At 64.1% G+C, this 55607-nt stretch carries 58 protein-coding genes (2 of these 58 cut by a window edge); 25 read left to right on the forward strand and 33 right to left on the reverse strand.

All coding sequences use genetic code 11. The features are described from left to right. Window positions 1-915, forward strand: the 3' portion of a protein-coding gene (locus I3253_RS10645; protein ID WP_197917834.1) for a malonate--CoA ligase. 588 nt of this gene lie to the left of the window's left edge; 915 of the gene's 1503 nt are visible here — the last part of the coding sequence; its start codon lies off the left edge, out of view; its stop codon occupies window positions 913-915. Between the two features lie 120 nt (window positions 916-1035). After that, on the forward strand, window positions 1036-2193 hold the full coding sequence (locus I3253_RS10650; protein ID WP_197917647.1) for a cytochrome P450: 1158 nt from the start codon (window positions 1036-1038) through the stop codon (window positions 2191-2193). A 39-nt stretch (window positions 2194-2232) separates the two neighbouring features. On the opposite strand, the gene I3253_RS10655 is transcribed toward I3253_RS10650, so the two are convergent. From I3253_RS10655 to I3253_RS10680, 6 genes are all read right to left on the reverse strand, one after another. Next, the gene (locus I3253_RS10655) at window positions 2233-2895 is read right to left on the reverse strand and encodes an HD domain-containing protein (protein WP_232236972.1); all 663 of its coding nucleotides are present in this window, start codon (window positions 2893-2895) and stop codon (window positions 2233-2235) included. Beyond that, window positions 2888-3991 (reverse strand): chorismate synthase, encoded by a 1104-nt coding sequence (gene aroC, locus I3253_RS10660; RefSeq protein ID WP_197917648.1) that lies wholly within the window; start codon window positions 3989-3991, stop codon window positions 2888-2890. Before aroC ends, I3253_RS10655 begins: the two co-directional genes overlap by 8 nt. 32 nt (window positions 3992-4023) lie before the next feature. After that, a complete protein-coding gene (locus I3253_RS10665) occupies window positions 4024-4884 on the reverse strand; it encodes an SDR family oxidoreductase (protein ID WP_197917649.1) in 861 nt (286 codons plus the stop codon). Between the two features lie 224 nt (window positions 4885-5108). Continuing rightward, complete coding sequence (locus tag I3253_RS10670; protein WP_197917650.1) at window positions 5109-5894, reverse strand: carnitinyl-CoA dehydratase; 786 nt, start codon at window positions 5892-5894, stop codon at window positions 5109-5111. Beyond that, window positions 5891-7909, reverse strand: coding sequence for an acetate--CoA ligase family protein (locus tag I3253_RS10675; protein WP_197917651.1), 2019 nt, complete (start codon window positions 7907-7909; stop codon window positions 5891-5893). The genes I3253_RS10670 and I3253_RS10675 overlap by 4 nt, the downstream gene beginning before the upstream one ends. Window positions 7910-8041: 132 nt before the next feature. After that, window positions 8042-9205, reverse strand: coding sequence for an acyl-CoA dehydrogenase family protein (locus I3253_RS10680; RefSeq protein WP_197917652.1), 1164 nt, complete (start codon window positions 9203-9205; stop codon window positions 8042-8044). Window positions 9206-9280: 75 nt separating this feature from the next. Here I3253_RS10680 and I3253_RS10685 point away from each other — a divergent pair, with 75 nt between their 5' ends. After that, window positions 9281-10225 (forward strand): GlxA family transcriptional regulator, encoded by a 945-nt coding sequence (locus I3253_RS10685; protein ID WP_197917836.1) that lies wholly within the window; start codon window positions 9281-9283, stop codon window positions 10223-10225. On the opposite strand, the gene I3253_RS10690 is transcribed toward I3253_RS10685, so the two are convergent. Together I3253_RS10690 and I3253_RS10695 are read right to left on the reverse strand one after the other, a co-directional pair. After that, window positions 10213-10968 carry a class II aldolase and adducin N-terminal domain-containing protein gene (locus tag I3253_RS10690; protein ID WP_197917653.1) on the reverse strand — a complete coding sequence of 252 codons (756 nt, stop codon included), beginning with the start codon at window positions 10966-10968 and terminating at the stop codon, window positions 10213-10215. The genes I3253_RS10685 and I3253_RS10690 overlap by 13 nt on opposite strands. 258 nt (window positions 10969-11226) lie before the next feature. Continuing rightward, on the reverse strand, window positions 11227-11673 hold the full coding sequence (locus I3253_RS10695) for a VOC family protein (RefSeq protein ID WP_197917654.1): 447 nt from the start codon (window positions 11671-11673) through the stop codon (window positions 11227-11229). Between the two features lie 45 nt (window positions 11674-11718). On the opposite strand from I3253_RS10695, the gene ade reads away from it, so the two are divergent. The 3 genes from ade to I3253_RS10710 all read left to right on the forward strand — a co-directional run bounded on the left by ade (window position 11719) and on the right by I3253_RS10710 (window position 15443). Next, window positions 11719-13536, forward strand: coding sequence for an adenine deaminase (gene ade / locus I3253_RS10700; RefSeq protein ID WP_197917655.1), 1818 nt, complete (start codon window positions 11719-11721; stop codon window positions 13534-13536). Next, window positions 13533-15011 (forward strand): AMP nucleosidase, encoded by a 1479-nt coding sequence (locus I3253_RS10705; protein ID WP_197917656.1) that lies wholly within the window; start codon window positions 13533-13535, stop codon window positions 15009-15011. The genes ade and I3253_RS10705 overlap by 4 nt, the downstream gene beginning before the upstream one ends. Window positions 15012-15155: 144 nt before the next feature. Beyond that, window positions 15156-15443, forward strand: a complete 288-nt coding sequence (locus I3253_RS10710) for an HU family DNA-binding protein (RefSeq protein ID WP_058238617.1) — start codon at window positions 15156-15158, stop codon at window positions 15441-15443. Between the two features lie 76 nt (window positions 15444-15519). Here the strand turns inward: I3253_RS10710 and I3253_RS10715 are convergent, their stop codons facing one another. The 3 genes from I3253_RS10715 to I3253_RS10725 form a co-directional block, all read right to left on the reverse strand. Beyond that, entirely contained in the window at window positions 15520-16206 is a 687-nt protein-coding gene (locus I3253_RS10715; RefSeq protein WP_197917657.1) for a Crp/Fnr family transcriptional regulator, read from the reverse strand. Between the two features lie 119 nt (window positions 16207-16325). Further along, window positions 16326-16718: a VOC family protein gene (locus I3253_RS10720; RefSeq protein ID WP_197917658.1), complete on the reverse strand. Its 393-nt coding sequence runs from the start codon at window positions 16716-16718 to the stop codon at window positions 16326-16328. Then, on the reverse strand, window positions 16715-17344 hold the full coding sequence (locus I3253_RS10725) for a potassium channel family protein (RefSeq protein ID WP_232272144.1): 630 nt from the start codon (window positions 17342-17344) through the stop codon (window positions 16715-16717). The genes I3253_RS10720 and I3253_RS10725 overlap by 4 nt, the downstream gene beginning before the upstream one ends. Window positions 17345-17472: 128 nt before the next feature. On the opposite strand from I3253_RS10725, the gene I3253_RS10730 reads away from it, so the two are divergent. From I3253_RS10730 to I3253_RS10745, 4 genes are all read left to right on the forward strand, one after another. Further along, window positions 17473-18570: an AI-2E family transporter gene (locus I3253_RS10730; RefSeq protein WP_197917660.1), complete on the forward strand. Its 1098-nt coding sequence runs from the start codon at window positions 17473-17475 to the stop codon at window positions 18568-18570. Then, the gene (locus I3253_RS10735) at window positions 18567-19631 is read left to right on the forward strand and encodes an HlyD family secretion protein (RefSeq protein WP_197917661.1); all 1065 of its coding nucleotides are present in this window, start codon (window positions 18567-18569) and stop codon (window positions 19629-19631) included. Before I3253_RS10730 ends, I3253_RS10735 begins: the two co-directional genes overlap by 4 nt. After that, window positions 19621-20772 carry a DUF2955 domain-containing protein gene (locus tag I3253_RS10740; protein ID WP_197917662.1) on the forward strand — a complete coding sequence of 384 codons (1152 nt, stop codon included), beginning with the start codon at window positions 19621-19623 and terminating at the stop codon, window positions 20770-20772. Before I3253_RS10735 ends, I3253_RS10740 begins: the two co-directional genes overlap by 11 nt. Before the next feature lie 199 nt (window positions 20773-20971). After that, entirely contained in the window at window positions 20972-21862 is an 891-nt protein-coding gene (locus tag I3253_RS10745; protein WP_197917663.1) for a DMT family transporter, read from the forward strand. A gap of 36 nt (window positions 21863-21898) precedes the next feature. Here the strand turns inward: I3253_RS10745 and I3253_RS20450 are convergent, their stop codons facing one another. Further along, complete coding sequence (locus I3253_RS20450; protein ID WP_232272145.1) at window positions 21899-22153, reverse strand: hypothetical protein; 255 nt, start codon at window positions 22151-22153, stop codon at window positions 21899-21901. A 48-nt stretch (window positions 22154-22201) separates the two neighbouring features. Between I3253_RS20450 and I3253_RS10755 the strand changes: the two genes are divergently transcribed. Next, window positions 22202-22927: a sulfotransferase-like domain-containing protein gene (locus I3253_RS10755; RefSeq protein ID WP_197917665.1), complete on the forward strand. Its 726-nt coding sequence runs from the start codon at window positions 22202-22204 to the stop codon at window positions 22925-22927. Window positions 22928-22942: 15 nt separating this feature from the next. Here the strand turns inward: I3253_RS10755 and I3253_RS10760 are convergent, their stop codons facing one another. From I3253_RS10760 to I3253_RS10770, 3 genes are all read right to left on the reverse strand, one after another. Continuing rightward, window positions 22943-23224 carry an SCP2 sterol-binding domain-containing protein gene (locus I3253_RS10760; protein WP_197917666.1) on the reverse strand — a complete coding sequence of 94 codons (282 nt, stop codon included), beginning with the start codon at window positions 23222-23224 and terminating at the stop codon, window positions 22943-22945. Between the two features lie 77 nt (window positions 23225-23301). Beyond that, a complete protein-coding gene (locus tag I3253_RS10765) occupies window positions 23302-24528 on the reverse strand; it encodes an argininosuccinate synthase (protein WP_197917667.1) in 1227 nt (408 codons plus the stop codon). Window positions 24529-24592: 64 nt separating this feature from the next. Further along, window positions 24593-24916 (reverse strand): Hpt domain-containing protein, encoded by a 324-nt coding sequence (locus tag I3253_RS10770; RefSeq protein WP_197917668.1) that lies wholly within the window; start codon window positions 24914-24916, stop codon window positions 24593-24595. A 218-nt stretch (window positions 24917-25134) separates the two neighbouring features. On the opposite strand from I3253_RS10770, the gene I3253_RS10775 reads away from it, so the two are divergent. Next, the gene (locus I3253_RS10775; RefSeq protein WP_197917837.1) at window positions 25135-26346 is read left to right on the forward strand and encodes a PP2C family protein-serine/threonine phosphatase; all 1212 of its coding nucleotides are present in this window, start codon (window positions 25135-25137) and stop codon (window positions 26344-26346) included. Here I3253_RS10775 and I3253_RS10780 read toward each other — a convergent pair. Beyond that, window positions 26343-26780, reverse strand: coding sequence for an NUDIX hydrolase (locus tag I3253_RS10780; RefSeq protein ID WP_197917669.1), 438 nt, complete (start codon window positions 26778-26780; stop codon window positions 26343-26345). The two genes, I3253_RS10775 and I3253_RS10780, sit on opposite strands and share 4 nt — an antisense overlap. Window positions 26781-26857: 77 nt before the next feature. On the opposite strand from I3253_RS10780, the gene hslO reads away from it, so the two are divergent. Genes hslO through I3253_RS10795 form a run of 3 tightly spaced genes read left to right on the forward strand, consistent with a single transcriptional unit; the run spans window position 26858 to window position 29596 of the window. Next, window positions 26858-27850 carry an Hsp33 family molecular chaperone HslO gene (hslO, locus tag I3253_RS10785; protein ID WP_197917670.1) on the forward strand — a complete coding sequence of 331 codons (993 nt, stop codon included), beginning with the start codon at window positions 26858-26860 and terminating at the stop codon, window positions 27848-27850. Then, window positions 27843-28442: a CoA pyrophosphatase gene (locus I3253_RS10790; RefSeq protein WP_197917671.1), complete on the forward strand. Its 600-nt coding sequence runs from the start codon at window positions 27843-27845 to the stop codon at window positions 28440-28442. Before hslO ends, I3253_RS10790 begins: the two co-directional genes overlap by 8 nt. Beyond that, window positions 28439-29596, forward strand: a complete 1158-nt coding sequence (locus I3253_RS10795) for a CCA tRNA nucleotidyltransferase (protein ID WP_197917672.1) — start codon at window positions 28439-28441, stop codon at window positions 29594-29596. Before I3253_RS10790 ends, I3253_RS10795 begins: the two co-directional genes overlap by 4 nt. On the opposite strand, the gene I3253_RS10800 is transcribed toward I3253_RS10795, so the two are convergent. Next, the gene (locus I3253_RS10800) at window positions 29593-31170 is read right to left on the reverse strand and encodes a DUF5928 domain-containing protein (RefSeq protein ID WP_197917673.1); all 1578 of its coding nucleotides are present in this window, start codon (window positions 31168-31170) and stop codon (window positions 29593-29595) included. The genes I3253_RS10795 and I3253_RS10800 overlap by 4 nt on opposite strands. Before the next feature lie 143 nt (window positions 31171-31313). Between I3253_RS10800 and I3253_RS10805 the strand changes: the two genes are divergently transcribed. Then, window positions 31314-32132, forward strand: a complete 819-nt coding sequence (locus I3253_RS10805; protein WP_197917674.1) for a sulfotransferase family protein — start codon at window positions 31314-31316, stop codon at window positions 32130-32132. A 108-nt stretch (window positions 32133-32240) separates the two neighbouring features. Here I3253_RS10805 and I3253_RS10810 read toward each other — a convergent pair whose 3' ends face one another. The 8 genes from I3253_RS10810 to I3253_RS10845 all read right to left on the reverse strand — a co-directional run bounded on the left by I3253_RS10810 (window position 32241) and on the right by I3253_RS10845 (window position 41273). Continuing rightward, window positions 32241-33395 (reverse strand): ABC transporter substrate-binding protein, encoded by a 1155-nt coding sequence (locus I3253_RS10810; protein WP_197917675.1) that lies wholly within the window; start codon window positions 33393-33395, stop codon window positions 32241-32243. A gap of 47 nt (window positions 33396-33442) precedes the next feature. Next, window positions 33443-35323 (reverse strand): AMP-dependent synthetase/ligase, encoded by a 1881-nt coding sequence (locus I3253_RS10815; protein WP_197917676.1) that lies wholly within the window; start codon window positions 35321-35323, stop codon window positions 33443-33445. A 13-nt stretch (window positions 35324-35336) separates the two neighbouring features. Continuing rightward, a complete protein-coding gene (locus tag I3253_RS10820; RefSeq protein WP_197917677.1) occupies window positions 35337-36110 on the reverse strand; it encodes an ABC transporter ATP-binding protein in 774 nt (257 codons plus the stop codon). Next, the gene (locus I3253_RS10825; RefSeq protein WP_197917678.1) at window positions 36110-36880 is read right to left on the reverse strand and encodes an ABC transporter ATP-binding protein; all 771 of its coding nucleotides are present in this window, start codon (window positions 36878-36880) and stop codon (window positions 36110-36112) included. The genes I3253_RS10820 and I3253_RS10825 overlap by 1 nt, the downstream gene beginning before the upstream one ends. After that, window positions 36877-37962, reverse strand: a complete 1086-nt coding sequence (locus I3253_RS10830) for a branched-chain amino acid ABC transporter permease (protein ID WP_197917679.1) — start codon at window positions 37960-37962, stop codon at window positions 36877-36879. The genes I3253_RS10825 and I3253_RS10830 overlap by 4 nt, the downstream gene beginning before the upstream one ends. Window positions 37963-37966: 4 nt before the next feature. Next, window positions 37967-38842 carry a branched-chain amino acid ABC transporter permease gene (locus I3253_RS10835; RefSeq protein ID WP_197917680.1) on the reverse strand — a complete coding sequence of 292 codons (876 nt, stop codon included), beginning with the start codon at window positions 38840-38842 and terminating at the stop codon, window positions 37967-37969. 123 nt (window positions 38843-38965) lie between these two features. After that, window positions 38966-40081: an acyl-CoA dehydrogenase family protein gene (locus I3253_RS10840; RefSeq protein WP_197917681.1), complete on the reverse strand. Its 1116-nt coding sequence runs from the start codon at window positions 40079-40081 to the stop codon at window positions 38966-38968. Between the two features lie 10 nt (window positions 40082-40091). Beyond that, on the reverse strand, window positions 40092-41273 hold the full coding sequence (locus tag I3253_RS10845; protein ID WP_197917682.1) for an acyl-CoA dehydrogenase family protein: 1182 nt from the start codon (window positions 41271-41273) through the stop codon (window positions 40092-40094). Between the two features lie 133 nt (window positions 41274-41406). Between I3253_RS10845 and I3253_RS10850 the strand changes: the two genes are divergently transcribed. Continuing rightward, window positions 41407-42027, forward strand: coding sequence for a TetR/AcrR family transcriptional regulator (locus tag I3253_RS10850; RefSeq protein ID WP_232236974.1), 621 nt, complete (start codon window positions 41407-41409; stop codon window positions 42025-42027). Here I3253_RS10850 and I3253_RS10855 read toward each other — a convergent pair whose 3' ends face one another. The 3 genes from I3253_RS10855 to I3253_RS10865 form a co-directional block, all read right to left on the reverse strand. Then, window positions 42028-42567 (reverse strand): NADPH-dependent FMN reductase, encoded by a 540-nt coding sequence (locus I3253_RS10855; RefSeq protein ID WP_197917683.1) that lies wholly within the window; start codon window positions 42565-42567, stop codon window positions 42028-42030. Window positions 42568-42651: 84 nt separating this feature from the next. Further along, the gene (locus I3253_RS10860; RefSeq protein WP_197917684.1) at window positions 42652-43305 is read right to left on the reverse strand and encodes an OmpA family protein; all 654 of its coding nucleotides are present in this window, start codon (window positions 43303-43305) and stop codon (window positions 42652-42654) included. A 119-nt stretch (window positions 43306-43424) separates the two neighbouring features. Next, entirely contained in the window at window positions 43425-44273 is an 849-nt protein-coding gene (locus tag I3253_RS10865; RefSeq protein ID WP_197917685.1) for a bifunctional helix-turn-helix domain-containing protein/methylated-DNA--[protein]-cysteine S-methyltransferase, read from the reverse strand. Window positions 44274-44439: 166 nt separating this feature from the next. Between I3253_RS10865 and I3253_RS10870 the strand changes: the two genes are divergently transcribed. Genes I3253_RS10870 through I3253_RS10880 form a run of 3 tightly spaced genes read left to right on the forward strand, consistent with a single transcriptional unit; the run spans window position 44440 to window position 46903 of the window. Continuing rightward, on the forward strand, window positions 44440-45222 hold the full coding sequence (locus I3253_RS10870) for an ion transporter (RefSeq protein WP_197917839.1): 783 nt from the start codon (window positions 44440-44442) through the stop codon (window positions 45220-45222). A gap of 50 nt (window positions 45223-45272) precedes the next feature. Further along, on the forward strand, window positions 45273-45917 hold the full coding sequence (gene nth / locus I3253_RS10875; RefSeq protein ID WP_197917686.1) for an endonuclease III: 645 nt from the start codon (window positions 45273-45275) through the stop codon (window positions 45915-45917). After that, complete coding sequence (locus tag I3253_RS10880) at window positions 45914-46903, forward strand: adenosine kinase (protein WP_197917687.1); 990 nt, start codon at window positions 45914-45916, stop codon at window positions 46901-46903. The genes nth and I3253_RS10880 overlap by 4 nt, the downstream gene beginning before the upstream one ends. Before the next feature lie 78 nt (window positions 46904-46981). On the opposite strand, the gene I3253_RS10885 is transcribed toward I3253_RS10880, so the two are convergent. Then, entirely contained in the window at window positions 46982-47377 is a 396-nt protein-coding gene (locus I3253_RS10885) for a VOC family protein (protein WP_197917688.1), read from the reverse strand. Between the two features lie 83 nt (window positions 47378-47460). On the opposite strand from I3253_RS10885, the gene I3253_RS10890 reads away from it, so the two are divergent. Next, window positions 47461-48225, forward strand: coding sequence for an FAS1-like dehydratase domain-containing protein (locus I3253_RS10890; RefSeq protein ID WP_232236975.1), 765 nt, complete (start codon window positions 47461-47463; stop codon window positions 48223-48225). A 69-nt stretch (window positions 48226-48294) separates the two neighbouring features. Here I3253_RS10890 and I3253_RS10895 read toward each other — a convergent pair whose 3' ends face one another. Continuing rightward, a complete protein-coding gene (locus I3253_RS10895) occupies window positions 48295-49335 on the reverse strand; it encodes an NAD(P)/FAD-dependent oxidoreductase (protein WP_197917690.1) in 1041 nt (346 codons plus the stop codon). Window positions 49336-49395: 60 nt separating this feature from the next. Between I3253_RS10895 and mnmD the strand changes: the two genes are divergently transcribed. Continuing rightward, complete coding sequence (gene mnmD, locus I3253_RS10900; protein WP_197917691.1) at window positions 49396-50073, forward strand: tRNA (5-methylaminomethyl-2-thiouridine)(34)-methyltransferase MnmD; 678 nt, start codon at window positions 49396-49398, stop codon at window positions 50071-50073. Continuing rightward, window positions 50070-50936, forward strand: coding sequence for a DMT family transporter (locus I3253_RS10905; RefSeq protein ID WP_197917692.1), 867 nt, complete (start codon window positions 50070-50072; stop codon window positions 50934-50936). Before mnmD ends, I3253_RS10905 begins: the two co-directional genes overlap by 4 nt. Before the next feature lie 54 nt (window positions 50937-50990). Here I3253_RS10905 and I3253_RS10910 read toward each other — a convergent pair whose 3' ends face one another. Next, window positions 50991-51278, reverse strand: a complete 288-nt coding sequence (locus tag I3253_RS10910; RefSeq protein WP_197917693.1) for an antibiotic biosynthesis monooxygenase family protein — start codon at window positions 51276-51278, stop codon at window positions 50991-50993. Between the two features lie 70 nt (window positions 51279-51348). Then, complete coding sequence (locus I3253_RS10915) at window positions 51349-53298, reverse strand: lytic transglycosylase domain-containing protein (protein WP_197917694.1); 1950 nt, start codon at window positions 53296-53298, stop codon at window positions 51349-51351. A gap of 160 nt (window positions 53299-53458) precedes the next feature. Between I3253_RS10915 and dapA the strand changes: the two genes are divergently transcribed. After that, on the forward strand, window positions 53459-54331 hold the full coding sequence (gene dapA, locus I3253_RS10920; RefSeq protein ID WP_197917695.1) for a 4-hydroxy-tetrahydrodipicolinate synthase: 873 nt from the start codon (window positions 53459-53461) through the stop codon (window positions 54329-54331). A 116-nt stretch (window positions 54332-54447) separates the two neighbouring features. Here the strand turns inward: dapA and I3253_RS10925 are convergent, their stop codons facing one another. Next, window positions 54448-55443, reverse strand: coding sequence for a 4Fe-4S dicluster domain-containing protein (locus I3253_RS10925; protein ID WP_197917696.1), 996 nt, complete (start codon window positions 55441-55443; stop codon window positions 54448-54450). A 101-nt stretch (window positions 55444-55544) separates the two neighbouring features. On the opposite strand from I3253_RS10925, the gene I3253_RS10930 reads away from it, so the two are divergent. Then, window positions 55545-55607, forward strand: partial view of a class I SAM-dependent methyltransferase gene (locus tag I3253_RS10930; protein ID WP_197917697.1) — the 5' end (the start) only. It continues 708 nt past the right edge of the window; the window shows 63 of its 771 coding nt (coding positions 1-63); it begins with the start codon at window positions 55545-55547; its stop codon lies beyond the right edge, outside the window.

A 55607-nucleotide genomic window follows, 5' to 3' on the forward strand; every position in this document is an offset into this window, starting at 1 on the left:
GACGTGCTGATCCACGCCTTGCCGATATTCCACACCCACGGGCTTTTCGTGGCCACCAATGTCGCCCTTCTGGCAGGCGCATCCATCGTCTTTCTGCCGAAATTCGACGCCGATGCCATCCTGAACGCCATGCCCCGCGCCACCGCATTGATGGGGGTGCCCACCTTTTACACCCGCCTGCTGGACGATCCGCGCCTGAATCGCGCCCGCGCCGCCAACATGCGCCTCTTCATCTCCGGCTCCGCGCCGCTCCTGGTGGACACGCACGAGAAATGGCAGGCCCGCACCGGCCACCGCATCCTGGAACGCTATGGCATGACCGAAACCAACATGAGCACGTCCAACCCCTATGACGGCGAGCGCCGCGCCGGCACCGTCGGCTTTCCCCTGCCCGGGGTCGAGGCGCGCATCCGCCTGAAAGGCACCGAGGTCGCCCCCGGCGAGATCGGCGTGCTCGAAGTGCGCGGCCCCAACGTGTTCCAGGGCTATTGGCAGATGCCCGAAAAAACCGCCGAAGAGCTCCTGCCGGATGGCTGGTTCATCACCGGTGATCTGGCCCGCAGGGACAAGGACGGCTACGTCATCATCGTCGGGCGCGACAAGGACCTGATCATCACCGGGGGGTTCAACGTCTACCCCAAAGAGGTCGAAAGCCTGATCGATGATCTGCCCGGCGTTCTGGAAAGCGCGGTGATCGGCGTGCCTCACCCGGATTTCGGCGAGGCCGTGGTGGCCGTTGTCGTGCCCTCGGGCGCCCCCCTGAACGCCACCGACATCATCGCGCCACTGGCCGGCAGGCTGGCAAGGTTCAAACACCCCAAACAGGTGATCTTCCTGCCCGAACTGCCGCGCAACACCATGGGCAAGGTCCAGAAAAAGACGCTGCGCGAAACCTGCGCAACCCTGTTCACCTGATCCCGTTCTTCATTTTGCCGGAAATACTCCGGGGGGGGGCGCTCGCAGAGCGGCGGGGGGCTGGCCCCCCTTGCCCCACCCGGCCACCCGGTGGAACACTGCGGGCAGAAGGAGACCGCCATGTCGAACGCCCCGGTTTACGAAATTGACCTGCCCGCCTTTCGCGCCGATCCCTACCCCGATCTCAAACGGATGCGCGCACAGGCACCGATTGCCCATGTCCCCCAGCTTGGCGCCACGCTGATCACCCGGCGCAACGATATCTTCACCCATGAAAAGAACATCGCGGTGTTTTCCTCGGATCAGCCCGCCGGGCTGATGACCGTGCTGATGGGCCAGAACCTGATGCGCAAGGACGGCGCGGCGCATATGGCCGAACGCCGCGCGATCTTTCCCACCGTGTCGCCCAAAACCGTGCGCGATGTCTGGAAGGCACAGTTCCAATCCGCCATGGCCGCCATACTCGACCGCGTCGCGCCGCAACGCCACGCCGATCTGGTGGCCGATATCGCCCGCCCGGCCTCGGGCGAGGCGCTCAGGGCTCTGACCGGGCTGACCAATATGACCTGGGCCGAAATGGACCGGGTCAGCCAGGGCATGATCGACGGCTGCGCCAATTACACCGGCGATCCGGCGGTCACGGCCCGCTGCCACGATTGCACCGCCTCGATCGATGCCCACATCACCGCGCGCCTGCCGGAACTGGCCGCCACCCCCGATCTTTCGCTGCTGTCGGTGATGATGCAGGCCGGGCTGCCCGAACCCGCGATCCGCGCCAATGTGAAGCTGGCGATCTCGGGCGGACAGAACGAACCGCGCGACGCCATTGCCGGGGCGGCCTGGGCGCTGCTCACCCACCCCGACCAGCTGGCGCTGGTCCAGGGCGGCACCGCCACGTGGTCCCGGGTATTCGAGGAATACGCCCGCTGGATATCCCCCATCGGCATGTCGCCCCGCCGCGTCGCCCGGCGCTACGAAACCGGCGGCATCACGTTTCAGCCCGAAGATCGCGTGTTCCTGATGTTCGGCTCGGGCAACCGCGACGAAACGGTGTTTGCCCGCCCCGACGCATTCGACATCACCCAGGATTGCGGCCCCGCCATCAGCTTTGGCGCCGGACCGCATTTCTGCGCCGGGGCCTGGGCCGCGCGCTGCCTGATCGCCGAGGTGGCGCTGCCCATGCTGTTTGACCGCCTTCCCGGATTGCGCCTTGCCGGCGACGCGCCGTTCGAGGGCTGGGCCTTTCGTGGCCCGCTGCGGGTGCCGGTCGCCTGGTAGCCGGGCCACCCTGGTGCCGGGCCTGTCCCAGGCCGCGGTTCACGCGCCCCACGCCCCCGGCAGCGCAACGCCAATCTCCGCCGCCAGCGCCTCGGCAAAGCGGCGCATCACCGCCACGCGCTCTTGCGCCAGCCGCCGCCCCGTCGCCGTCAGCATCCCCTCCGGCAATCGCAAAAGCTTGACCGGCCAGTGATCCATCGCATACCGCCCATCGTCCCAGCCCCGCGCCCCGGCCCAGGGATCCCCCGGATCATACAGCGCCCGCCCCAACGCGCCCGACACCGCGAAACACCGCGCGATCCCCACCGCGCCCAGCGCATCCAGCCTGTCGGCATCCCGCAATACCCGCGCCTCGATGGTTTCGGGCGCAATTCCCGCCGAAAAGCTGTGCGCGGCGATTGCGTGACACACCGCGTCACAATCCCCGCCCAGCCCAAGATCGCGCAGAATCGGCACCGCGGCCTCCGCCGCCAGAACCGAGCCCCGCGCCCGCTGGGGATGATCCTTGGGCAGGTTCACCAGATCATGCAGATAGACCGCCGCCAGCAACACGGTACGGTTCACACCCGCCTCGCCCCCGGCAATGGCACAGGCATTGGCCCAGACCCGATCCAGATGCGCCAGATCATGCGTCGTGTCCAACACCATGCGCGCGGCCACGACGCGCCGCAGCCGGTCACGCAGATCGCCCGGCTCAGCCAATCCGGCCCCTGTTCCCGCCAACCTGTCCGCGATGCAACAGCAGATGGTCCAGCACCACACAGGCCATCATCGCCTCGCCCACCGGCACCGCACGGATGCCGACACAGGGATCGTGCCGCCCCTTGGTGATCACCTCGATCGGCGTGCCATCCTTGCGGATCGACTTGCGCGGGCTCAGGATCGAGCTGGTCGGCTTGACCGCGAACCGCACCACCAGATCCTGACCCGTCGATATTCCGCCCAGTATACCGCCCGCATGGTTCGAACTGTATTCCGGACCGGTCTCGCCCATGTAAATCTCGTCGGCGTTCTGCGTGCCGCGCAACCGCGCCGCCGCCATGCCTTCACCGATCTCCACCCCCTTGACGGCATTGATCGACATCATCGCCGCCGCCAGATCCGTGTCCAGCTTGCCATAGACCGGCGCGCCCAGCCCGGCGGGCACACCGCGCGCCACCACCTCGACAACCGCGCCCACGCTGTCATGCGCCTTGCGCAGATCCTGCAAATACTCTTCCCACTGGCGCGCCACCTCCGGCCCTTGCGGAATCCAGAAATCGTTCCGCTCAATGGCATCCCGGTCAAACCGGCTGCGGTCGATCTCCAGATCGCCCATCGCCACCATATAGCCCTGGATCTCGACCCCGGGCACCAGCGCCCGGATCGCCTCGCGCGCCACTCCGCCCGCCGCCACCCGCGCCGCCGTTTCCCGCGCCGAAGACCGCCCGCCACCGCGATAATCGCGAATGCCGTATTTCTGCCAATAGGTGATGTCGGCATGACCGGGACGGAAGGTTTCGGAAATATCCCCGTAGTCCTTGCTGCGCTGATCGGTGTTCTCGATCATCAACTGGATCGGCGTGCCGGTCGATTGCCCCTCGAACACGCCCGACAGGATCTTTACCGCGTCCGGCTCGTTGCGCTGGGTGGTGTTCCTGTTCTGGCCCGGGCGGCGCCTGTCCAGCCAGACCTGCAACATCTCCGCATCCAGCGGCACCCCCGGCGGACAGCCATCCACGGTGGCGCCCAGCGCCGGTCCGTGGCTTTCGCCCCAGGTGGTGACACGGAATAGATGTCCAAAACTGTTCATCGACATATCGGGCGCTCTCCTGACAGGTTGCGCCCCAATTAGCCGCCCTGCGCTTCCTCGTCCAGCATCGCCTTCAGCGCGGTACGATAATCGGGGTATTTCAGAACCACCCCCAGCTCATGCTTGATCCGGTCGTTGCGCACCCGCTTGCTGTCGCTGTAGAAACTGCGCGCCATCGGCGTCATGTCCGCCGCTTCAAACGGCACTTCGGGCGGCGGCTCCATACCCAGCAACCCGGCCGCATAAGCCAGAATATCCTGCGGCGGCGCGGGCGTGTCGTCACATACGTTATACACCCGCCCCGGATCGGGCCGCGCCATCGACGCGTCCAGCACCTGCGCAATATCGTCCACATGGGCGCGCGAAAACACCTGGTTCTTCTTGATGATCCGCCGCGCGGTGCCATTGCGCAGCTTGGCAAACGGCCCGCGCCCCGGCCCGTAAATTCCCGCCAGCCGGAAAACATGCAGCGGCAGCCCCGGCACATCGCGCCATTCCGCCTCGGCAGCCACCCGCATCTGCCCGCGCCGGCCACCCGGATGCAACGGCGTGTCCTCGTCCACCCAGCCGCCATCCATATCGCCATAAACACCCGTGGTGGACAGATAACCCACCCATGTCAGCCCCGGCGCCGCCCTCTTCAGCGCATCGCGCCCGGCGCGCAACACCGGATCACCTTCCGCATCCGGCCGGATCGAGGTCAACACGTGGCTCACCCCCTCCAGCGCGGCTTCAAAATCAATCGGCCATTGCAACGCGCGCACGCCTTCGGCCTCGACATCCGGGATCTGGGCGGCGTCGCGCACCGTGCCGATCACACGCCAGCCTTGCGGCACCAGCCGCCGGGCCAGCGCCCGCGCACTGTAACCATGCCCAAGGGATAACAGGGTCTTGCTCATGCCCGCACCCTGCCCCCGGCGCTGGCGGGAAACAAGCCCATCCGCCCCGATTTTGTCACTACACAAGGCAACCGCGACCAACTGTCCGAAAATTTCGCCCGCTCCCCCCGCGCCATCACCGGGCCCAAAACCACCCGGCCCGCCAGCGGCCCCGTCACCGCCACCCTTTCATTGTTCCGAAAATACTCACTTCCCACAGCCCGGCCCGGATGCCCCGCTCCCGCCTATCGCCCCTTCCAGACCGGATCGCGCTTCTCGGCAAAGGCGCGCGCACCCTCCATCTGATCCTCACTGCCATACAACACGTCAACCGAGCGCAACTGCCGCCCGGTGATCCGGTTCATCGCATCCTGAAACTTCGAATCCTCGGCATCCCGCACGATCTCCTTGATCGCCGCATAAACCAGCGGCGGCCCGCTCGCCAGCAATGCCGCCAGCTCCCGGGCCCGCGCCATCAACCGGTCCGCCGGAACGATCTCGTTCACCAGCCCCCAGCGATGCGCCTCCCCGGCGTCAAACCAGCGCCCGGTCAACAGCAATTCCATCGCAATGTGATAGGGAATGCGCTTGGGCAGCTTCACACTCGCCGCATCCGCCACCGTGCCGGAGCGGATTTCCGGCAGGGCAAAACTGGCATGTTCGGCGGCCAGCACGATATCGCCCGATATAGCCAGCTCCAGCCCGCCACCACAGGCAATCCCGTTCACCGCCGAGATCACCGGCTTGTTCATATCGCGCAACTCCTGCAAGCCGCCAAAGCCGCCAACACCATAATCGCCATCCACCGCGTCGCCATCGGCCGCCGCCTTCAGGTCCCAGCCCGGGCAAAAGAACTTGCCCCCGCCGCCGGTCAGGATCGCCACCCGCAATTCGGGATCGTCACGAAACCCACGGAACACTTCGCCCATCACCCGGCTGGTTTGCAGGTCGATGGCATTGGCCCCGGGCCGGTCCAGCACCACTTCCAGAATGGCCCCGTCGCGCCGCGTCTTCACAGGTCCGTCACTCATGGCTCTCCCTTTCGTATCAACGCATCCACCGCAACCGCCCGTGACGGCGTGCAGATCAGCGGGTTGATTTCAACCTCGTCCAGCGTGTCCGCATTGGCAAGCACATAGGCCTGCACCGCCGCCACCGCGTCCAACAGCGCGCCCATATCCACGCCGGGCCCGCCGCGATACCCCGCCAACAGGGGCGCGATACGCAATCCCTCCAACGCCGCGCGCACAGCCCCGCGCGAGGCCGGCACCAACACCGACACGCTGTCCCGCATCAGCTCGGTCAGAACCCCGCCCGCCGCGATCGTCAGAACAAACCCATGCGCCGGATCACGCACGACGCCCACAAGCAGCTCGGCCACCCCGTCGCGCACCATTTCCTCGATCAGGAACCGCGCGCCGGGCATGTCCCGCGCCGCCTGCGCCAACGCATCATGCGCCAGCCCCAGCCTGACCGCCCCGGCCTCGCTCTTGTGCGCCAGTCCCACCCCCTTGAGCACCAGCGGCACGCTCAGCCCCGCCGCCGCCGCCTCCAGCCCCGCGGGATCTTCCACAACCGCGCGCCGGGGCACATCAAGCCCATAGGCCACCAGCGCCTGCTTCGCCGCACTCTCGTCCAGAACCGAATCCCCGCCCGCCCCCGGCAACACCAGCGGCCCGTCCTGCGGCGCCGCCACCCGCGCCGCCGCCGCCGCGGCCTGCACCGCCGCGCGCAACCCGAACATCGGCACCACCCCGCCCTCGATCAGCCTGTCGGCCACATCCATCGGCATCAACTCCGGCAGGCTCGCCACCACGGCCACCGGCCGCCCTGTTTGCGCGCGCACACCCAGCGCCGCCTGCGTGGCGCAATCCCAGTCCTGCCGGTCTGCATGCGGGTAATCGACAATCGAAAATGTCAGCGCGATGTCGTGCCGCGTCATCGCCCCCCAGGCCGCCGCCATCGCAGCGGCATCGCGCCAGATATAGGTGTGGTAATCCAGCGGATTGGCCAGCGCCACCATCGGGCCCAGCACATCGCCCAACACCCGCCGCTGCGCCTCGCTCAGAGGCGGAAACTCCAGCCCGCTGCCCAAAGCCGTATCCGCCATCAGGCTGGCTTCGCCCCCCGAACAACTGATCGAAGCCACCCGGTTGCTCTCCAGCGGCCCAACCATGTGCAACAGCTTCAGCGCCTCAAGGAACACATCCAGATCGTCCACCTGCGCAAAGCCCAGTCGCGCGATCAGCGCCCGCGCGCCCGTATCGCTCCCCGCCAGCGAGGCCGTATGCGATATCGTCGCCGCCCGCGCCTGCTCGGACGCCCCGACCTTGAGCACCACGACCGGCACACCCCGCGCATGGGCCGCGCGCGCCAGCGCCTCCCAGTTACGCAGATCACGGAACCCCTCCACATGCACGCCAATGGCCGTGACCCGGCCATCCGCCAGCAATGACAGCGCGATCTCCGCCTGGCTCAACTGCGCCATGTTCCCGCAGGTCGCCACATAGGCCACCGGCAAACCGCGCCGCTGGTTGGTCAGATTGATCGCGATGTTGGAACTTTGCGTCAGGATCGCCACACCGCGCGCCACCCGGGTGCACCCATGCTGATCGGGCCAGATCGCCACCCCGTCCAGCGCGTTGATCAACCCGTAACAATTCGGCCCCAATACCGGCATGTCCTGCGCCGCCGCCACCAGCCGGGCCTGCAAATCCGCCGCACCGCCATCTTCGGCCAGCGCTTCGGAAAACCCCGACGCAAAACAGACCGCCCCCCCGGCCCCCATGGCCGCCAACACCCGGACCGCGGCAACGCTGCCATGCCGGTTGATCCCCACAAATGCGGCATCCGGGGCGCCGGGCAAATCCTCCAGCCGCGCAAAGGCACGCCGCCCGGCCACCGCGTTTGCCCTGGGGTGCACCGGCCAGATCTCGCCGTCAAAACCCAGCCGCTGCAATTGGCGCACAACCGCTCCGCACCACGCGCCGCCCCCGATCACCGCCACGCTCGAAGGATGCAGCAAGCGATCAAGGTCACGTGGCATAGTCAGCGCCCGTTATTGATTTAAAGCCTCCGGCGGGGATATTTTCGGCCAAAAGAAGACCGGGGTCCGCAACTTCTTTTGGCCCCAAATATCCCGGGGGAATCGCCATAGGCGATGGGGGCAGCGCCCCCGTCATGCGCCCCGCTCCCGCAGTAATTCACGGCTGATGATATGGCGCTGGATCTCGCTGGTGCCTTCCCAGATTCGCTCCACCCGCGCATCCCGCCAGATCCGCTCCAGCGGCAGTTCGTCCATCAACCCCATTCCGCCGTGGATCTGGATTGCTTCATCCGCCACCATCGCCAGCATCTCCGTCGCCTTCAGCTTGGCCATGGCCATATCCGAATCATGCACGGTTCCCTGATCGAATTTCCACCCTGCTTCCCATGTCAGCAGATTGGCCGCCTTCAATTCCAGCGCCATATCCGCCAGCTTGAACGACACGCCCTGAAACTTGCCGATCTGCTGGCCAAACTGGCGCCGCTCGGCGGCATAGGTCAGCGCGTGATCCATAGCCCGTTCGGCCCGGCCCAGGCACGTGGCTGCCACCTGCAACCGGGTCGCGCCCAGCCAGGTGTTGGCCACCTCGAATCCTTTGTCGACCTCGCCCAGCACCGCCGCATCGGGCACGCGGCAATCGTCAAATTCCAGCACCGCGTTGCTGTAACCGCGATGGCTGACATTGCGGTATCCGTCCCGGACCGTGAACCCGGGCGTGCCCTTGTCCACGAAAAACGCCGTGATTTTCTTTTTTGGCCCGCGCGGCGTGTCCTCGATCCCGGTCGCCATGAATACGATGACAAATCCCGCAATATCCGCATGGCTTATAAAGTGCTTGGTGCCATTCAACACCCAGTCACCACCCTGGCGCCGCGCGCTGGCTGTCATGCCGCGCAGGTCCGATCCCGCATCCGGCTCGGTCATGGCAAGGCAGTCCCAGGTTTCGCCCTTGATGCAGGGGACGAGATATTTTTCCTTTTGTGCGTCGGTACCGGCAAGAAGGATGTTGGACGGCCGCGCCACCGCCGTCCAGTGTAGCGCGTAATTCGCGCGGCCCAGCTCTTTTTCATACAGCAGCCAGCTCAGCGTATCGAGCCCGGCGCCGCCCATTTCTTCGGGCATGTTGGCCGCATACAGCCCAACCGCCTTGGCCTTTTGCTGAATCTCCCTGACAACGTCCATGTCCAGATGTCCGCTGCGTTCGATCTCGGCCTCATGCGGATACAGCTCGGCCTCGACAAAGGCGCGCGTGGTGTCCACGATCATCGCCTGCTCTTCGCTCAACCCAAAATGCATCGCGCCCTCCCTGCGGAAACGCCGCCAGTACATCCGGGATTGACGCGGAACTTCATGCAAGAATAGCCTATGATCATGCAGATTTGGTCAAAATCCATGCCTACCCAGCAGATCGGCGTGCTTCTGTTCAATGGTTTTTCCAACCATTGTCTGGCCAATACGGTCGAACCGCTGCGCGCGGCGAACACATTGTCAGGGCGCGATCTCTATGCCTGGGAATTCCTTGGCCTGGAGGACGGCACCGTAACCAGCTCCAGCGGCTTGCCAGTGACACCACACAGGCGGGTCAACGCGGCCACCGGGGATCTTTTGGCGGTGATGCCGTCTTATGGCTTCCGAGATCTGGGCGGCTGGCGGACACAGTTCGCCCTGCGCGCGGCCTCACACCGGTTTGCCGCGCTGGCCGGACTGGATACCGGCAGCTGGCTGTTGGCCGAGGCCGGATTGCTGGACGGGCACGCCGCCACGATCCACTGGCAGGAGCTTACACCTTTTGCAGAACGCTTCCCCGAGATTGACGCTCGTCGGGAACGGTTCGTGATCGACGGCCCGCGCATCACCTGTTCCGGGGCCATGGCGGCCTTTGATCTTGTCCTGCACCTGATCGGGCGGGACCACGGGCAAGCGCTGGCCCTGGATGTGGCTCACCTCTTCATGACTCGCAACAGCGCCCGCAGCCACGAGGGCGGCGCCGGACCCTCCGCCAAGGCCGTCAACCGTGCGCTGGCCTTGATGCAGGAACATATCGAAACCCCACTGCCGATATCCGCTTTGGCGCGGCGGGCGGGGTGCACACAGAAGGCTCTCGAAACCCGGATGCGCGCGGAACTGGGGGCCACCCCGGCCACCGTCTATCGACGCCTGCGCCTGACCCATGCGCGCAAACTGGTGGCAGAAACCGATCTCGGCATTGCCGAGATTGCCCTGCGCTGCGGCTATGGCGACCCGGCCGCCATGACCCGCGCCTTTCGAGCCGAGTTCGAAACCACCCCGCGCGCCCTGCGCAGTCAGGTCGCGTAATCCGATCCGTCACTGTCCAGAATTGCCTTCAGCTCTTCCAGGTGACGCTCGCTCAGATCCGGGTACATCTCGATCTCCCGCGCCGTCTTCTCGGCGACCTCGTCGGACAACACGCGCAAGGCCCGCCCAGTCTGCAAGGCCCGGATGTAGGTCTCGGCAGCGCGTTCGAAATAGTAGAGCCGGTTGAATGTCTCGGCCACGGTTTTTCCCAGGATCATGACGCCATGATTGCCCATGATCATGACCGTCTTCCGAGGGTCGCTCAGCATTGCCGCACAGCGTTCGCCTTCACGCTCAAAGGCCAGCCCACCGAACTGGTTGTCCACCACCGTGCGGTTGAAAAACATCGCCGTATTCTGATCGATCGGCGGTAGTGTGCTGTCTGCCAGAGACGCCAGAACCGTGGCAAAGATCGAATGCACATGCATGGCACAGCGCGCATGCGCACAGTGGCGATGCAGCGCACCATGCAGGCCCCAGGCGGTCGGATCAGGCGCGTTCGCCCCTCCGAGGCAAGCGCGATCATTGGCATCCAATAGCAGCAAATCGCTGGCCCGGATTCGACTGAAATGCACCAGGTTCGGATTCATCAGAAACCGCGTTCCATCCTCGCTCACTGACAGGCTGAAATGATTGGCCACCGCCTCGTGCAGGTTCAGGCGCGCCGCCCACCGAAACGCCGCAGCAAGGTCAATCCGGTCCTGCCAATGCTCCATGTTCGGCTTGGCTTCTGTCCTTTGCATCGATCGCTCTCCTTTCGAACATTCGCGCCGCGCCACCGCCCACGTCACTCTACAGACCCGTTCGCGAAAAGTCGCGGTCAAGTGCTCCCGCCATCTTCGGCGCCTTGCGGCGCCTGCCAGATGTTGGGCGTGGCTCAGCAAGCTGAGCCTATCTCGAGTATTTTTGGAACAATGAAAACGCGAAGGGCCCAGGCTTTCATTGTTCCCAAAATACTCCGGGGGAGGCGCAGCTCGCTGCGGCGGGGGCAGCGCCCCCATTCAGAGCGGGCGGCTGGGCACCCAGGCATACCCGTTTTCGCATAGCAGGTAGCATTCGCGCAGCCCGTGCGGCTTGTCCGTCGGTGCCTGCAACAGATGCATTCCCGCGGCCTTGCCGAGGCTGGCTGCCTCATCAGGGTCGGTATCAAATAACCGGATCTCGATCCCCGCCCCGCGCGCGCCTGTTTCGGGCAACAGGCCATGCAACGGGTTGGAATGGTAGGTGCTGTCATTGTGCAACTGAAACACCTGTGCGCCATAGGTGACAATCGCGAAATCCGCGGTCACCTGATGGGCTTGCATTCCGAAAACAGTCTCTAACTTGGCGCAAAGTGCGTGCACGTCGCGCACCAGCAGGTTCAGCCCGATGCCGCGGAGAGACCTGCCACAATCCCCGGCGCCGACGGTTTCAAAATCCACCTGAAACACCTTTCGCAAAAGCTTCATTATCGACGAGCTTGAACACCGCCCACACCCATGTCAACGTGAACCATGGAGCGAACACCTTTCAGAACATGGGCCGAAACGGCCCCCCGCCTTGTCGCCGTTGCCGCAGGTCGCGACGCTGCCGACTCCGTTATTCGCAATGGCCAATGGGTCAACGTGCATACGCGCGAGATTCTGCACGATCACGACATCGCCATGGCCGAGGGCCGCATCGCCTATGTCGGCCCCGATGCCGCGCATTGCATTGGCCCCGACACCGAGATCATCGAGGCAAACGGCCGGTTCATGATCCCCGGCCTGTGCGATGCACATATGCATATCGAATCCGGGATGCTCACCCCGGCGGAATTTGCCCGCGCGGTGATCCCGCATGGCACCACCACCATGTTCACCGACCCGCACGAGATTGCCAATGTCCTGGGGCTTGAAGGCGTGCGCATGATGCATGACGAGGCGCTGATGCAGCCCGTCAATATCTTCACCCAGATGCCGTCCTGTGCGCCCTCCGCGCCCGGGCTGGAGACCACCGGTTATGAAATCGGGCCCGATGACGTGGCCGCGGCGATGGGCTGGCCGGGCATTGTCGGGCTGGGCGAGATGATGAATTTTCCCGGCGTGGTGAATGGCTCGCAACAGATGCTGGCCGAAATCGCCGCCACCCAGAACGCCGGCAAGACCGTGGGCGGCCATTATGCCAGCCCCGATCTTGGCCCCGCCTTCCACGCCTATGCCGCCGGCGGTCCGGCCGACGATCACGAAGGCACCAGCGAAGCCGACGCCATTGCCCGTGTGCGCCAGGGAATGCGCGCGATGATGCGGCTGGGCAGCGCGTGGTACGACGTCGAAAGCCAGATCACCGCCGTCACCGAAAAGGGCCTTGATCCGCGAGGCTTCATCCTGTGCACCGATGATTGCCATTCCGGCACCCTGGTCAATGACGGGCACATGAACCGCGTGGTGCGCCACGCGATTGCCTGCGGCTGCGATCCGGTCGTGGCACTGCAAATGGCCACGCTCAACACCGCCACCCATTTCGGGCTGGAACGGGAACTTGGCTCAATCACACCCGGTCGGCGCGCCGACGTGATCCTGACCTCCGATCTGACAACGCTGCCCATCGAACATGTCATCGCCCGTGGCCAGACCGTGGCGCGGAATGGCAAGATCACCGTGGACTGTCCGCATTACGCCTGGCCCGATCATGCACGCCAAACCGTGCGGCTTGGCCCTGACCGCACAGCCACCGATTTCGACATCCCCGCCCCCGAAGGCGCAACCGGGGTGATTGCCAACATCATCGGCGTGGTCGAAAACCAGGCCCCGACCAAGGCCCTGACCGCCACGGTGCCCGTGCGAGGAGGGCGCGTCGCGCCCGAGGAGTTGCCCGCCGGAGCCGACATTTGCCAGATCGCGCTGGTCGAACGCCACCGCGCCACGGGCGCCACGGTCAACGCGCTGGTTTCGGGCTTTGGCTATTGCGGCAACATGGCGATGGCCAGCACCGTCGCCCATGACAGCCACCACATGATCGTGGTTGGCACCTGCCGCGAGAACATGGCCCTGGCCGCCAACCGGCTGGGCGCGGTGGGCGGCGGCGTGACCGTGTTCCGCGACGGGCAGGAGAATGCGCTGGTCGAACTGCCCATTGCCGGCCTGATGTCCGACAGCCCGGCACAGGACGTGGCGGCCAAGGCAGACAGGTTGGGAGAGGCGATGGCGGCCTGCGGCTGTGGCCTCAACAACGCCTATATGCAACATTCCCTGCTGGCGCTTGTCGTCATCCCCGACCTGCGCATCTCTGATCTCGGCCTGGTCGATGTCACCAAATTCGAACTCACCCCCGTCATCAAGGCTGTCCAATGACCCCCCAGCATATCCCCGTGCTTTCCCCCGACGTGCCGGCCCCGCGCAGCTATACCGACGCGGCCGAGGCCGTCACCCGGCTGATCGAACTATACGATACCGCCATCGCCTTTCTGTGCGATCAATTCCGCGCCACGCTGCAAAGCGGCCCCGAAGGCCACCGCGTGCGCGCCTTCTACCCGGAAATCCGCATCACCACGACCAGCTTTGCCCAGGTCGATTCCCGCCTGTCCTACGGCCATGTGGCGGAACCGGGCGTGCACGCGGCCACCATCACCCGGCCCGATCTGTTCCGCAACTACCTGACCCAGCAGATCAGGCTGCTGCTGGACAATCACAATGTCCCGGTCACGATCCGCGCCTCGGAAACCCCGATTCCGGTGCATTTCGCCGTGTCTTCGGAAACCGATCTGACCGTTCCCCAGGAAGGCGCCACCGCCTTTACCCTGCGCGACATCTTCGACGTGCCGGACCTGTCGACAACCAATGACGACATTGTCAACGGCATGTACACCCATGACGAAAACGGCATTGGCCCGCTGGCGCCATTCACCGCCCAGCGCATCGACTATTCGCTGGCCCGCCTGTCCCATTACACCGCCACCGACCCGCGGCATTTCCAGAACCACGTGCTGTTCACCAACTACCAGTTCTACGTGACCGAATTCGAATCCTACGCCCGCCAGGTGCTGGCCGATCCCAAGTCGGGCTATTCCAGCTTTGTCAGTACCGGCAACGTGGAAATCACCGATCCCGAGGCGCCGATCGCCCCGGTCGACAAGCAGCCTCAGATGCCCACCTATCACCTCAAACGCCCCGACGGGTCGGGCATCACGCTGGTCAATATCGGCGTCGGACCGTCCAATGCCAAAACCGCAACCGATCATATCGCGGTGCTGCGCCCCCATGCCTGGGTCATGGTGGGCCATTGCGCGGGCTTGCGCAATTCACAGTCCCTGGGGGATTTTGTCCTTGCCCATGCCTATCTGCGCGAGGATCACGTGCTGGACGATGACCTGCCTGTCTGGGTGCCGATCCCGGCCCTGGCCGAGGTGCAGATCGCGCTGGAACAGGCGGTGGCCGACGTGACCGACCTCAAGGGCTACGATCTCAAGCGCGTCATGCGCACCGGCACCGTCGCCACCATCGATAACCGCAACTGGGAACTGCGGGAACATACCGGCCCGGTGCAGCGCCTGTCGCAATCGCGCGCCATCGCCCTTGACATGGAAAGCGCGACCATCGCCGCCAATGGCTATCGCTTCCGCGTGCCCTATGGCACGCTGCTTTGCGTCAGCGACAAACCGCTGCACGGCGAATTGAAGCTTCCCGGCATGGCCTCGGACTTTTACAAAACCCAGGTCGCGCGCCACTTGATGATCGGCATTCGCGCCATGGAAACCCTGCGCGAGATGCCGCTGGAACGCCTTCACAGCCGGAAATTGCGCAGCTTTGACGAGACCGCGTTCCTTTGACCCGGCGGAAACCCGGTAAAAACTGGCCAAAAACCCCTTAAAAGGACTGTTTTTTGGTACACTATTGATTGTGTTTACATACCATATCCCGTTAAATGCCCGCCACGAGGCCCAAGAAATCGGGCAGACCAAGGAGACCTGAAAATGGCAAAACCGATGACCAAGACCCAACTCGTTGCCGCTCTGGCCGAGGAAATGGGCTCTGACAAGAAATCCGCAGGCGCCGCCCTCGAAGCCGTGTGCGCGCTGATCACCCGCGAAGTATCCGCCGGCGGCGCTGTGACTCTGCCCGGTGTCGGCAAGATCTACTGCCGCGAACGCCCCGAGCGTATGGTGCGCAACCCCGCCACCGGCGAACAGATCAAGAAAGAGGCCGACAAGGTGGTCAAGATGACCATCGCCAAGGCGCTGAAAGACAGCGTCAACGGCTAAGCCTTGCCTTGACGGGAAACAAAAGGGTCGCCCTCGGGCGGCCCTTTTTTGTTTGCGCCTTGCGTGCGCCCGCCTCCTATCGCCCTCCCTGGGCGCCGGTCCAGTCCCGCAGCGCGGCAATGTCGTCGATCTCGATCTCGCGCATCGCGCTGCGCACCCCGGCCCGCTTCAGCCGCGCAAAGGCGCGCGACAGGCTCTCGGGCTTCATGCCCAGCATCCCGGCCAGAACCACCTTGCCGAACGGCAGCGCAACATTATGCGCGTCGCCGGTCTCGTCGGACAGTTTCAGAAGAAATTCGCCCAACCGTTGAGTCGCGGTCTTGACCTTCAGCGCCTCGATCTGCGCCGTCATGGCGTCCATATGTAGCTGTGCCGCCGACAGAACCGCCGCCGAAATCTCGGCACGCGCATTGGCACAGAAACAGATGTCGGTCAGGTTCAGCAACAACAGTTCGGCATCCGTCACCGCCTCGGCGGAACTGGCGCTGACACCGCCCAGCAAAGCCGAAACCTCGTCAAAGCTTTCCCCATTGCCAAGGGTGTTGACGACGGCCTCATGCCCGTCTTCGCTCACCCGGAACAGCTTGACCCAGCCGGATGCCACGATCTTGAGTGTCCCCGCCGGTTCACCTTGCAGGCCCAGCAGTTCGCCGCGCGCCATGTTGCGCCGGCGCGCCCGGCTCAGCAGACAGTCGCGCACTTCGGGCGTCAGGGCGCCAAGAAGCCGACATTTCGCAACAATTTCCGAATCAATTGATGTCATGCCGTGCGTGCTCTCCGTTCAACTTACGGCAGTAATAAGGTGTGCGCGAGATGTTGAAATTGAGCCAGATCAATGTGACGAAAATTCGCACCAGCCCCGAATCGGCAGAAAATGGCCGATCATGTCGTGGGCAACGTCCGACCGTCCAGAAAGGTCTGGACCTCTATCGCATAGCCGTTCGGATCCATACAGAAGAATGAATAGATCGCGAACCGGTCCAGCCGCTCTGGCGCGCCCCTGGTGGGTGCCCCGGCGGCCACAATGCGCGCATACCACGCGTCCACCGCGCCGATACCGTCCACAAGGATCGTGATCATGCCGCCCTCGGGCTGCACCACGCGGTCCGCAAACGCCCGGCACACCCCGATGAACGCGCCCGGCGCGGTCTCAAGGATCACCGCCGCCCCGGCATCGCGCGCCACGCTCAGCCCCAAAACGTCGCGGTAAAAGGCAACCGTGTCCGCAAGCTCCCCGGTATAGACCCAGGCGATTTGCCCGATCGGGGCGCTCATGCCAGCCGGCTCACGCTGCGCCCGATAAAGATCGCCACGAACATCGTGCCCGCCACGGCCTGAAGCCCGGTCAACATGCGCGGCAGGTCGGCCGCCGGGCTGATCTCGCCATAGCCCACCGTCGTCATGGTGATCATGCTGAAATACATGAACACCCCACGTGTGTTGTCGCCCACAGTGTCGGGCAGGTTGAACGACCCGGGCGAGACCGCCTCGATCCGCCAATAGATCAGCCCCCAGATCACCGCCATCAGCAGATAGCTGAACACGCCGCTGGCCAGCCGCTCGTATTCCGCGTGAACCGGTGCGAACAGCTGGCGAAACCCGATGATCATACAGCCAAACAGCAGCACCGCGCCGGTCGTCACCATCAGCACATTCACCTGCGGGCCGGGCCGGACTTCGCTCAGTACCACCAGCACGAACCACACCGCCACGGGCACGGCCATCACCGTGCGCAACCACGTGCGCCGGTCGGTCGCGCCAACCACGCCCAGAAACAGCAGGCTGTTGGCCACAAGGGTCAGCTGACCCAGCCGCGGCAGCCGGTTTTCAAATCCGCTCATCCCGATCAGGAACACCAGGATCGTCAGCAATATGGTCCATCGATTATTTGCCAGCAGCATGCCGATTGTCCGATCCCGCATTTTTTCGGTTCCCCCTCAACAAGTTGTCATGCCAAACTGGCCCGGAATGGCCCGCGCCGAGGAGCACCCTAGACGCAAGCGGCCAGACAAGGGAAGGTTATTTGAGCATGAATGAACTTAACGAAAGACGCATTATCGATCTCGGGATACGCCTGCTGTTTCTGGCACTGTTCCTGTATGCCGCAATCGCCATTGTCGCGCCGCTGGCCGGGATCGTGCTTTGGGCCGTGATTCTGGCGGTCGCGGTCTATCCGGTCTTTGACTGGCTGGCCCGTGTGCTGGGCGGGCGGCGCGTCTGGGCCGCCACCCTTCTGGTGCTGATCGGCCTGGCCTTTACCATCGGCCCGCTGGCCGCCTCTGCGGTGGCGCTGGCCGAATATGTCACCCGCCTTACCCAACACGTCGCCGACGGCACCTTTCGCCTGCCGCCCCTGCCCGACAGGTTGGACAACTGGGAGGTCATGGGCCCCAAAATCAAGGAGATCTGGGCCCTGTTCGACACCAATATCGGCGTCGCCATGGACAAGTACGGATCGGTCCTGATCAATCTTGGAACGGCCGTTCTGACCCGCCTGGCCGGGCTTGGCATCGGGCTGCTGGCCATGGCGCTGTCCGTGATCGTCATGGGGCTGTTGCTGTTGCCCGGGCCGGTTCTGGGCAGGATGGCGCGCAACTTCGGCAATCGCGTGTTTGCCCCCAAAGGCAGCGAATTTGTCGATCTGGCCGCCGCCACCGTTCGCAACGTGTCGCGCGGCGTGCTGGGCGTGGCCGCGATCCAGGCGTTTCTGGCCGGGGTGGTGATGTTCCTTTTCGGTGTCGAAATGGCCGGCCCGCTGGCGCTGATCTGCCTGATCCTGGGCATTGTCCAGATCGGCCCCGCGCCGGTCATCCTGCCCGTGATCCTCTGGGCGTTCTCGTCCATGCCGACCGGCCTGGCGATCCTGTTCGCCGCCATCATGATCCCGGTCATGATCATGGACAATTTCCTGCGCCCGATCTTTATCGCGCGCGGCCTGCAAACCCCGATTGTCGTGATCCTTGTCGGGGTGATCGGCGGCGTGCTGTCGGCAGGCATCGTCGGGATCTTCATAGGCCCCGTGATCCTGTCGGTATTTTATGAACTGGTCATGGCCTGGATGAACACCGATCTTGCCTCAGCTCCGACAGACCCCAAGACAAAAGACGCAACCGGAACAACCCCATGAAAAACGCCTTCTGGACAACCCTTGCCATCCTGGGCGTGATCCTCGGCTGGTACCTGGCTGCCGACCGGATCACACCCTTTACCAGCAACGCCCGCGTCAAGGCGATCATCACCCCGATCACGCCACAGGTTTCCGGGTCTGTCACCGAAATCCGCGTCAGCAACGGACAGATCGTCGAGGCCGGCGCCGTTTTGGCGGTGATCGATCCGCGTCCCTATGAAAACCGCCGCGACAAGGCGCGGGCCGATCTGGCCAGCGCCATTCAGGATGTGGGCGCCGGGTCCGCCGGCGTGGAAAGCGCCCAGGCCATGTTGTCTCGGGCGCAGGCCGATCTGGAGACCGAGAAACTCCAGGCAAGCCGCGTCTTCGAACTCGAGGCAAAGGGGCTGATCGCCGTGGCCAAGGCCGACGAATCCCGCCGCCGCCTGTCCGAACGCGAGGCCGATGTCGAACGGGCCCAGGCCGATCTTGAAAGCGCCAAGGCATCCTTGGGCAGCGTCGATCAGAACAACCCGCGCATTCAAAGGGCGCTGGCAGATCTGGCCGATGCGGAACTGAAACTGGGCTGGACGACCCTGACCGCCCCGGCGCGCGGCGGCATTTCCGATCTTGATATCGCCGCGGGCAGCTATGCCAGCGCGGGCAGGAACCTGATGACATTCATCGATGCCAATAATGTCTGGGTCGAGGCCTACATGACGGAAAACAATCTGGGCAATGTCGATATCGGCGATCCCGCTGACGTGGTGCTGGACATGCATCCGGGGCGCGTCTTCAAAGGCAAGGTTGCCAGCTTCAGCGGCGGCAGTTCGGACGGCACCTCCACCAAACCCGGAGAACTGGCCTCGGTGCCGCGTGCCGCCGGGTGGCTGCGCACACCCCAGCGCCTGCCGGTGCGCATCGTGCTGCCCGGCTATACGTCAGGGGACGAGACCGATGATGTGCGTTTCAACGTCAACGGGCAGGCGGATGTGATCGTCTACACGAACGACAACGTGCTTCTGAACACGCTCGCGCGCGCCTATATCCGCGTGGTATCGTGGTTCTCCTATGCCTATTGACGCCGACCTGACGGCCGCCACCGGGCCGATGCCGGATATGCCCCCGCCGGAAACCGTAGCGCGCGCGGCGCTCTCGCCGGCCGCCAACCGGCACGGGCTGCGGCTGGCGCTGGGAACCAGCGCAGCCTTTGCGCTGGCTCTGGTGCTGGGCTGGCCGCTGGCCACCTTCTCGGCGGTGTTCGTGGCGTTGTTCCTGCAAGGCCCCGCCGCCATGCCGCCACCCGCCTTCTGGCGCCTGTTCCAACAGGCGGTGGTGTTTCTCGCCGCGTCGTGGCTGGTGTCTTCGGTGCTGGCGGCCTACGCGGTGCCACTGCTGATCGCCATTGCCCTGGCCGTCGCGATCAGCTTTCGCTGGTCCACCACCGGGGCGGGAATGTTGTCTGTCGTGCTGGCGCTGATGGCATCGCTGATGATCCCCAACCTGGTGATCACCTCCAAGGATCTCACGCTGATCCTGGTGATCTGGATCCCGGCGAACCTGGCGGTGGCCTGGCTGTGGACCGTGTTCCTGTTCTGGCTGTTGCCCGCAAGCACCGGGCCCGCCGCGCGGGCCGCCGCCGCGGCAGCGGCGGGGCCCCGCCCGGATCCGGGCCGGCTGGTTTTGCGCATGTCGCTGGTCACGATCCCCTTTGCCATGCTGTTTTTCCTGTCGGGTAGCGGGATGCTGATCACCCTGTTCTTCGTCGCCATCCTCTCGATGCAACTTGCCGCCGCGCGTGGTGCCGGGCCCGCGGTGGCCAAGGGAATGCTCAAGGCCAATCTGATCGGCGGGATCGCCGCCATCATCGCCTACGAGATCACCGTGATCGCGCCGCTTATGCTGGTGGCGATGCTGGCGGTCACGCTCGCCGCCCTGACGCTGGCCCGCTGGTTCGTGTCCGAGCACGCCGATTCCGCGCTGGCCGGCAGTGCGCTGACCACGCTGATCATCGTGTATGGCGGCGCCATTTCCCCGTTTACCGGTGACGCCGATGTCAAGATGCTCGATCGGCTCTGGCAGGTGGGTTTCGCTCTGGGCTTCGTGCTGCTGGCCTATCTCGTGGTCGACGCCCTTGTGCCCCTGGACAAGGGCACAAACGCCCCGCCGCGCGGGTTGCGGGCGCTGGTCCGCCGCCGCCGGGCACAACGCGCGCGGCCTTAACTGACGCGATTTCGCCGTTTCGCCGCGAACCGTACCGTTGCGATACCGACGTAATACCGACGCGATGCCGAAACCGGTTTCCCCGCCAATTCAACACATTAACCGTGATTCGGGCGCGGATCAGACGCCACCCCATTGCAGCCGCGCGGCCGTTGCTGTTACATCGCGGCAATTACTTGTCATGTGAAAGGTCTGCGCGATGGATGTTCGGGCAATCGCCATGGGGCTGCTCTTTGCCTTCATCTGGTCCTCGGCCTTCACCTCGGCCCGCATCATCGTGGCCGACGCGCCGCCCTTTGCCATCTCGGCGATCCGGTTTGCCATTGCCGGGCTGATCGGTGTCGCCATCGCCCGCGCGCTGGGGCAAAGCTGGCATCTGACCCGCGCGCAATGGCGCGCCACGCTGATTTTCGGCCTGTGCCAGAACGCGCTGTATCTGGGCCTGAATTTCAAGGCGATGACCACGGTGCAGGCGTCGCTGGCCTCGATCATCGCCTCGACCATGCCGCTGATCGTGGCCTTTCTCGGCTGGGCCGTGCTGCGCGAACGCCTGCGCCCGATGGCGGCTTTTGGGCTGATCCTGGGGTTTGCCGGGGTGATCGTGATCATGAGCGGGCGGATCGAACAAGGTGTTGATATTACTGGCGTTCTGCTTGGGGTGATCGCCGCGCTGGCACTGGCTGTGGCCACGTTGATGGTGCGCAGCGCCTCGTCAGGCGGCAACCTGATGATGATCGTCGGCTTGCAGATGTTCGTTGGCGCGGCGGTGCTGTTCGTCGCCTCGTTGTTGCTTGAAACCTGGACCTTCAACTGGAACTGGCGCATGGGCACGGCGCTGATTTATACCATCCTCGCGCCCGGCCTTCTGGCCACCTGGGTCTGGTTTACGCTGGTCGCCCGCATCGGCGCGGTCAAGGCGGCCACCTTTCATTTCCTGAACCCGTTCTTCGGCGTCGCCGTGGCTGCCGTTGTACTGGGCGAAAGCCTTGGAATGATGGACATAATCGGGGTCGCCGTGATCGCCGCCGGCATCCTTGCCGTGCAATTGTCCAAACAGACCGGTTCGCGCACACCCGGCCCCGCCCGCTAAGGCAGCCCGGCCTTGCAAGCCCGGATATTGCCGATTTCACCCCCGGCGCGGTGTTGGCATCGCGTCCGGCTCGGTGAACGCCACGCCCGGCAACAGCGCGTGCAGCCCCGCCGCGTGGGCGCGCTGACCCTGCGCCATGACCCCCAACAGGATAAGCGCAACCAGAAGCAAAGCCTTGAGATTGTGGAAATTCGCCATCGTGACACTCCCTGTGTTCAGGCTGCACGCCGCCATCGCCCGGCGCAACGCCCTGTCATCAGGTTTCACGCCATGGTGAACGGGATTTACCACACGGCCCTGCCGCGCTAGCGTCGCGCCAGATGCACAAGGTTTCAGCCCATGAAAATCGCCATGTGGAGCGGCCCCCGCAACCTGTCGACCGCGATGATGTACAGCTTTGGCAACCGGCCCGATTGCGCCGTCGTGGACGAACCGTTCTACGCCGCCTACCTGCACCGTACCGGCATAGATCACCCGATGCGTGATGACATTCTTGCCAGCCAGCCCACCAGCGCGCATCAGGTCGCCGCAGGGCTTGTCGGCCCCAATCCGGCGGGCAAGGATCACGTCTATCAGAAACACATGACCCAGCACATGGTGCCCGGCGTGCCGCGCGGCTGGATGCGCGACGTGGTCAACGTGTTCCTGATCCGCCATCCGGCCCGCGTGATCGCCAGCTATGCCGCCAGGCGAGAGAACCCGGTTCTGTCCGATATCGGCTTTGCCCAACAAGCCGATCTGTTCGATCTGGTGCGGGGCTGGGGGCAGTCACCCATCGTGATCGACAGCCATGATATCCTCGAGAACCCGGAAGCGATGCTGCGCGCGCTCTGCGTCGGGATCGGCCTTGATTTCCACCCCGCAATGCTTGACTGGCCCAGGGGTGGCCATGCCGATGATGGGGTGTGGGCATCACATTGGTATGGGGCTGTCCGGGATTCGACAGGGTTTGCCGGCGCCGAGGGGCCGTTGCCCGAGGTGCCGGACCATCTGCGCGCCGTTCTGGACGCGGCGCTGCCGTTCTATGAAACCCTCAAGGCGCATAAACGCGTGCCGTGGGCCTGACCAGAGCCGGTTCCGTTACCCCAATAGCTTGCCCAGTTTCATCGCCACCCCCATGTCGCCGGATACTTTCAACTTGCCCATCATCACGCCGGTCATCGGATTCAGCTTGCCGGTCAACAGCTTGACAAGATTCTCTTCGCTGATGCGGATCGTGCAATCCGTGTCCTGATCACAGGTGGTGGCGGTGCCATCGGCCAGCACCACAACCCCGGCATCGCCACAATCGAATTTCAGCGATCCGTCGAAACGTTTCGTTTCCAGCGCCTCGCGCATCCGCGCCACAATCTGTTCCAGCATGTCACCCCCTCAAAACGAACCTGCCCGCCATTTGCTAGGCGGGCAGGTCCAAACTCACAATGATGACGTGGCTTCCGCTATTTGCTGACGCGTTTGTTGCGCATTGCGATCAGCTTGAGCCGCAGCGCCTGCAACTGGATGAACCCGGCGGCGTCCTTTTGATCATAGGCGCCGGCATCGTCTTCAAAGGTCACATGCTCTTCGGAATACAGCGAATGATCCGACCAGCGGCCAACGGTGCTGGCCAGCCCCTTGTACAGTTTCACCCGGACCGTCCCGGTCACGTGTTTCTGGCTCAGGTCGATCGCCGCCTGCAACATCTCGCGTTCGGGGCTGTACCAGAAGCCATTATAGATCAGCTCGGCATATTGCGGCATCAGCTGATCCTTCAGGTGCATGGCGCCGCGATCCATGGTGATCGATTCGATGCCGCGATGCGCCTCCAGCAGGATCGTGCCGCCCGGCGTTTCATAGATACCGCGCGATTTCATGCCCACAAAGCGCCCCTCGACCAGATCAAGCCGGCCGATGCCGTGTTTGCGGCCATAGTCGTTCAGTTCGGTCAGGAGCGTTGCCGGGCTCATCGCCGCACCGTTGATGCTGACCGGATCGCCCTTTTCAAAGCCGATCTCGATATATTCTGGCGTATCCGGCGCGTCCTCGGGATGCACTGTGCGCTGGAACACATAGTCGGGCGCCTGCACCGCCGGGTCTTCCAGCACCTTGCCTTCGGATGACGTGTGCAGCAGGTTCGCGTCCACCGAAAACGGTGCTTCGCCGCGTTTGTCCTTGGCAACCGGGATCTGGTTCTGCTCGGCAAATTCCAACAGCCGCGTGCGGCTGGTCAGATCCCATTCCCGCCAGGGCGCGATCACCTTGATATCCGGGTTCAGCGCATAGGCCGCCAGTTCGAAACGCACCTGATCGTTGCCCTTGCCGGTGGCGCCATGGGCCACCGCGTCGGCACCGGTTTCCTCGGCAATCTCGATCAGGCGTTTGGAAATCAGCGGGCGCGCGATCGATGTGCCCAGCAGGTAAAGCCCTTCATACTGGGCATTGGCGCGGAACATCGGAAAGACGAAATCGCGCACGAATTCCTCGCGGATGTCCTCGATATAGATGTTCTCGGGTTTGATCCCCAGCAATTCGGCCTTCTTGCGAGCCGGGTCCAGTTCTTCTCCCTGGCCAAGATCGGCGGTAAAGGTCACAACCTCGCAGCCATATTCGGTCTGCAACCATTTCAGGATGATCGAGGTATCAAGCCCCCCGGAATAGGCCAGCACAACTTTCTTGGGCGCAGACATGTCGTTATCCCTTTTTTGTATCGCTGCGGCGATACCGGGTTTTGGGACGCAGGGCAAGGCATCGTCAGGCGGCAGCCAGGTGTTTCTGGAAATCGGCCTTGGAGTCAAAGAATGACTGGATCACGCGCGCCAGATCCACGGTATCTGCCTTGCCGCTGGCGGCGGCCACCTCGCCGGCCTGACACAGCATCGAAAACGCATGAAACCCCAGGTTCAGCGCGCTGCCCTTCAGGAAATGCAGATCAGCCTCCAGCATGGCCAGATCCGGCGCTGTCTGCAACCGCGCGATCACTTCCTCGACCTCGTCCAGGAACAGTTCGACAACCTCGCCGAAATCCTCTGGTCCGATTTCGTCGCGCAGCTCTTCCACACGGTCCCAATTGATCATGTCTCTCTCCTCGCCTGGGCGGATCATGACACGATGATGCTTAACAAAACCTCGCTATGGCACATTTGAATGAACTCAATTTTAGGTTTGAGGGGCTGTTAACGGCCACGCCCGTAGCACTTTGTGACTTACTTCAATGACGCGAAAGGTACGTCTTGCATTTCCCGACGCCACCGGGCCTTCGCCCGGACCAGGATGAGGATGCCGAACAGGGCGCGATCCGGCGGGTTCTGCTGGTCGACGATTCCCGCGTGCAGCGCCGTATCCTCAGCGTCTCGCTGAAACGCGACGGGTATGACGTGATCGAGGCCTGCTCGGGCCAGGAAGCGCTGGAGCTGTGCCGCGAAAAGCGCCCTGATCTGATCCTTTCGGACTGGGTGATGCCGGGCATGGACGGGCTGGAATTCTGCCGTGAATTCCGGGCCTTGCCGGGGGATGAATACGGCTACTTCATCCTGCTCACGTCCAAGAGCGAAAAGGCCGAGGTGGCGCAGGGCTTTGATTCCGGGGCCGATGATTTCCTGACCAAGCCGGTGAATGCCTATGAACTGCGCGCCCGGATCAGCGCCGGAGAGCGCATTCTGCGCATGCAGCGCGAACTGACCGAAAAGAACCGGGTGATCTCGGACACGCTGGACGAATTGCAGCGGGTCTATGATTCGCTGGACATGGACCTGATCGAGGCCAAGAAGCTGCAACAATCGCTGGTGCCGGACCGGTTCCGCGATTTCGGTTCCGGGGCGGTATCGCTGCTGCTGCAATCCTCGGGCCATGTGGGGGGCGATCTGGTGGGCCATTACCGGATCAGCGACACGCGCGTCGGCCTGTATTCCATCGACGTGTCGGGCCACGGCATCAGCTCGGCCCTGATCACCGCGCGGCTGGCCGGCTATCTCTCCTCGTCCTCGCCCGAACAGAACGTCGCCATGCAGGTGCTGCCGGACGGGTCGCATATCCATCTGGAACCGCGCGAAGTGGTGGCGCGCCTGAACGAGATCACGCTGGGCGAGATGGAAACCGAACATTACTTCACCATGCTTCTGGCCGATGTCGATCTGACAAGCGGGCGCGTGGTGATGGCACAGGCCGGGCACCCCCATCCCCTGATCCAGCGCGCCGACGGCACGATCGAACAGGAAGGCCCCGGCGGCCTGCCCGTGGGTCTGATCCCCGACGCGGAATTCTCTCAGTTCGAGGTGGTGCTGACACCGGGCGACCGGCTGATGATGCTGTCGGACGGTGTCACCGAATGCCCGGACACACAGGGCGGCATGTTGGGCGAAGAGGGGCTGGAACGGCTGGTGGCCGATTTTGTCGGCCACGATCTGGAATCCACGCTTCAGGCGATGGTCTGGCAGCTGGATGAATTCTCGGGCGGGCAGGGGTTCCCCGACGATATCTCGGGTATCCTTTACGAATACCGGGGCTAGCGCAGGAACCGTGCGGCAAAGTGGCGATCCCCGGCATTGCCCAGCATCTGCACTGCCGCCTGCACGGATACCCAATGCGCACTGTGCCCCGGCTCGCTTGGCGGGCCGATCCGGCGGGCTGGCCGCGCCAGATAGATCGTGCACAGCTTTTCCGCCCACATGTCGTATTCCGGCATGAACACAAACCGGCGAAACGCGCCCAGCCGCCGCGGTGCGCCAATGGTCCAGCCGGTTTCCTCGAACACTTCGCGATGCAGCGCCACGACCGGCGATTCGCCCGGATCGATGCCGCCGCCGGGCAGCTGGAACTCGTCATCGGGGGCGGCCTGATAGGTGATCAGCATGTCGGTGCCGCGCAGCAAGACGGCATAGGCGCCGGGCCGCATCCGGTACTTTACCCCTGCCTTGGGTGGCGCTCCAAATCTCGCGATCACTGACCAGCCCCTTTTTGTTGCCCTTGTTCGCCTTATATTGTCGCGGTATGGCAAGGGAAGGCCGATAAGGAAACCCCATGACTTTTGGAACCAAGATCGCCTGGGACGACACCGTGTTGCCGTTCCAGCTGGATAAATCCGACATGCGCGGGCGCGTCGCGCGCCTGGATGGCGTGCTGTCGGGCGTGCTCAGGCAACATGCCTATCCCGAAAAGGTCGAGGCGCTGGTGGCCGAAATGGCCCTGCTGACCGCGCTGATCGGACAAACCATCAAGCTGCGCTGGAAGCTGTCGTTGCAGGTGCAGACCAACGGCCCGGTGCGCATGATCGCTACCGATTATTATGGCCCGACGGACGCGGGTGAACCGGCCCGCATCCGCGCCTATGCCAGCTTTGACGCCGACCGCCTGACCGATGGCGCGCCGTTCGACCAGCTTGGCCAGGGCTATTTCGCGGTGCTGATCGATCAGGGCAACGGCACGAAACCCTATCAGGGGATTTCCGGCCTGACCGGCGGTTCGCTCAAGGCGTCGGCCGAAGCGTATTTTGCCCAGTCCGAACAGCTGGCCACCCGGTTTTCGCTGCGCTTTGGCAAGTCCAGCGCGCCCGGCGTGCCCGAACACTGGCGCGCGGGCGGCATCATGCTGCAACACATGCCCAAAGCGTCGCCCCATGTCACCGGCGAGGGCGGCAGCGGCGAGGGTGGCATCCTGCTGGCGCAGGACGTGCTGGACGGGGACGACGCCGAGAACTGGAACCGCGTCAATATCCTGCTCGATTCCGTCGAGGATCTGGAAATGATCGGCCCGTCGGTGGCGCCAACAGACCTGTTGATCCGCCTCTTCCACGAGGAACAACCGCGCGTCTATGACACACAGCCGGTGCGCTTTGGCTGCACCTGTTCCGAAGACCGCGTGCGCCAAAGCCTGTCGATCTACTCGGCCAAGGACATCTCAAGGATGACAACGCCCGAGGGCCGCGTGACGGCCGATTGCCAGTTCTGCGGGGCGCATTACGATCTTGATCCCGGCACCGTTGGCAAGGACGCCCAAGAGGTCAGGGGTGACTGATCCGCTGGCCCCTCTGTTGCACGCGCTGACGCTGGACAGCGCCGCCTCGTCGGATTTCGATCTGAACCCCGACGTGGTGCTGCCCCAGGGGCGCAGGCTGCGCCCGGCCGGCGTGCTGGTGCCGGTGGAGCTGCGGGCCGGCGTTCCCCACCTGATCCTGACCAAGCGCGCCTCGCACCTCAAACACCACCCTGGACAGATCGCGTTCCCCGGCGGCAAACAGGACGAAGGCGACGCGGACGTGACCGCCGCCGCCCTGCGCGAGGCGCATGAGGAGATCGGCCTGCCGCCCGCGAATGTCCGGGTGCTGGGCACCCTGCCCACGCATGAAACCGTCACCAGCTTCACCGTCACCCCGGTTCTGGGCCACATTCATGCGCCCTTTGACGTGATCCCCGAACCCGGCGAAGTGGACGAAGTGTTTTCGGTTCCTCTGGCGCATGTCACCGACCCGGCGCGCTTTTCCGTACAATCGCGGCGCTGGCAGGGCGCGCGGCGCCACTATTTCACCGTCCCTTTCGGCCCGTATTATATCTGGGGCGCCACCGCCCGCATCCTGCGGGGTCTGGCCGAAAGGATGGCCCGGATATGAAGATCACCGGCGACTGGATAAACGCGCCCGCCACGCAATCCGTGTGCCGGATGCTGACCGGGGCCGGGCACCAGGCGCTGTTCGTGGGTGGCTGTGTGCGCAACGCGCTGTTCGACGTGCCGGTCAACGATATCGACCTGGCCACCGATGCCGTGCCCGCCCGCGTTCTGGAACTGGCTCAGGCCGCCGGGCTTAACGCGGTGCCCACGGGCATCGATCATGGCACCGTCACCGTGATCGCGGATCATGTCCCGCACGAGATCACCACCTTCCGCAAGGATGTGGAAACCGATGGCCGGCGCGCCGTTGTCGCCTTTTCCACCGATGTTTCCGACGATGCGCACCGGCGCGATTTCACCATGAACGCGCTTTATGCGCGCCCGGATGGCGAAGTTGTCGATCCGCTGGGCGGCATGGTCGATCTGATCAATCGCCGGGTGCGTTTCATCGACGATGCCGATCTGCGCATCCGCGAAGACTACCTGCGCATCCTGCGGTATTTCCGTTTTCACGCGTGGTATGGCGATGCCGAGGCCGGGATGGATGCCCAGGCACTGGCCGCGATTGCCGCCAATATCGACGGTCTTGGCGGCCTGTCGCGCGAACGGATCGGCCACGAAATGCGCCGCTTGCTGGGTGCGCCCGATCCCGCCCCCGCCGTCGCCGCCATGCGCAGCACCGGCGCGCTGGGCGCGGTGCTGCCGGGCACCGATGACCGCGCGCTTGCCCTGCTGGTACATCTCGAACCGGAGTTGTGCCTTGACCCGGATCCGATCCGCCGCCTTGCCACGCTGGGCGGCGACGGGTTGACCGCCCGCCTGCGCCTGTCCCGCAAGGAAGCCCGGCACCTGGCCGAACTGCGCGCCGCCGCCGCCAACACCGACAGCGCCGCCGCGCTGGGCTATCGATTGGGTGTCCATCCGGCGCTTTCGGCACTGGCTCTGCGCAGCGCGCTGCTGGAAACGCCCCTGCCGCCCGATGCCGCCGCCCAGGTTCACATTGGGGCGCGTGCCGTCTTTCCCCTCACACCTGCGGATCTGATGCCGGATCATACCGGGCCAGCCCTTGGCGTCGCCCTGAAACGGCTCGAATCCGATTGGGTTGCGTCCGGCTTTACGCTGTCACGCGACGATCTTCTGTCCCGTCGCCGTTAATCCGCGAACAGGAATTCCGTCGACGCGATCCTGGCCGCTGCATCTTCGGGTACCATCAGGAAATCCATCAGCGCCGGCACATGCGCGGCCAGCCCGTCACCTTCGCGCATCCGGCTGACATTGGCAAAACCCGCGTCAAGAATGCGGTCACTTTCATTCAGGATGTCGCGCCGGATGGTCGGCAACAGCCGCTCCAGCGTTTCACGCGGCGTCTGTTCGCCCGCCAGACCGATCCGCGTGGCGTGCCCGATCAGGTAGTCATCCGAGAACTGGCACTGAATCTCCAGCATCCGCGTGATCGACCGATCGCCAAAGAAATCCTGCATCAGGTCCATCGCGGACGGATCCAGGCAGATCACCAGCCGGTTGGTGTCGTAATAATCAAACAGCATCTGCATCAGCGCCCGGCGGTGGCGCGTGCGTTTTTCCAGTGTCGCCTGAATGCCGCCCAGATCGGGCAGGGGCGTGCCTTCTTCGTTGAACAGATACGCAATCGCCGGAAATTCGGTTTCCTGCCGGATCTTGTCCAGCAGGCGCTTGGCCACGTGCCACTTCTTGCAGACCAGGATCATCAGTTCGCGATCCCGCCCCAGGGTTGATTCCGTTTCCCAGAACCGGCTGGCAAAGCGTTTGCCCTCGCGCCCGCGGCTGGTGAGAAACCTGAACAGGCTTGGTCCCTCGGCAGAAATCTGAAAATCCACACCGGTCTCGGCATAAAGCTTACCCAGACGTTCCTTCAGCTTCACCGCCCCGGGGCTGATCTTGCGCGCGAACAGATAGTCCTGGCTCAGCAACATGTCATAGTGATCGTTGTAAAACGTCAGCGGCATCCCGTAATCGGTGAACATCAGGAAGGTCAGCGTGCGGGTGCGGATCTGCTCTGCCGGGACCAGATGGCGGACAATTGTCTGGAAAAATGTTTCATCAGGAATCCAGGTGGTGCGAAAGAACCGCATCACGTCGCGCCGGGTATGCGTGAAATGCAGCACCGCCTCGATGGTCTGACGGCGCAGACACCACCACTGGCTGCCGATCATGATCTGAAGATCGCCGGGAATCCGGCGCGTCATCCCCAGCCACCGCTGCATGTTGAACGCCGCATAAAACCGCCGTTTCTGAGTGCGTTCGTTGAAGTAATGGCGATAAATCAGCCGCTCGCCCTTCATGCCGGTCTTGATCCAGTCGCTTTCGAAGAAATCGAAGCTCTCGATGAAATCGCCATCGTTGTCATCCAGGAAATCATGGATGTACTCGGACGATTTGATCACCATGCAATCGCCCGACACCATGTAGAAATGCGTCGCGCGCGGGAACTTCTCTACCGCGGAGTCAACCGCATACAGCGTCGCCTGCACCAGCGACCATTCCCCCCAGCCGCATTTGATCCGCTTTCGCGCAAACGCGACATTGGGATTATCGGCCAGCGCCTCCTGGATCATGCGGAAATGCTCTGCCTTGGCGCTGGCGTCGAAATGAATCGAGATGTAATCGCCGGTGGCTGTCAGGCGCTCGGCCTGCATGATGATCGCCTCGGGATCCTTGTGGCACAGCAGAATATACGCAATTCTTGCCATTCCAGAAACTCAGACCCCGTTTATCCGTTGATTGTTTACCCATTTAATGGTGAACACGCGTTGAATAAACAGACATTATTTGCTTTTTTCACAGAACACGGCAGGACCGGCACCCGCCGGCCACATGCCAACGGAGGCAAAATATGGGCTTTCCCGGAACCTGGATGACCGAAAGCGAAAGCGTCGTCTATCGCGTCGTCCCCAAATGCGCCTGTTCGACCATCGGACAGATCATGTATTATTCCGATCATGGCGAATTTTTCGATGGCGACATTCATGATGCCACCGGGGGTATGCATAAATGGGCCATCGAGGACAGCCAGCAGCTGATCACCGACAACGTGCGCGGGCACAAATCCTATGCGTTCACCTGCGTGCGCAACCCCTATACCCGCATCCTGTCGTCCTTTTTTGACAAGATCTGCGGCATCCAGCGCAACGGCAAACGCTATCGCGGCAATCTGGTGCCGATGCTGATCCAGAAATACGGGATCGAAGTGGGCGGCGAGGACGGCAAGCAGGAATTCGATCAGGTCGCCAGCTTTCGCCGGTTCCTCTTGTTCACACGCGACACGATCCGCTGGCGCCGCCCGATGGACCCGGATATCCACTGGTCTGCCATGTCCGGACATATCTCCACCTTCATCGTGAACGGCGGCCAATACGACAAGATTTTCTGGACCGAGGCGTTCAACGACGGGATGCAGCAGGTGCTGGATGCCGTTCAAACCCCGCATCCTGTCGATCTGGCGGCGATCCCGCGATTCAACGAATCCGAAGGCCACGGCCCCAAGCGCGCGCATCCGGTCGAAGATTATTTCGACGACCTGTCGATGCACCTTGTCTATGAGATCTACAAAAAGGATTTCCAGCTGTTCAAATACGATTTCGAAAATCCGGGAAACAAGATGCCCATCGGCGAAATCGACCTGGACGAGGTGCACGCCAAGCTGGGCGATTAAGGCGGCCGGGCTTTCGTCAAAGCCCGCCCAGCGCGGTTTTCAAACTGTTTGTCACCAAACAAAAAAGGGCGGGGATATTCCCCGCCCTTTCGCGTTTCTCTGCCCGGCTTACTGGCGTGCGATGGTTTTCCAACCGCCGCCTTCGACAACCGAAATCACCACGTCATCCACGCCCTGGTGATCTTCGGGGCCGTAGGTCACGTTGGAACCGGTCAACTCGTCCTCGAAATTCAGGCTTTCCATGGCCGCGATAAAGTTTTCCTGCGTCAGGTCGGGGCCCGCCGCTTCCAGCGCACGCACCAGCGTGTCGGCCGCCGAATAGCCCAGCATGGCAAAGCCGCTGGCGGGCTGGTCATACTTGGCCTTGTAGTCGGCGATGAACTTGCCCGGTACCGGCTCTGCGGCCCGCGCATACAGGTCTTCCCAGCCCGACGAGGCATAAAGCCCGTCCGTCACGCCGCCCGGCACCATGGCCACCGGCTCCAGGAAACCCGCCGAGGTGTTCATGAACTTGACATCGGTCCAGCCCAGCTTCTTGGCGGTACCGACCACGGTGATGCCCTGACGCACGCCCAGCGCCATGGTAACAATGTCACATCCGCCCGCTTTCAGCTTGGTCAGCGAGCCGACAAAATCAAGCTCGTCCGGCTTGTGCGTGGTTTCCCCACCCAGCGTCAGGCCCAAAGCGGCGGTCACGTCCTTGGTTGATTCGGCGATTTCCTTGCCGAAATCGGACGGGATATACATCGTGCAGATTTCCTTGGCGTCAAACTCTGCCGCCAGGTATTTCACACCCACCTGCACCTGATCCCAATAGCTGGAGAACCCGACAAACTTGTTGTCGATCGGCTCTTGCAGCATTTGCTGCGCCGCCGATAGCGGGCCGATATTCGGAATGCCCTTGGGATCCAGCAACTTGAAGCCCGCGATATTCATCGGCGTGCCCAGCGACAGGAGCATGGCGAACACCTTGTCCTTGTTCAGCAGCTTGTTATAGCCCTGCATCGCGCGCGGGATCTGATAGCCGTTATCCTCGACCACGAACCGGATCTTGCGGCCATGCACCCCCCCGGCGGCGTTGACCTCGTCAAATTTCATGTTGGCGCCGTTCACCGCCGGCACGCCCACGGCGGCAAAGATGCCGCTCAGGTCATTGACCGAGCCGATAATCACTTCGTCATCGCTTACGCCCTGTGTCTGGGCCAGGCCCTGCGACGCCAGCGCAACCGCGCCCGCCGCAAATGCGGTCATCAGTTTTTTCATGTTTTCCTCCCGTTGGTTACGTGGTCCATCGCCACTTGATTTTCAGTCTAGTACATTTCCTCGATCAGCGCCGCGTGTTTCTTTTCGACAAAGCTGCGCTTCAGCTTCATCGTTGCGGTCAGTTCCTCGTCTTCCGCCGTCAACAGCACGTTGATCAGCCGGAAATCCTTGATCTGCTCGACGCGGGCAAAATCGTTGTTGACCGCCTCCACCTCCTTGCGGATCAGGTCCACCACCTCCTGTGCCGCGCAAAGCGAGGCAAAATCGGAAAACGGCACCTTGCGGTCCTGCGCGAATTTCTCGACATTTTCCTGATCGATCATGATCAGACAGGTCAGGTATTTGCGCGCGTCGCCGATCACCACCGCATCCGAAACATAGTGGCTGAATTTCAACCGGCTCTCGATTTCGGCCGGGGTGATGTTCTTGCCCCCGGCGGTGATGATGATGTCCTTCAGCCGCCCGGTGATGGTCAGGAACCCGTCCTCGTCCAGCTTGCCCACATCCCCCGTACGCAGCCAGCCATCTTCGGTGAATGTCTCGGCGGTCTTTTCGTTGTTGCGCCAGTAGCCCTGGAAATTGTTCAGCCCATGGGTCTGGATTTCCCCGTCCCCGGCAATCCGCACCCGGAACCCCGGCACCGCCTTGCCCACCGTGCCCAGCTTGTTGTCGTCAGGCAGGTTGATCGAGGCGATCCCGGTATTCTCGGTCATGCCGTAGCCTTCCAGCAACTGCACGCCAATGGCCCAGTACCAGCGGATCAGCTCGGGCGAGATCGGCGCCGCGCCTGTGCCGCCCCGGCGCATCCGGTCCATGCCCAGCATCCGGCGCAGATTGCGCAGCACCAGGAAATCCCAGACCATGTAATGCAGCGCCACCAGGGGCGGCACGGGTTTTCGCGCCAGCTGGTAATCGGCGCGTTTCAGGCCCGCGCTGACGGCCATCCTGAACGCCAGCCGCCCGATCGGCGTGGCCTCCTGCGCCAGCACCAGAACGCGGGAATAGATTTTCTCCCACACGCGCGGCACGGCGGTGAAATGGCTGGGCGACACCTCTTGCAGGTTGTCAAAAACCGTTTCCGGACTTTCGGCGAAATTCACCACCGATTTGCCCGCCAGCGGATAATAGACCGACACATCCCGCTCCAGGATATGGCACAGCGGCAGAAAGCACAGCTGTTCGTCGCCCGGCAATGTCGGCAGCGCATGGGCCCCCGATACCATGGCCGCGATCACGTTTTCCTGGCTCAGCATCGCGCCCTTGGGCATTCCCGTGGTGCCCGACGTATAGATCAGCAACCCCGTGTCACCGGGTTGCGATTTCTCGATCTCGGCCTCGAAAAACCCGTGGTTTTCCGCCTCGAACGCGCGCCCCGTGTCGTACAGGTCGTCGATGAACACGCATTTCTCGTGGCGCAGATCGTGCAGCCCCTCTTTCTCGAAGATGATGACCTTGAGCACCTGCGGCGCCCGGTCCTCGATCTCCAGAAACTTGTCAAGCTGCTCGTCGTTTTCCACGAACAGGAACCGGCTGTCGCTGTCGCGCAGCAGGTATTCCAGCTGGCTGGCCGAGTCGGTCGTGTAAACCCCCGACGCGATCCCGCCCACGGCCTGAATGCCCATATCGGCATACAGCCATTCCTTGCGGTCCTCGCTGAGGATCGAAACCACCTCGCCGCGTTCCAGCCCCAGCGCCCGCAGGCCCAGCCCGATCCACTTGGCGTGGGTCCAGTAATCCTTCCACGAATAGGCCCGCCAGATGCCCAGATCCTTTTCGCGATGCGCGGTCTCATCGCCCATCTGCACACAGCGTTTTGCAAACAGCTTGGGCACGGTATCGCAGCCGTCCACCAGCGCCGGGCGCTGGCTGGGGTCGGCGGTGACGATCACGCCGTTGATCTCGATCTGGTCGGTATTGTGAATATTCATGCCAATCCCTCCCTCAGCGCCACGTCTTCTTGCGTTTCCAGCGGCGTTCCCCGCGCGCGCCCACTTCCTGGTGGCCCAGGTAGAACGCCTTGATGTCCTCGCTCTCCATCAGCCGGTCGGCGGTGCCGTCCATCACGATGCGCCCGATCTCCATCACATAGCCCATATCGGCCAGGTCCAATGCCACCTTGGCGTTCTGTTCGACCAGCATCATGGTCACGCCCTCGTCGGTGTTCAGGCGTTTGAGGATCGCGAATATCTCCTGCACCAGCAGCGGCGACAGGCCAAGCGACGGCTCGTCCAGAAGCATGATCTTGGGCCGCAGCATCAACCCGCGCCCAATGGCCAGCATCTGTTGCTGCCCGCCCGAAAGCGTGCCCGCCTCCTGGCCGCGCCGTTCCGCCAGGATCGGGAAATACTCGAACACCATCTCCCGGTCCTTCTCGATCTCGGCCTTGTCGCCGCGCGTATAGGCGCCCAGCGACAGGTTCTCGTCCACGGTCAAAAGCGGGAACACCTCGCGCCCCTCGGGCACATGCACGATGCCACGCCGCACAATGGAATGCGGCTCTTTTCCCTGTATCTCCTCGCCCTCGAAAATCACCTGACCCTTTTCCGGATCCATGATCCCCGAGATGGTCTTGAGCAATGTCGACTTGCCCGCGCCATTGGCGCCCAGCACGGTCACGACCTGCCCTTTCTCCACCTTCAGGCTGGCGCCCCGGATCGCCATGATCGGCCCGTAAAAACTTTCAAGGTTCTTCACTTCCAGCACGGTCTTGCTCATCACGCGGCCCCCGCACCCAGATAGGCTTCGATCACCGCCGGGTCGCTTTGCACCTCGGCCGGTGTGCCCTCGGCCAGCTTGGCCCCGTCCGCCAGCGCCAGCACCCGGTCCGATACGCCCGACACCAGCCCCATGTCATGTTCCACCATCAGCACGGTGATCCCCATCTGCTTGCGGATATCGTCAATCCACCAGCGCATGTCCTGGGTCTCCTCGACCGACAGGCCCGAGGCCGGTTCGTCCAGCAGCAACAGGCGCGGCCCGGTGGCCAGCGCCCGGCCCACCTCGACCACCTTGCGCACCCCATAGGGCAGCCCGGCAATCATCTTGTTGCGATAGGGTTGCAGGTCCAGGAAATCGATCACCTCTTCCACCGCCTCGCGATGGCGCTTTTCCTCGCGCCGCACGCGCGGGGTGAACAGCATCTCCTCCACCAGCGTGGTGCGCCGGTGGCGATGCCGCCCGACCAGCAGATTCTGCAACACGGTCGCGTGTTCGAACAGCTCGATATTCTGGAACGTGCGGGCAATGCCCAGATCGGCCACCTCGTCGGCCTTGCGGTCCAACAGGTTGTTGCCGTCAAAGGTGATCGCCCCGGAAAACGGATCGTAAAACCGCGAGATCAGGTTGAACACGGTCGATTTGCCCGCCCCGTTCGGCCCGACAATCGCATACACCTCGCCTTCCTCGACGGTAAAGCTCAGATCGTTCACCGCCACGACACCACCGAATTTCAGCGTTGCGTTCCTGATGTCCAACAAGGCGCTCATCTCAACCGCTCCGTCTTCAGATAGCTCTTCTGCCGCTTGAACATGTCCTTGCGGGCAAACGGGAACAGCTCGAACCAGATGCGGATCTTCATCCAGCGGCCATAGATGCCCATCGGTTCGAACATGATGAACAGGATCAGGATCAGCCCGAACACCCCGGTTTCCAGCCCCGGAATGGCCACGCTGCCGCCGCCGATCGAATCCTTTGCAATCGACAGCGCCTGCGGCAGGAACGCCACCACCACCGCGCCAAAGAACGCGCCATGGATCGAGCCAAGCCCGCCGATCACGATCATCATCAACAAGGTGATCGAGATGACGATGGAAAAGGTCTCGTTGTTGAACGCGCCGGCATAAAATCCCATCAGCGCCCCGGCCAGCCCGGTGATGGCGCAGGAAATTCCGAAACTTGCCGCCTTGGTGCGGGCGATATGCACCCCCATCGCCGTGGCGGAAACCTCGCTGTCACGCACCGCCGCCATGGCGCGCCCCAACGGCGCGCGCAGCAGGTTGCGATAGGCCAGCGTACACAGGACCGTCACCGCCAACACCAGCCAGTAGAACCGGTCCGGTGTTGTCCAGCGTTCGATCTCGATGCCGAAAATGGTGATCGTCGGAGCAAACTTGCCCGACACGCCATTGGTGATCGGCTCCAGCAGCACGATCAGGTCATCGGTCAGGATCGACAGGGCAATCGTAGCAATCGCCAGATAGATGCCGTGCATCCGGATCGCCGGTATCGCGATGATCGTGCCCACGATCCCGGTCACGATCCCGGCCAGCGGAAAGGCGATCAGAAAGGGCAGCCCCAGTTCCATAAAGATCACATTGGCATAACAGCCCACCGCCAGGAACGCGGCATGGCCAAGGCTGGCCTGTCCGGTCTGCCCGGTCAACAGCATCAGCCCAAGCCCCGCAATCGCCCAGATCAGCACGTTGGTGACTTCGCCAAGATAGAACTCGTCCATGATCCACGGCAGCGCCACCGCCACCACGATCAGCGCGGCATATACGAAAAAGCTCCACCAATCGGCAAACAGGCGAATGTCATGTTCATAAGAGGTCTTGAAATGAATGCGCATGGGATCAGACCTTCTTGGTGCGGACCTGGCTGAACAGGCCGTGGGGCCGGAACACCAGCACGAACAACAGCAGCGCATAGGGCGCGATCTGGCTGTAGCCCGCGGCCAGATAACGCGCCGCGAACGGCTCGATCACACCCACGATCAGCCCCCCGGCCAGCGCGCCGGGCAGGCTGCCGAAACCACCGATCACCGCCGCCGCGAATGCCTTGATGCCCAGCAATCCCGCGTTCGGATCAATCGCGCCCTTGGACGCGAACAGGATCCCCGCCACCGCCGCCACCGCGCCGGACAGGCCCCAGATCATGCCCTGTACCCGCCGGACCGGAATGCCCATGAAATAGGCCGCCATCTGGTTCTGGCTGGCCGCCTGCATGGCCAGGCCCAGCTTGGTACGCTGGAAAAACTGGTACAGGAACAGGGTCAGCAACACGGTCACGATGATCACCGCCACATCGGCCATGCCCAGCACCACACCGCCAACCCGCAAATCCCCTACGGCCAGCGGACTTTCCAATGTCTGCGGCTCATGCCCCCAGATCGCTCCGGCGATGAAACGGATCACGAAACCCAGCGCGATGGTCAGGATCACAACCGCTGTCTGGCTTTGACCGAACAGGTGCCGCAATACGAAGAAATCCAGCAGATAGCCCAGCACCGCCATGATCGCGATCGCCATCGGTGCCGCCACCCAAAAGGGCAGGTCCATGTATTGGGCGTTGGTCAGGCCCAGCGTGACAAAGGCGCCCAGCATCATGAAATCGCCCTGGGCGAAATTCACCGCTTCGGTCGCCTTGTAGATCAGCACAAAGCCAAGCGCGATCAGGCCGTATACACAGCCATTCGCAAGCCCGCTGACGAGCAGTTGCAAAACTTCCAATCTATCCTCCCCGTGCCGGTTTTTCCGGCCTCCTGCGGTTCAGTCTCTGCGCTGGCCCTGTCTCGCGTCAAGCTTGCAGGCAGGTTTGCGGGCCAACCGCCGTTACGTCACCTGCCCGGTGCCTTACAAACCCCGCTGCCGCAAAAGCCAATCCGTATGATGCCCCGCGTCGCCCAGGAATTCGCTCAATGCCCGGTCACGCTTCATGAACAGGCCCAGGTCCATCTCGTCGGTCATGCCGATGCCGCCATGCATCTGCACCCCCTCCTCGGTCGCCTGCCGCCCCACCAGCGCCGCCCTGGCCTTGGCCGCGCGGCTCAGTGCCTCGCCTTCGTCCGCGCCCTGATCCAGCGCGTTCAGCGCCGCCGCCGCCAGCGAATCCGTCTGTTCAATCGCACAGTACAGATCCGCCGCCCGGTGTTGCAGCGCCTGAAAGCTGCCGATCAGCATACCGAACTGCTTGCGCGTGCGCAGATAATCGAACGTCGCTTCCGCGGCCGCCCGGGCCACCCCAAGCTGCTCGGCCGCCGTCACCGCCCTGCCAGCCGCCAGCGCGGCCGCCAGCACGGCCCTGGCGTTCTCGCGACCGGCGATCAGCGCCGCCCCGTCCAGCCCTACGCCTTCGAATGTCACCAGCGCGGCATTGCGATGATCCAACAGCACCTGCGGCACCACCGTCACCCCCGCCGCCGTGGGATCGACCCAGAACAGCGCCGGTGCGTCGTCCAGCGTCGCCACGACGATCAGCCGGTCCGCACCAACCCCATCCACGACAAAACTCTTGCGCCCGTTCAGCACGAAACCGTCGCCCTCCCGGCGCGCCTCGGTCGCGATCCTGTCGGGGCGATGCTTGGCACCTTCTTCCATCGCCAGCGCCACAACGGCCTCACCCGCCGCCAGTTTCGGCCCCCAGCTTTCCGCCACCGGCCCCCCGGCATGTTTCAGCACACTTGCCCCGATCACCGCCGTGGACAGGAACGGCGCCGCGGTCAGGTTGCGCCCCATCGCCCCGGCGATCAGCCCTGCCGCACGGTGCCCGAAATTCACGCCGCCCAGGTCTTCGGGCAACACGACACCCATCCAGCCCATCCCGGCCATCTGGCCCACAATCGCCCTGTCATAGCCCAGCGGCGCGCCCGAATCCCGCAACGCGCGAAAAGCCGCCACCGGATGATTCTGCGCCAGAAACCCGGCCGCCGCCTCGGCCACCATGGCGTGATCTTCGCTCAGCTTCTCCATGCCTGCCCCCTTATCCCGGCAGTTTCAGAACGGCCTTGGCCAGAATGCCCAGCATCACCTCGGACGTGCCGCCCTCGATGCTGTTGCCCTTCGAGCGCAGCCAGTCCCGTGCCGCCTGTCCGGCATCATTCGCAGGCCCGTCCCACACCAGATCATCGGCCCCGCCCGCCGCCATACGCAGGCTCTGGCGCCGCTTGTTCAGCTCGGTCCCGAGATATTTCAGCTCGGCCGAGCGCGCGCCAAGCTCGTCGCCCCGGCGCAGCAGATCGCGTGCCATGCCCATATGCGCGTCAAACGCCATCTCATCGACGATGAACCGCCCCAGATCGGCGCGCAGCACCGGATCATCCAGCCGCCCCGCGTCGTCCAGCCCGATCGCCGCCACCGCATCGCCCAGAAGGTCGGATTTCGCAAACAGCGCCACATCCGACCCGCCGATCATCTCGCGCTCATGGGTCAGCAGGTATTTGGCGATGGTCCAGCCCTGCCCGCGCTCTCCCACGATCTGGTCCCTGGGCACCTTCACGTTGTCAAAAAAGGTCTCGCAAAACGGCGACGCGCCGGAAATGAGCCTGATCGGCCTGGTCGAAACGCCTTCGCTTTCCATATCGAACAGCAGAAAGGAAATGCCGGTATGTTTGCTTGCCTCGGGTTCCGTGCGCACCAGGCAGAAAATCCAGTCGGCCTTGTCGGCATAAGAGGTCCAGATCTTCTGACCCGACACCTCGAAATGGTCGCCCCTGTCCACGCCTTTGGTTTGCAGGCTGGCCAGGTCCGAACCCGCGCCCGGCTCGGAATATCCCTGACACCAGCGGATTTCGCCGCGCGCGATCTGCGGCAGGTAATGACGTTTTTGTTCCTCGGTTCCAAAGGCCAGCAACGCCGGGCCCAGCATCCAGATGCCAAAGCTCTGCAAGGGCGGGCGGGCGTTGATGCGGCGCATCTCCTCGGCCAGCACTTTCTGCTCCGGCCCCGACAACCCTGCGCCGCCGTAGGGCTCGGGCCAGCCCGGAACCGTCCAGCCACGCGCCGCCATCACCTCCAGCCAGTGTTTTTGCGCGGGCGAGGTGAACGTGAACCTGCGTCCACCCCAACAGATGTCATCCTCGCCCATCGGCGCGCGCATCTCGGCCGGACAGTTCGCCTCCAGCCAATCCCGCGTCGCCGCCCGGAATGTCTCCAGGTCCGACATGATCGTACCCTCCCTGCCGCCCGCATCGCGACAGGCGCGGGCATTGCAGGATCAAGCAAGACATACTACTCAGTATGTTGTCAATCAAACCCCGCACCGCTGACGCTGCGTCAGCGCCACTCAGGGAACCCGTATGCAAGATCTGGTCCATACCCTGCCAAGCACGTCAAAGACCCAGATACTGGACGCCGCAGCGCGGGTGTTCATGCAGCATGGGGTGGATGTGGCCTCGATCGATGACGTGGCGCGCGATCTGGGCGCCACCAAGGGGCGCATCTATCATCACTTCCCGTCCAAGGGCGTGCTGGTGGCCGAAGTCTGTCTGCGCGCCGCCGATTTCACCTATCGCAAGGTCGCCCCGGTGATCGACCCGGCCGCGCCCGCCGATGAAAACCTGCGCGTCATGATCCGCACCCATGTGCCCGAAGTGCTGCGCACGCTGCCCTATCACAAGGTCATCCGGCAGGCCTATACCGGGCTGTATCAGAAATCCACCACCGCCACCGAACGCGCCCTGCACCAGCGCATCCATGACGAACGCGACCGGTACGAAGGGCTGTTCCGCCACCAGATACGGCGCGGTATGGATGGCGGCGCCTTCCGCAACCAGAACCTGACAGTGGCGCTGCATTCGATCCTGCTCTTGGTGAACGCGCCGGTGGTCTGGTACACGCCGCGCGCCGATGAACCTGCCGATTTCGTGGATCGGGTGGCGCATCAGCTGGCCGACATGGCCCTGCGCGCGCTGACGTGATCAGCGCCCCACCTCGGCCCGCAACGCAGCCATCAGCACCGTCACCGAATTCCGGTAGCGGTCGCCGGTCAACTGCCCGTCGGCGTCAAACGCGTTTCGGCCATCCGCCAGCGCCAGCTCGGGCGCCAGCGCCAGGCGCGGACGAAACGGCACCAGACAGGTGCGCAGCATGGTTTGCCCGCGCACACCACCCGCCCGGCCCGACGCCGCGCTCATCACCGCCACCGGCTTGCCTGCCAGCGGCTTGTCGGAATGCCGGCTGATCCAGTCCAGCGCGTTCTTCAATACGCCGCTGATGCCGCCATTGTATTCCGGTGTCGAAATCAGAACCGCATCGGCCCCGGCAATCTGCGCCACAAGTGCGTCCACCGCCTCGGGAAGGCCGTCGCGCTCTTCGTCATCGCCATCATACAGCGGCAGCTTCAGATCGGCTTCGGCATAGTGCGCGGCGCCGTATATCTGCGCCGCCGCACGCAGAAGTTTACGGTTCGAAGATCCGGCACGCAGCGCGCCGGACAGGCCAAGCAGGGAATGGGGCATCGGGGAACCTCGTGTTGCACGTCCCCCAAATCTAATGCGTCAGGCGCGGCACACAAGCCGTCGCGCACCGTCCCTGGCGGATCATCAGGCCGCGTTGGGCAGGATCACGATTTCCACCCGGCGGTTCTGACGGCGGCCATCCTCGTTCAGGTTCGGGGCGATGGGCTGATCCTCGCCCCGCCCGATCGACTGAATCCGCGCAAAGGGTACGCCACCCTCCATCAGCACATCCGCCACCGCATTGGCGCGGCGCTCCGAAAGCTGCTGGTTATATCCGGCAGAGCCGGTATTGTCGGTATGGCCCAGCACCTGCACGGTGGTATCGGGGTACTTGTTCAGGCTGGTCGCCACCTTCAGCAGGTCGTCGCGCAAACCGGCGTTGACGGTTGCACTGTCGATGTTGAACAAAATGTCCTGCGGCATTGTCAGGATCAGCCGGTCGCCGGTGTTTTCGATGCGCACATCGTCATCCAACTGCGCCCGCAACTCCTGTTCCTGCTTGTCCAGGTCGCGCCCGATCAGCGCGCCCACTCCGGCCCCGATCGCCGCCCCGGCCAGCGGGTTGTTATCCGTCGCCGCGGCCAGGCCGGCCCCCAGCAACCCGCCAAGAACGGCGCCGGACTTGGTGTTGCGGTAATCCTGCCGGTCTTCGTAATCGCCGGACACATATCCGGGATCGGTACAGGCGGTCAGGGCCAGGGCGGACAGCGCAGCCAGCGCGACGGGAAGTTTGCTCATGATGTGGCCTCGGGTCTTGGTGCCGGTCCTCCGGCTTTTGCACGAACTATACCCAACCCCGCCATCACCCCCAAGCGCCAAAACAACTCGGGTCGGCGGTTCTGCGCCGATTCCGGGGCCTACCCGGCCTCGGCACGCGCCGATTCCCAGGCCAGAAGCGCCCGCTTTACCGGCAGCCCCCAGTGATAGCCGCCCAGCCCGCCCGATTTGCGCATCGCCCTGTGGCACGGGATCAGCCAGCTGACCGGATTGCGCCCTACGGCCGTGCCCACGGCGCGCACCGCGCCGGGCCGCCCGATGCTTTGCGCAATCTCGGAATAGGTTGTCACCTGCCCGGACGGAATGCGCATCAGCGCCTCCCACACCTTGATCTGCAAGGCCGACCCGATCATGTAGACCGGCACCTTGTCGGCCTGCCCCGATTGCGCGTTGAACGCTGCCAGAACCCAGGGGCGCAGGAATGCCGGATCTTCGACAAATTCGGCCCGCGGCCAGCGCGACACCAAATCCTGCATCGTGGCCGCTTCGCCGGTTTCGGCAGCGAACCCGATGCCGCAAATGCCCTTGTGCGTTCCCGTCACAAGAACCGGGCCGAACGGGCTGTCAAACCAGCCCCAACGGATCGTCAGCCCGTCGCCCCTGCGCGCGAACTCGCCGGGGCTCATGGCCTCCCACCGCAGGAACAGGTCATGCAGCCGCCCCGATCCCGACAACCCCACCGCGCTGGATGTGTCCAGCGTGGTAAACCGCTCGTGCAGCAACGCCTTGGCGTGGCCCAGCGTCAGGTATTGCTGGAACCGCTTGGGCGACACCCCGGCCCAGCGGGTGAACAGGCGCTGGAAATGGGCCGGGCTCATGCCCATCCGCCTTGCCAGTTCCTCCAGCGTCATGTTTTCGCCGCCCTGATCGATCATCTCGATGGCGCGGCGCATCACGTTGTAATGGTATCCCTGGGTCATGTCGTTCATCGCACCGGCTCCCTTGTCTGCCCCAAGGATAGAACCGCCCCCGCCCCGGCGCGACCCGTTTCTTGATCATTCGCCGCATTGCCCGGCACGGGTTGTCATGGCCCGCGCATCGCCCATATGACCCCTCATGACACCCATGACCCATTCCCGCGAGACCTCCTCCGCCATGACCCTGCGCCAACGCCTTGCCGCCCTGATCGACAGCGCCGCCTTCCGCAACACGATTCTGGGCGTGATCCTGTTCAATGCCGTGATCCTGGGGCTGGAAACCTCGGACCGGGCGATGGCCCTTGCCGGGCCGCTGCTGATCACGCTTGACCGGATCTGCCTGGGCGTATTCGTCGCCGAAATCGCCACCAAACTTTATGTGCGCGGTACGCGGTTTTTCCGCAACGGCTGGAACCTGTTCGATTTCACCATCGTCGCCATCGCCCTGGTGCCCGCCGCACAGGGGCTGTCGGTGCTGCGCGCGCTGCGCATCCTGCGCCTGTTGCGCGTCGTGTCGGTGGCGCCCTCGCTGCGCCGCGTGATCGAAGGCCTGCTCAACGCGCTGCCCGGCATGGGCTCGGTCTTTCTGCTGATGACGCTGATCTTCTATATCGGCGCGGTCATGGCCACCAAACTGTTCGGTGCCACCTTCCCCGACTGGTTCGGCACGCTGGGCAAATCCGCTTATTCCCTGTTTCAGATCATGACCCTGGAAAGCTGGTCCATGGGCATCGTGCGCCCGGTGATGGAAGCCTTCCCCTATGCCTGGCTGTTCTTCGTGCCCTTCATCCTGCTGACCACCTTCATCGTGTTGAACCTGGTTGTCGGTCTGGTGGTGAACTCGATGCAGGATGCCCACCATGCCGAGGCCGACCAGCGCACCGATGATTATCGCGATCAGGTTCTGGCGCGGCTGAATGACATCGAGGCGCTGTTGAAAGAGCGCAGTTCAGGAAAATAGCCCGTCCGCGGCCTTGCCCCGGCGCCCCCACCCGTGCAATGGAGCCGCGCATGGCAAAGCAACTCGATTATCACACGATCCGCGAGATCTTTACCCGGTTTCAGGCCGCCGAACCCGCCCCCAGGGGCGAGCTGGACCACGTCAACGCCTATACGCTGGTGGTGGCCGTGGCCCTGTCCGCGCAGGCCACGGACGCCGGTGTGAACCGGGCCACCGCCGCGCTGTTCAAAATCGCCGATACGCCGCAAAAGATGCTGGATCTGGGTGAACAGGCCCTGATCGACCACATCAAGACGATCGGCCTTTTCCGCAACAAGGCCAGCAACGTCATCAAGCTGTCGCGCATCCTTGTGGAACACTATGGCGGCGAGGTGCCCAATTCCCGCGCCGCGCTGGAAAGCCTGCCGGGGGTGGGCCGCAAGACGGCCAATGTGGTGCTGAACATGTGGTGGCGCCACCCGGCACAGGCTGTCGACACCCATATCTTCCGCTTTGGCAACCGCTCGGGCGTGTGCCCGGGCAAGGACGTGGTCGCGGTGGAACGCGCCATCGAAGACAATATCCCCGTGGATTTCCAACTCCACGCCCATCACTGGATGATCCTGCACGGACGGTATGTCTGCAAGGCGCGCAAACCCATGTGCTCCAATTGCCTGATCCGGGATCTCTGCATGTTTGAGGACAAGAACCTGTGACCAAGACCTACCAGATCGTCGGCATCGGCAATGCCATCGTTGACGTGATTTCCCAATCCGACGACAGCTTTCTTGACCTGATGGGGATCGAGAAGGGCATCATGCAACTGGTTGAACGCGAGCGCGGCGAGATGCTGTATGCCGCGATGACCAACCGCACACAGGCGCCGGGCGGCTCGGTTGCCAATACCGTGGCCGGGCTTGGCGCGCTGGGCCTGTCCACCGCCTTTATCGGGCGCGTGCATGACGATGCGCTGGGCCGGTTCTATGCCACATCGATGCAGGCCGAAGGCACCGCCTTTGTAAACCCGCCGGTGCCGGGGGGCGAATTGCCCACCTCGCGCTCGATGATCTTTGTCTCGCCCGATGGTGAGCGGTCGATGAACACCTATCTGGGGATATCCTCGGAACTGGGGCCGGATGACGTATCCGACGATGTCGCCGGCCAAGCGCAATTGCTGTTCCTGGAGGGCTATCTTTACGACAAGCCCAAAGGCAAAGAGGCGTTCGAACGCGCCGCGAAACTGTGCCGGGAAAGCGGCGGCATGGCCGGAATCGCGCTGTCCGATCCGTTCTGCGTGGATCGCCACCGCGACGATTTCCGCCGCCTTGTGCGCGATCTGGATTTTGTGATCGGCAACGAACATGAATGGGAATCGCTCTATCAGACCGATCTGTCCACCGCGCTGGAACAGGCCGCCGCCGATAGCGGGCTGATTGTCTGCACCCGCTCGGGCCATGACGTGGTGCTGGTACAGGGCGACGAAGAGGCCATCGTTCCGGTCAACGAGATTGTCCCCGTGGATGCCACCGGCGCGGGCGATCAGTTCGCCGCCGGTTTCCTTTATGGCGTGGCCACGGGGCAAAGCCTTGAGGTGTCGGGCCGTATGGGCTGTATCGCCGCCGCCGAAGTCATAAGCCACTACGGCGCCCGCCCCGAAGCCAACGTCAAGGAACTGTTCCGCAAGGCGGGATTGCTCGGGTAGATCGCAGAACGATTTCCCCGGATCGCCCGCGATCCGGTTCGCGCCCCCCTCGGGTTCGGGCGCGAACCTACTGTCGCCTCACCCCGCCACCGATATCTCCAGCAGATTCCCGTCCGGGTCGCGCACATAGATCGACGTGATCGGCCCGGTCGCGCCGGTCCTTGCCACCGGCCCGTCCAGCACCTCTACGCCCTCGCGCGCCAGATGCGCCTGCCACTCGGCCAGTGGCACCTGCGTCAGGAAGCACACATCCGCCGTCCCCGGCAGCGCCCGCGCCGCCCTGGGGTCAAACTCGGCCCCGGCAACATGCAGGTTGATCTTGTGACACCCGAATTTCAGCGCCCAGCGCGTGCTGCCATCGGCGGGGTGAAACGGTTCCGCCACCATGCCCAGCGCATCGCGGTAAAAGGCGATCGTGGCGTCGATATCGGCCACGGTCAAAACCAGATGATCCAGCGCGTTTACCTGTGGCATGATCGCTCTTGTCCTCGCTTTTTGGCGCGCCTAGCCTGACGCCCATGCACAATGACGCCCCCACATCCCATCGTCAAAACGATATGCTTGATCCGGCCCGCGCCAATGCCTTTCTCGCGGCGCTGGGAGAACCCGCCACCATCACCCGGGGCGACGCTTTGCCGCCATTCTTTCATCAGCTCCATTTCTGGGACGCCCGGCCGCCCACGGCACTGGGCCGCGATGGCCACCCGCGTGTGGGCGGGCTGATCCCCGACATGGGCCTGCCCCGCCGCATGTGGGCGGGCGGGCAGCTGGAATTCCCCGCTCCGCTGCGCGCCGGTATCCCCGCCACCAAAACCAGCACCGTGGCGCGCGCCGAACGCAAGACCGGGCGCAGCGGCGCGCTGGGCTTTGTCACGCTCTGCCACGAGATCACCCAGGAGGGCACGCTCTGCATCCGCGAACACCAAGACCTCGTCTACCGCGAAGACCCCGATCCATCCGCCCCCGCGCCCGAACCACCCGTCGCGCGCACCGACGAAACCCGCAGCGAAACCCACAGCTTTGACAGCACGCTCCTGTTCCGCTACTCCGCGCTCACCTTCAACGGCCACCGCATCCACTATGATCCGGGCTATGCCCGCGACATCGAAGGCTATGCCGGTCTGGTGGTGCACGGTCCCCTTCTGGCGCAGTTGCTCATGCTGCTGGCCCGGCGTCAGCTTGGCCATCTCACCCGCTTTTCCTTCCGCGCCACGTCGCCGCTGATGCATTTCGAAACCGCCGATCTCTGCTGGGGCGGTGACGGCACGCTCTGGGTGCGCGGCCCCGACGGGCGACAATGCATGACGGCCAAGGCAGACTAGCCGGGCAAGCCCAACCCCACCAACACACCGCTCAAGTCAACCCGTAAGCCGGGGTTCACCCCTGCCCCCTCACAACGACGCCGCCACCCGGAACCCCTCGGGAATTTCGTCTTTCCCGTCCAGCACCAGGTCCGCCATCACCTCGCCCACCCCCGGCGCCATGCCAAAGCCGATCTTGAACCCGCCATTGGCGATGAACTGCCCCTCGCGCAGCGGATGCGCCCCCAGCATCGGTGCCCGGCTTTTCGCCCGTGGCCGCACCCCGGCCCAACGCTCGATCACCGGCGCACCGGCCAAAAGAGGGAACACCCGGCACGCCTGCGCAATCAGCTCCTCCAGCAAGCCGTCCGTGGCATCGCCCGAGTCATACACCCGCTCGCTTGTCGATCCCACCGCCAGCGTGCCATCGTCATGCGGCACCACCAGCACCCCGTCCGCCGAGGCCAGGGGCGCGCCGCGCGCATCCAGCCCGAACAGCGCCGCCTGTCCCTTGACCCCGTTGCCCACCTGCCGCCCAAGGGCGCTGGTCAACTCCTGCAACCCGGCCACCCCCGTGGCCCAGATCACCTTGCCCGGCGTTTCACCGGCATCGCCAGCCTCCACCACGCCGCCCCGCGCGCGGATCGCCCCGGCCAGCGCATGACAGGCGCGGCGCGGATGCACCCGCGCGCTCAGCGTTTCCCGGATCACCTGGCCCGAGGCGCTGGCCGGGCACCAATCCCCCGCCGCTCCGGCGTCGATCACTTCCCACACCGCCTTGCCTCGCCAGAATTCGGCGGCATTCACCGCCCGCTCCCGGGCCAGCGCCAGCGCGCGCCCGGTGTTGATCGGCTGCAACCGCCCCACACGGCCATAGCCCGTGGGCAGGCCGGAAACAGTCTCGATCTCCCGCCAATACGCTTCCGCCCCGATCAGGCTCTGGAACTGGAATTCCTTGATCGTGTTCCACCGCTCCGGCGCGTGCGGCGACAACATTCCCACGATCCCGCCGGAACAGCCCGCCGCGATCCCGGTCCGGTCAATCACCCGCACCCGTGCCCCGCGCCGCGCACAGGCCCAGCCCGTGGCAAGGCCATAGATCCCGGCCCCCACAACCGTGACATCCACCATTGCCAAATCACCCCCGCTGGTCCAATCCTGATATCCTGCATTTCCTTAAGGCATCCCGCGATGAGCGACCAGCACGCAGATCTTGAATGGCGCGACGGCGCTGTCCCGGTCTCGACCCGGTTTGACGACCCGTATTTCAGCCTGGAAAACGGGCTCGCGGAAACGCGCCATGTCTTTCTGACGGGCAACGATCTGCCCGCCCGTTTCGCGCCCGGCTTTCACATTGCCGAACTGGGCTTCGGCACCGGGCTGAACCTGCTGGCCACCTGGGCCGCGTGGGAGGCCAGCGGCCAGACCACCCCGCTCGCCTTCACCAGCTTCGAAGCCTTCCCCATCAGCGCGTCCGAAATGGCCCGTGCGCTGGCCGCCTTTCCGTCCCTGTCTCCTTACGCCGACAAACTGATCGCCGCCTGGGCCGAAACCCCCACTCTGGAAACCCTGCCCGGCCTCGACGCCCGCGTGATCCTGGGCGATGCGCGCGAAACCATCGCCCGGTCAGGCATTCGCGCCGATGCCTGGTTCCTTGACGGATTCTCCCCGGCCAAGAACCCGGAACTGTGGGGCGCCGCCCTGCTGGCACAGGTTGCCCGCCACACCAGGCCGGGCGGAACGGCGGCCACCTATACCGCCGCCGGGTTCGTGCGCCGCGCCCTGTCCGACGCCGGCTTTTCTGTCACCCGCATTCCCGGCTTTGGCCGCAAACGCCACATGACAACCGCCCGCATGGCCGCGCCATGAACCAGGACAACACCCGCCTCGGCATCCTGCTGATGTGCCTGACAACCTTTGTCTTTGCCATGCAGGACGGCATCTCGCGCCTGCTGGCCGAGGAATACAACACCTTCCTCGTGGTGATGATCCGCTACTGGTTCTTCGCCCTGTTCGTGATCGCCGTTTCGGCGCGGCGCGCGGGCGGGCTGAAACGCGCCATCGCCACGCGCCACCCGTGGATCCAGGTGTTTCGCGGCGTGCTCCTGGCGCTGGAAATCTGCGTCACCGTGGTGTCCTTTACCCTGCTTGGCCTGACCGAGACCCACGCCATCTTCATCTCCTACCCGCTGATGATCGCCGCCCTTTCAGGCCCGCTGCTGGGCGAACGGGTTGGCTGGCGGCGCTGGGCCGCCATTGGCGCCGGGGCGGTTGGGGTGATGATCATCCTGCAACCGGGCACCGGAGTCTTCTCGCCGGTGGCCGCCATTCCCCTGCTGGGCGCGGTGATGTTCGCCGTCTACGGGCTGGTCACGCGCTATGTCTCGCGCAACGATCCCGGCCATGTCAGCTTTTTCTATACCGGCACGGTCGGTGCCGTGGTGATGACGGCGATCGGCCTGTTCTACTGGCAGCCGCTTGCCCCCTCCGATTGGCTCTGGATGGGCGCGCTCTGCATAAGCGGCGCCTTCGGGCACTGGCTGCTGATCAAGACCTACGAACTGGCCGAGGCCAGCGCGGTTCAGCCCTTTGCCTATCTGCAACTGCCCTTTGCCTCGGCCCTGGGCATGGTGGCCTTTGGCGAAACCCTGCGCAGCAATGTGGCGATCGGCGCGGCCATCGTTGTCGGCGCCGGGCTGTTCACGCTCTGGCGGGAACAGCAACGGGCCTGATCGCCGGCCACCCCCCGCCGCGCCACTCCGCCCCGCCCCGCAGGGATTTCGCTGTCAGGCCAATTCGTAGTGATGGATCATCCGCGACTCGACCAGATCATCCTCTGCCGGGTCGATATGGGGCGCGCGATAATCGTCGCCCACGAAATCCGACAGCGCCGCAAGATCGCGCCAAACCATGACCACGCTGAAATTGCGCGGGTCGTCATGTGGCGCTCCGGCCAGAACCTGCACGATGCCTTCGGTACCCTTCATCAGCGGAATGGCCGTGTTGTGAAAGAATTCGGCGAATTCCGTCTCCTTGCCGGGCCGGGTGCGAACCTGGAATATGCGCATGATCATGCAAAGCCTTCCTTTCTGGAATGCCTGCGTGTTCCCGCCTCGCGACCACCCTAGCAGATAAACCGCGCGATTACTGCAACCGCCTGATCGTGGCGCCTGCGATCTCCTGCCCGAACGGCACCGGATGCGGCGCCTTGCCCAGCCGCGCGCGATACACCGGCAGGCTTTCCGCCACCCGCATCACGTAATTGCGGGTCTCGTTGAACGGGATCATCTCGATCCAGTCCACCATATCCTCGGCCGATCCGCCGCGCGGGTCGCCAAATTCCTCCATCCAGCGCAGCGGGCGTCGCGGGCCGGCATTGTACCCGGCGGCGATCATGATGATATTGCCGTCGAACTGATCCGCCAGACCCGCCAGATAGGCGCTGCCCAGGCGGGCATTGTAATCCGGGTCACTGGTCAGCCACGCCTCCGAATACTCCTCGCCGGTGGCTGCCGCGACCTGACGCGCTGTGCCCGGCATCACCTGCAACAACCCCCGCGCCCCCGCGCCGCTGACCACCACCGGGTTGAATTCGCTCTCGCGCCGCGCGATCGCCAGCGCCAGTTCGGGCGGCACCGGCAGGTCCATGCCGCGCAGCGGGTGCAGCGCATAATACGGCCCCGGCAGCGTGATCCCGCGCCGCACCATGTTCTTGCCCAGCATCACCGCGACATGCGGCGCGCCCAGTTCCTGCGCCATCGCGCCCATCTGGCCCAGCGCCACGCGATCCTGCCGCTCGCTCAGATCCACCCAGAACAACCGCGCCAGCTCCAACTCGCCCGCATCCAGAAGCACCCGCGCCGCCCGGTGCAGGCTCGACCCGGTCCAGCCGGCCTGACGCCAATCCGGAAAAACCTCGTCCCCCGCCAACGACCGGTCCCAATCCATCCCGGCCTTTTCAGCCGCCAGAAGCCCGTAAAAACTGGTCTGATGCACACCCGCGGCCGCATAGGCCTGCCGGGCGATATCCTGATTGCCCATCGCCTCATAGGCCCGCCCCATCCAATAGCCCGCGCGGCCAAGCGAAATCGGCGTTTGCACCGTCTGCGCGAACCGCACGAAATGCACCGCCGCCTTTTCCGGCTGATTCAGAAAGCGCAGCGCGATATACCCGGCAATCCACTCGGAATCGGAAAACCCATAGCCCGAATCCGGCGCCAGCCCATGCGTGGCGGCAATGTCATAGGCCGTCTGATAATTCCCCGCGCGCATCTCGCTGCGCGCCAGCGACCGGCGCCGCGCCGCCCATTCATTCGGCTCGCCCAGCGTGCCGGCGCGGCTGCGCTCCAGAAGCAACGCAACCGCGTCCGCGTCCCGGCCCTTGCGGTGGCGCCAGACAAACCGCTCATAGGCCAGCCCCGGATCATCCTGCAATTCGCCCGGCACCTCGGCGATCAGCGCATCCACACCGTCCACCATCTCGCGCAGACCCAAACGGGCCTTGGCAAGCCTGACCCAGCCCTCGGGCACCAGCCCGAACATGCGTTCGGCATTGTCACGCAGCCCCGCCCACAACATCGCATCCAGCCGCGCCACGTCATGCGGCTTTAACAGCGCCCCGTAACGTTCCAGGAATTGGGTCTGCGTACCGCGATCCATCGGCATGGTGCGCCAGGCCAGCACAAGCCCCGCCTCGGCGGTGCCCTGCTCGCCCTCTTCCATCAGCATCGCCGCCTGGCTCAGCGCGCCCACGGCGGTCTGAGGCGGGCCGTACACAAAGAACGAAAGCTGCTGACGGTGCGACGCATCCTCAAAGGCCTCCTCGGACTGTTTGCGCAGATAGGCCAGGCCGGGCCAGTCGCCGCGCCGGTCAAGAAAGGCCAATACCTCGTCCGGGCTGCCGCGCCCGGCGCGCAATCGCTGCCATTCCACGATGTCGCGCAGAATCGGATCGCCGCCCGCGACCACTGCCGCCGTGTCCCAATCTCCGGACCGCAACGCCGCCATCGCCTCCTTCAACGCCGCTGCCTCTTGCGCCACAAGCGGCAGGCCGGTCAACATCAGCATAACGAATGCCTGGAGAAGTCGCTTCATGGCTTGCAATTTCCAATGCAAATAAGGATAGAGCCGGAACAATAAATCGCGCGCCAGCCTGCCTTCAATTCACATTCTTGGCAAGGCGGCGACTTCCCGCTAGTGTCCGCGCGATTTTCCACCGGGCTTTCCGCCCAGCGACGCAAAAAAGGAGCGTGCCATGTTCAAAGGGTCCTTCCCCGCACTCGTCACGCCGTTCACGAACGGCGAGCTGGATCTGGAAACGCTCAAGAAACTGGTGGAATGGCATATCGGCGAAGGCACCAACGGCCTTGTGCCGGTCGGCACCACCGGCGAAAGCCCCACGCTCAGCCATGCAGAACACGAGGCCGTGGTCGAAGAGGTCGTGCGCGCCACCGCCGGGCGCGTGCCGGTGATCGCCGGGGCCGGGTCCAACAACACGCTCGAAGCGATCCGCCTGGCCCAGCACGCCGAAAAGGTCGGCGCGAATGCGCTGCTGGTCGTGACGCCCTATTACAACAAGCCCACCCAGCGCGGGCTGATCGCGCATTTTACCGCCGTGCATGATTGCTGCGCCTTGCCGATCATCATCTACAACATTCCCGGCCGCTCGGTGATCGACATGACCCCGGCCACCATGGGCGAACTGTCCCGACTGCCCCGCATTGTCGGCGTCAAGGACGCCACCGGCGATCTGGCCCGCGTCAGCCAGCAGCGCGCGGCCTGTGGCCCTGATTTCATCCAGCTGTCCGGCGAAGACGCCACCGCGCTGGGCTTCAACGCCCATGGCGGCGTCGGCTGCATCTCTGTCACGGCCAATGTGGCGCCGAAACTCTGCGCCGAGTTCCAGGCCGCCACCCTCGCCGGCGACTATGCCAGGGCGCTGGACTATCAGGACCGGCTGATGCCCCTGCACGAGGCGATTTTTGTCGAACCCGGCCTTGTAGGTGTGAAATACGCCATGTCCCGCCTTGGGCTTTGCAGCGACGAAGTGCGCCTGCCCCTGACCGGCCTGGCCGACGACACCAAGGCCCGGATTGATGCCGCCATGCGCCACGCCGCGCTGCTCTAGGGTCAGGACTCATTAATCCTGCACCACTGGCACAGGATTAATGAGTCCTGACCCTAGATCAACCCGACCCCAAAAACAAAGCCCCGGTCGCGGACCGGGGCTTTTCCTTTGCGGGTCTATCGGCCTTCCTTGTCTTCGATCCGCCCGGCCCGGCGCGCCAGCTTGGCGGCCAGGTTCGGCCCCACGCCGGGGCGCGACCAGGGGCAGACCGCGATGCAGATCGCACAGCCATGGGTCTGGTTGAAAAACGGCAGGCACCTGTCGAAATCCACATACCACTTGGTGTCGCCCCGCACCCTCCGCTTTTCGGGAGAAAGCGCCTCGGGCGGGCAGGCATCCTCGCACACCCGGCAATTGGCGCAAAACCCGTCGATCCCGGCCTCAACACGCGGCGTCGTCGCAAATGGCGCATCGGTCAGCACCGCCGACAGGCGGAAAGACGCGCCCACCTCGGGGTTGATGATCGACCCGTGCTTGCCCAACTCGCCAAACCCGCATTCCAGCGCCGGCGGAATCATCAACAGCGCCCCGGTCATCGGCCCCGTCACCGGCTCGGCCTCCCAGCCGTCCTGCCGCAACCAGCCCGCCACCGTCTTTGCCGCCAGCGCCGCGCGCCCGTACTGCGCCATCACCTCCATCCCGGCGCTGGGCCCGGGCGCGGTGGCGATCGCGTCATAATCGTGCTGCACCCCCAACATGATCACCCGGCGTTGCGCAATCTCGTGCCCCTCGATCACCCAGTCCTGCCGCATTTCGGCCACGCCGGTCAGCTCGCAAATACCGGCCCCGACAAACCCGTCCAGCGCCGCCGTCCAGTCCTTGGGCGCACGTTGCACGCGCGTCTGCGCCAGCGGCGGCAATGGCGCGTCCAGTATCTCCTGGCGCGCGGCGCGGGCCTTGGCAAAACGCGGGTCGCGCGCGGATTGCGCATAGAAATACATCTGGAGCGGCCCATGCGGGATGTCGCCCGGATCGGGCGCCCAATACACCATGCGGGCGCGGCGCAATATGTCCTCGCCCAATCCGTTCACCGCGTTGCCCGACAGATCGGGCCAGCGGGCCATCTGTTCGGGATCGGGCGTGAAGGGACGCAAAGGGGATACTCTTGGCATGGGGCTCAGCCTAGCGCGAAATCGCGCGCTTCGCTACTCTGCCGGAACCGGCCTGCCCACGAGGTATTCTTATGTCAGGACCGGCAAAAGGAGATCAGGCAATGACCCCCGACTACGTATCGATCAACCGGGATATCTGGAATGCCGATGCCGAAAACTGGACC

The organism is Thiosulfatihalobacter marinus, from assembly GCF_016019955.1.
Classification (GTDB): Bacteria; Pseudomonadota; Alphaproteobacteria; order Rhodobacterales; family Rhodobacteraceae; genus Shimia; species Shimia marinus_A.

Bases quoted from the DNA above. Each gene is read 5' to 3' on its own strand.
- I3253_RS10650 (WP_197917647.1), top strand. From the start codon at position 1,036: ATGTCGAACGCCCCGGTTTACGAAATTGACCTGCCCGCCTTTCGCGCC.
- aroC (WP_197917648.1), bottom strand. From the start codon at position 3,991: ATGTCGATGAACAGTTTTGGACATCTATTCCGTGTCACCACCTGGGGC.
- I3253_RS10665 (WP_197917649.1), bottom strand. From the start codon at position 4,884: ATGAGCAAGACCCTGTTATCCCTTGGGCATGGTTACAGTGCGCGGGCG.
- I3253_RS10670 (WP_197917650.1), bottom strand. From the start codon at position 5,894: ATGAGTGACGGACCTGTGAAGACGCGGCGCGACGGGGCCATTCTGGAA.
- I3253_RS10675 (WP_197917651.1), bottom strand. From the start codon at position 7,909: ATGCCACGTGACCTTGATCGCTTGCTGCATCCTTCGAGCGTGGCGGTG.
- I3253_RS10680 (WP_197917652.1), bottom strand. From the start codon at position 9,205: ATGCATTTTGGGTTGAGCGAAGAGCAGGCGATGATCGTGGACACCACG.
- I3253_RS10685 (WP_197917836.1), top strand. From the start codon at position 9,281: ATGCAGATTTGGTCAAAATCCATGCCTACCCAGCAGATCGGCGTGCTT.
- I3253_RS10690 (WP_197917653.1), bottom strand. From the start codon at position 10,968: ATGCAAAGGACAGAAGCCAAGCCGAACATGGAGCATTGGCAGGACCGG.
- I3253_RS10695 (WP_197917654.1), bottom strand. From the start codon at position 11,673: ATGAAGCTTTTGCGAAAGGTGTTTCAGGTGGATTTTGAAACCGTCGGC.
- ade (WP_197917655.1), top strand. From the start codon at position 11,719: ATGGAGCGAACACCTTTCAGAACATGGGCCGAAACGGCCCCCCGCCTT.
- I3253_RS10705 (WP_197917656.1), top strand. From the start codon at position 13,533: ATGACCCCCCAGCATATCCCCGTGCTTTCCCCCGACGTGCCGGCCCCG.
- I3253_RS10710 (WP_058238617.1), top strand. From the start codon at position 15,156: ATGGCAAAACCGATGACCAAGACCCAACTCGTTGCCGCTCTGGCCGAG.
- I3253_RS10715 (WP_197917657.1), bottom strand. From the start codon at position 16,206: ATGACATCAATTGATTCGGAAATTGTTGCGAAATGTCGGCTTCTTGGC.
- I3253_RS10720 (WP_197917658.1), bottom strand. From the start codon at position 16,718: ATGAGCGCCCCGATCGGGCAAATCGCCTGGGTCTATACCGGGGAGCTT.
- I3253_RS10725 (WP_232272144.1), bottom strand. From the start codon at position 17,344: ATGCTGCTGGCAAATAATCGATGGACCATATTGCTGACGATCCTGGTG.
- I3253_RS10730 (WP_197917660.1), top strand. From the start codon at position 17,473: ATGAATGAACTTAACGAAAGACGCATTATCGATCTCGGGATACGCCTG.
- I3253_RS10735 (WP_197917661.1), top strand. From the start codon at position 18,567: ATGAAAAACGCCTTCTGGACAACCCTTGCCATCCTGGGCGTGATCCTC.
- I3253_RS10740 (WP_197917662.1), top strand. From the start codon at position 19,621: ATGCCTATTGACGCCGACCTGACGGCCGCCACCGGGCCGATGCCGGAT.
- I3253_RS10745 (WP_197917663.1), top strand. From the start codon at position 20,972: ATGGATGTTCGGGCAATCGCCATGGGGCTGCTCTTTGCCTTCATCTGG.
- I3253_RS10755 (WP_197917665.1), top strand. From the start codon at position 22,202: ATGAAAATCGCCATGTGGAGCGGCCCCCGCAACCTGTCGACCGCGATG.
- I3253_RS10760 (WP_197917666.1), bottom strand. From the start codon at position 23,224: ATGCTGGAACAGATTGTGGCGCGGATGCGCGAGGCGCTGGAAACGAAA.
- I3253_RS10765 (WP_197917667.1), bottom strand. From the start codon at position 24,528: ATGTCTGCGCCCAAGAAAGTTGTGCTGGCCTATTCCGGGGGGCTTGAT.
- I3253_RS10770 (WP_197917668.1), bottom strand. From the start codon at position 24,916: ATGATCAATTGGGACCGTGTGGAAGAGCTGCGCGACGAAATCGGACCA.
- hslO (WP_197917670.1), top strand. From the start codon at position 26,858: ATGACTTTTGGAACCAAGATCGCCTGGGACGACACCGTGTTGCCGTTC.
- I3253_RS10795 (WP_197917672.1), top strand. From the start codon at position 28,439: ATGAAGATCACCGGCGACTGGATAAACGCGCCCGCCACGCAATCCGTG.
- I3253_RS10800 (WP_197917673.1), bottom strand. From the start codon at position 31,170: ATGGCAAGAATTGCGTATATTCTGCTGTGCCACAAGGATCCCGAGGCG.
- I3253_RS10805 (WP_197917674.1), top strand. From the start codon at position 31,314: ATGGGCTTTCCCGGAACCTGGATGACCGAAAGCGAAAGCGTCGTCTAT.
- I3253_RS10810 (WP_197917675.1), bottom strand. From the start codon at position 33,395: ATGAAAAAACTGATGACCGCATTTGCGGCGGGCGCGGTTGCGCTGGCG.
- I3253_RS10815 (WP_197917676.1), bottom strand. From the start codon at position 35,323: ATGAATATTCACAATACCGACCAGATCGAGATCAACGGCGTGATCGTC.
- I3253_RS10820 (WP_197917677.1), bottom strand. From the start codon at position 36,110: ATGAGCAAGACCGTGCTGGAAGTGAAGAACCTTGAAAGTTTTTACGGG.
- I3253_RS10825 (WP_197917678.1), bottom strand. From the start codon at position 36,880: ATGAGCGCCTTGTTGGACATCAGGAACGCAACGCTGAAATTCGGTGGT.
- I3253_RS10830 (WP_197917679.1), bottom strand. From the start codon at position 37,962: ATGCGCATTCATTTCAAGACCTCTTATGAACATGACATTCGCCTGTTT.
- I3253_RS10840 (WP_197917681.1), bottom strand. From the start codon at position 40,081: ATGGAGAAGCTGAGCGAAGATCACGCCATGGTGGCCGAGGCGGCGGCC.
- I3253_RS10845 (WP_197917682.1), bottom strand. From the start codon at position 41,273: ATGTCGGACCTGGAGACATTCCGGGCGGCGACGCGGGATTGGCTGGAG.
- I3253_RS10850 (WP_232236974.1), top strand. From the start codon at position 41,407: ATGCAAGATCTGGTCCATACCCTGCCAAGCACGTCAAAGACCCAGATA.
- I3253_RS10855 (WP_197917683.1), bottom strand. From the start codon at position 42,567: ATGCCCCATTCCCTGCTTGGCCTGTCCGGCGCGCTGCGTGCCGGATCT.
- I3253_RS10860 (WP_197917684.1), bottom strand. From the start codon at position 43,305: ATGAGCAAACTTCCCGTCGCGCTGGCTGCGCTGTCCGCCCTGGCCCTG.
- I3253_RS10865 (WP_197917685.1), bottom strand. From the start codon at position 44,273: ATGAACGACATGACCCAGGGATACCATTACAACGTGATGCGCCGCGCC.
- I3253_RS10870 (WP_197917839.1), top strand. From the start codon at position 44,440: ATGACCCTGCGCCAACGCCTTGCCGCCCTGATCGACAGCGCCGCCTTC.
- nth (WP_197917686.1), top strand. From the start codon at position 45,273: ATGGCAAAGCAACTCGATTATCACACGATCCGCGAGATCTTTACCCGG.
- I3253_RS10885 (WP_197917688.1), bottom strand. From the start codon at position 47,377: ATGCCACAGGTAAACGCGCTGGATCATCTGGTTTTGACCGTGGCCGAT.
- I3253_RS10890 (WP_232236975.1), top strand. From the start codon at position 47,461: ATGCTTGATCCGGCCCGCGCCAATGCCTTTCTCGCGGCGCTGGGAGAA.
- I3253_RS10895 (WP_197917690.1), bottom strand. From the start codon at position 49,335: ATGGTGGATGTCACGGTTGTGGGGGCCGGGATCTATGGCCTTGCCACG.
- mnmD (WP_197917691.1), top strand. From the start codon at position 49,396: ATGAGCGACCAGCACGCAGATCTTGAATGGCGCGACGGCGCTGTCCCG.
- I3253_RS10905 (WP_197917692.1), top strand. From the start codon at position 50,070: ATGAACCAGGACAACACCCGCCTCGGCATCCTGCTGATGTGCCTGACA.
- I3253_RS10910 (WP_197917693.1), bottom strand. From the start codon at position 51,278: ATGATCATGCGCATATTCCAGGTTCGCACCCGGCCCGGCAAGGAGACG.
- I3253_RS10915 (WP_197917694.1), bottom strand. From the start codon at position 53,298: ATGAAGCGACTTCTCCAGGCATTCGTTATGCTGATGTTGACCGGCCTG.
- dapA (WP_197917695.1), top strand. From the start codon at position 53,459: ATGTTCAAAGGGTCCTTCCCCGCACTCGTCACGCCGTTCACGAACGGC.
- I3253_RS10925 (WP_197917696.1), bottom strand. From the start codon at position 55,443: ATGCCAAGAGTATCCCCTTTGCGTCCCTTCACGCCCGATCCCGAACAG.